48 protein-coding genes and 2 pseudogenes (1 of these 50 cut by a window edge) are annotated in these 57,134 nt (G+C 71.8%); 23 read left to right on the top strand and 27 right to left on the bottom strand.

Features of this window, described 5'->3' with window-relative positions; translation table 11 throughout:
• The first annotated feature begins 66 nt into the window (after positions 1-66).
• Positions 67-3,000 carry a polysaccharide lyase family 8 super-sandwich domain-containing protein gene (locus AC067J_RS26455; protein ID WP_478303182.1) on the top strand — a complete coding sequence of 978 codons (2,934 nt, stop codon included), beginning with the start codon at positions 67-69 and terminating at the stop codon, positions 2,998-3,000.
• 172 nt (positions 3,001-3,172) lie between these two features.
• Here AC067J_RS26455 and AC067J_RS26450 read toward each other — a convergent pair whose 3' ends face one another.
• Positions 3,173-3,436: a hypothetical protein gene (locus AC067J_RS26450; protein WP_478303180.1), complete on the bottom strand. Its 264-nt coding sequence runs from the start codon at positions 3,434-3,436 to the stop codon at positions 3,173-3,175.
• Positions 3,437-3,888: 452 nt separating this feature from the next.
• On the opposite strand from AC067J_RS26450, the gene AC067J_RS26445 reads away from it, so the two are divergent.
• Entirely contained in the window at positions 3,889-4,263 is a 375-nt protein-coding gene (locus tag AC067J_RS26445) for a hypothetical protein (protein ID WP_478303179.1), read from the top strand.
• A 315-nt stretch (positions 4,264-4,578) separates the two neighbouring features.
• Here AC067J_RS26445 and AC067J_RS26440 read toward each other — a convergent pair whose 3' ends face one another.
• A complete protein-coding gene (locus tag AC067J_RS26440) occupies positions 4,579-5,526 on the bottom strand; it encodes an isopenicillin N synthase family dioxygenase (protein ID WP_478303177.1) in 948 nt (315 codons plus the stop codon).
• Between the two features lie 239 nt (positions 5,527-5,765).
• On the opposite strand from AC067J_RS26440, the gene AC067J_RS26435 reads away from it, so the two are divergent.
• Entirely contained in the window at positions 5,766-6,725 is a 960-nt protein-coding gene (locus tag AC067J_RS26435) for an Lrp/AsnC family transcriptional regulator (protein WP_478303175.1), read from the top strand.
• A gap of 503 nt (positions 6,726-7,228) precedes the next feature.
• Here the strand turns inward: AC067J_RS26435 and AC067J_RS26430 are convergent.
• Positions 7,229-8,242, bottom strand: coding sequence for a saccharopine dehydrogenase (locus tag AC067J_RS26430; RefSeq protein WP_478303173.1), 1,014 nt, complete (start codon positions 8,240-8,242; stop codon positions 7,229-7,231).
• An 85-nt stretch (positions 8,243-8,327) separates the two neighbouring features.
• Here AC067J_RS26430 and AC067J_RS26425 point away from each other — a divergent pair, with 85 nt between their 5' ends.
• The 4 genes from AC067J_RS26425 (at position 8,328) to AC067J_RS26410 (ending at position 12,017) form a co-directional block, all read left to right on the top strand.
• Positions 8,328-8,921, top strand: a complete 594-nt coding sequence (locus tag AC067J_RS26425) for a TetR/AcrR family transcriptional regulator (protein WP_478303171.1) — start codon at positions 8,328-8,330, stop codon at positions 8,919-8,921.
• A gap of 333 nt (positions 8,922-9,254) precedes the next feature.
• On the top strand, positions 9,255-11,000 hold the full coding sequence (locus AC067J_RS26420; RefSeq protein ID WP_478303169.1) for a hypothetical protein: 1,746 nt from the start codon (positions 9,255-9,257) through the stop codon (positions 10,998-11,000).
• Between the two features lie 56 nt (positions 11,001-11,056).
• Positions 11,057-11,785 (top strand): tyrosine-type recombinase/integrase, encoded by a 729-nt coding sequence (locus AC067J_RS26415; RefSeq protein ID WP_478303205.1) that lies wholly within the window; start codon positions 11,057-11,059, stop codon positions 11,783-11,785.
• Entirely contained in the window at positions 11,718-12,017 is a 300-nt protein-coding gene (locus tag AC067J_RS26410; protein ID WP_478303168.1) for a RapZ C-terminal domain-containing protein, read from the top strand. Before AC067J_RS26415 ends, AC067J_RS26410 begins: the two co-directional genes overlap by 68 nt.
• A 110-nt stretch (positions 12,018-12,127) precedes the next feature.
• Here the strand turns inward: AC067J_RS26410 and AC067J_RS26405 are convergent, their stop codons facing one another.
• The 4 genes from AC067J_RS26405 to AC067J_RS26390 all read right to left on the bottom strand — a co-directional run bounded on the left by AC067J_RS26405 (position 12,128) and on the right by AC067J_RS26390 (position 17,170).
• Positions 12,128-13,261, bottom strand: coding sequence for a TniQ family protein (locus AC067J_RS26405; RefSeq protein WP_478303166.1), 1,134 nt, complete (start codon positions 13,259-13,261; stop codon positions 12,128-12,130).
• Positions 13,258-14,307 carry a TniB family NTP-binding protein gene (locus AC067J_RS26400; protein WP_478303164.1) on the bottom strand — a complete coding sequence of 350 codons (1,050 nt, stop codon included), beginning with the start codon at positions 14,305-14,307 and terminating at the stop codon, positions 13,258-13,260. Before AC067J_RS26400 ends, AC067J_RS26405 begins: the two co-directional genes overlap by 4 nt.
• A complete protein-coding gene (locus tag AC067J_RS26395) occupies positions 14,301-16,292 on the bottom strand; it encodes a transposase (protein ID WP_478303203.1) in 1,992 nt (663 codons plus the stop codon). The genes AC067J_RS26400 and AC067J_RS26395 overlap by 7 nt, the downstream gene beginning before the upstream one ends.
• Before the next feature lie 119 nt (positions 16,293-16,411).
• On the bottom strand, positions 16,412-17,170 hold the full coding sequence (locus tag AC067J_RS26390; RefSeq protein WP_478303162.1) for a TnsA-like heteromeric transposase endonuclease subunit: 759 nt from the start codon (positions 17,168-17,170) through the stop codon (positions 16,412-16,414).
• A 298-nt stretch (positions 17,171-17,468) separates the two neighbouring features.
• Between AC067J_RS26390 and AC067J_RS26385 the strand changes: the two are divergent.
• Positions 17,469-18,532 (top strand): annotated as a pseudogene (locus AC067J_RS26385) (IS630 family transposase).
• Positions 18,533-18,716: 184 nt separating this feature from the next.
• Here AC067J_RS26385 and AC067J_RS26380 read toward each other — a convergent pair.
• From AC067J_RS26380 to AC067J_RS26360, 5 genes are all read right to left on the bottom strand, one after another.
• Complete coding sequence (locus AC067J_RS26380; RefSeq protein ID WP_478303160.1) at positions 18,717-19,208, bottom strand: hypothetical protein; 492 nt, start codon at positions 19,206-19,208, stop codon at positions 18,717-18,719.
• Between the two features lie 930 nt (positions 19,209-20,138).
• Positions 20,139-20,501 carry a hypothetical protein gene (locus AC067J_RS26375; RefSeq protein WP_478303158.1) on the bottom strand — a complete coding sequence of 121 codons (363 nt, stop codon included), beginning with the start codon at positions 20,499-20,501 and terminating at the stop codon, positions 20,139-20,141.
• Between the two features lie 65 nt (positions 20,502-20,566).
• A protein-coding gene (locus AC067J_RS26370) for an IS630 family transposase (RefSeq protein ID WP_478303156.1) occupies positions 20,567-21,630 on the bottom strand; the annotation gives its coding sequence in 2 pieces (ribosomal slippage) (positions 20,567-21,174 and positions 21,174-21,630; 1,065 coding nt in all).
• Between the two features lie 855 nt (positions 21,631-22,485).
• Positions 22,486-23,475 carry a hypothetical protein gene (locus tag AC067J_RS26365; protein ID WP_478303155.1) on the bottom strand — a complete coding sequence of 330 codons (990 nt, stop codon included), beginning with the start codon at positions 23,473-23,475 and terminating at the stop codon, positions 22,486-22,488.
• 354 nt (positions 23,476-23,829) lie between these two features.
• On the bottom strand, positions 23,830-24,873 hold the full coding sequence (locus tag AC067J_RS26360) for a hypothetical protein (RefSeq protein ID WP_478303153.1): 1,044 nt from the start codon (positions 24,871-24,873) through the stop codon (positions 23,830-23,832).
• 1,335 nt (positions 24,874-26,208) lie between these two features.
• Here AC067J_RS26360 and AC067J_RS26355 point away from each other — a divergent pair.
• A complete protein-coding gene (locus AC067J_RS26355; protein WP_478303151.1) occupies positions 26,209-27,327 on the top strand; it encodes a hypothetical protein in 1,119 nt (372 codons plus the stop codon).
• 486 nt (positions 27,328-27,813) lie between these two features.
• The gene (locus AC067J_RS26350) at positions 27,814-28,155 is read left to right on the top strand and encodes a DUF5713 family protein (protein ID WP_478303149.1); all 342 of its coding nucleotides are present in this window, start codon (positions 27,814-27,816) and stop codon (positions 28,153-28,155) included.
• A gap of 31 nt (positions 28,156-28,186) precedes the next feature.
• Here the strand turns inward: AC067J_RS26350 and AC067J_RS26345 are convergent, their stop codons facing one another.
• Positions 28,187-28,411 carry a hypothetical protein gene (locus AC067J_RS26345; RefSeq protein WP_478303147.1) on the bottom strand — a complete coding sequence of 75 codons (225 nt, stop codon included), beginning with the start codon at positions 28,409-28,411 and terminating at the stop codon, positions 28,187-28,189.
• 411 nt (positions 28,412-28,822) lie between these two features.
• A complete protein-coding gene (locus AC067J_RS26340; protein WP_478303145.1) occupies positions 28,823-29,254 on the bottom strand; it encodes an arsenate reductase ArsC in 432 nt (143 codons plus the stop codon).
• Positions 29,255-29,453: 199 nt separating this feature from the next.
• On the opposite strand from AC067J_RS26340, the gene AC067J_RS26335 reads away from it, so the two are divergent.
• Genes AC067J_RS26335 through AC067J_RS26325 form a run of 3 tightly spaced genes read left to right on the top strand, consistent with a single transcriptional unit; the run spans position 29,454 to position 31,655 of the window.
• Positions 29,454-29,765, top strand: coding sequence for an ArsR/SmtB family transcription factor (locus tag AC067J_RS26335; protein WP_478303143.1), 312 nt, complete (start codon positions 29,454-29,456; stop codon positions 29,763-29,765).
• Between the two features lie 55 nt (positions 29,766-29,820).
• Positions 29,821-30,606 (top strand): aquaporin, encoded by a 786-nt coding sequence (locus AC067J_RS26330; protein WP_478303142.1) that lies wholly within the window; start codon positions 29,821-29,823, stop codon positions 30,604-30,606.
• Complete coding sequence (locus AC067J_RS26325) at positions 30,603-31,655, top strand: ArsO family NAD(P)H-dependent flavin-containing monooxygenase (RefSeq protein ID WP_478303140.1); 1,053 nt, start codon at positions 30,603-30,605, stop codon at positions 31,653-31,655. The genes AC067J_RS26330 and AC067J_RS26325 overlap by 4 nt, the downstream gene beginning before the upstream one ends.
• A gap of 241 nt (positions 31,656-31,896) precedes the next feature.
• Here AC067J_RS26325 and AC067J_RS26320 read toward each other — a convergent pair whose 3' ends face one another.
• The 3 genes from AC067J_RS26320 to AC067J_RS26310 form a co-directional block, all read right to left on the bottom strand.
• Positions 31,897-32,400, bottom strand: coding sequence for an N-acetyltransferase family protein (locus tag AC067J_RS26320; RefSeq protein ID WP_478303138.1), 504 nt, complete (start codon positions 32,398-32,400; stop codon positions 31,897-31,899).
• A 16-nt stretch (positions 32,401-32,416) separates the two neighbouring features.
• Positions 32,417-32,749 (bottom strand): ArsR/SmtB family transcription factor, encoded by a 333-nt coding sequence (locus AC067J_RS26315; protein ID WP_478303136.1) that lies wholly within the window; start codon positions 32,747-32,749, stop codon positions 32,417-32,419.
• 109 nt (positions 32,750-32,858) lie between these two features.
• Positions 32,859-33,239: a metalloregulator ArsR/SmtB family transcription factor gene (locus AC067J_RS26310; protein ID WP_478303134.1), complete on the bottom strand. Its 381-nt coding sequence runs from the start codon at positions 33,237-33,239 to the stop codon at positions 32,859-32,861.
• A 223-nt stretch (positions 33,240-33,462) separates the two neighbouring features.
• Here AC067J_RS26310 and AC067J_RS26305 point away from each other — a divergent pair, with 223 nt between their 5' ends.
• Positions 33,463-34,848 carry an NAD(P)-binding domain-containing protein gene (locus AC067J_RS26305; protein ID WP_478303201.1) on the top strand — a complete coding sequence of 462 codons (1,386 nt, stop codon included), beginning with the start codon at positions 33,463-33,465 and terminating at the stop codon, positions 34,846-34,848.
• Between the two features lie 160 nt (positions 34,849-35,008).
• A pseudogene (locus AC067J_RS26300) lies at positions 35,009-35,321 on the top strand (transposase family protein); the annotation flags it as partial.
• A gap of 132 nt (positions 35,322-35,453) precedes the next feature.
• Here AC067J_RS26300 and AC067J_RS26295 read toward each other — a convergent pair.
• Entirely contained in the window at positions 35,454-35,885 is a 432-nt protein-coding gene (locus AC067J_RS26295) for a VOC family protein (RefSeq protein WP_478303133.1), read from the bottom strand.
• A 590-nt stretch (positions 35,886-36,475) separates the two neighbouring features.
• Between AC067J_RS26295 and AC067J_RS26290 the strand changes: the two genes are divergently transcribed.
• Entirely contained in the window at positions 36,476-37,273 is a 798-nt protein-coding gene (locus AC067J_RS26290; protein WP_478303131.1) for a thymidylate synthase, read from the top strand.
• A complete protein-coding gene (locus tag AC067J_RS26285) occupies positions 37,270-37,788 on the top strand; it encodes a dihydrofolate reductase (RefSeq protein WP_478303129.1) in 519 nt (172 codons plus the stop codon). The genes AC067J_RS26290 and AC067J_RS26285 overlap by 4 nt, the downstream gene beginning before the upstream one ends.
• A 118-nt stretch (positions 37,789-37,906) precedes the next feature.
• On the opposite strand, the gene AC067J_RS26280 is transcribed toward AC067J_RS26285, so the two are convergent.
• Together AC067J_RS26280 and AC067J_RS26275 are read right to left on the bottom strand one after the other, a co-directional pair.
• Entirely contained in the window at positions 37,907-38,986 is a 1,080-nt protein-coding gene (locus tag AC067J_RS26280) for an inosamine-phosphate amidinotransferase 1 (protein ID WP_478303127.1), read from the bottom strand.
• Between the two features lie 473 nt (positions 38,987-39,459).
• Positions 39,460-41,148 carry an ATP-binding protein gene (locus tag AC067J_RS26275; RefSeq protein ID WP_478303199.1) on the bottom strand — a complete coding sequence of 563 codons (1,689 nt, stop codon included), beginning with the start codon at positions 41,146-41,148 and terminating at the stop codon, positions 39,460-39,462.
• Between the two features lie 402 nt (positions 41,149-41,550).
• Between AC067J_RS26275 and AC067J_RS26270 the strand changes: the two genes are divergently transcribed.
• The 3 genes from AC067J_RS26270 to AC067J_RS26260 are packed head-to-tail and all read left to right on the top strand — an operon-like array spanning position 41,551 to position 44,308.
• Positions 41,551-42,495 (top strand): HpcH/HpaI aldolase/citrate lyase family protein, encoded by a 945-nt coding sequence (locus tag AC067J_RS26270; RefSeq protein ID WP_478303125.1) that lies wholly within the window; start codon positions 41,551-41,553, stop codon positions 42,493-42,495.
• Between the two features lie 2 nt (positions 42,496-42,497).
• Complete coding sequence (locus tag AC067J_RS26265) at positions 42,498-43,733, top strand: 8-amino-7-oxononanoate synthase family protein (protein ID WP_478303124.1); 1,236 nt, start codon at positions 42,498-42,500, stop codon at positions 43,731-43,733.
• Between the two features lie 17 nt (positions 43,734-43,750).
• The gene (locus AC067J_RS26260) at positions 43,751-44,308 is read left to right on the top strand and encodes a MaoC family dehydratase (RefSeq protein WP_478303122.1); all 558 of its coding nucleotides are present in this window, start codon (positions 43,751-43,753) and stop codon (positions 44,306-44,308) included.
• Between the two features lie 168 nt (positions 44,309-44,476).
• Here AC067J_RS26260 and AC067J_RS26255 read toward each other — a convergent pair whose 3' ends face one another.
• The 4 genes from AC067J_RS26255 to AC067J_RS26240 form a co-directional block, all read right to left on the bottom strand.
• Entirely contained in the window at positions 44,477-45,457 is a 981-nt protein-coding gene (locus tag AC067J_RS26255; protein ID WP_478303120.1) for a quinone oxidoreductase family protein, read from the bottom strand.
• Positions 45,454-46,794, bottom strand: coding sequence for a preATP grasp domain-containing protein (locus AC067J_RS26250; protein ID WP_478303118.1), 1,341 nt, complete (start codon positions 46,792-46,794; stop codon positions 45,454-45,456). Before AC067J_RS26250 ends, AC067J_RS26255 begins: the two co-directional genes overlap by 4 nt.
• Positions 46,795-46,940: 146 nt before the next feature.
• Positions 46,941-48,218: a serine hydrolase domain-containing protein gene (locus tag AC067J_RS26245; protein ID WP_478303116.1), complete on the bottom strand. Its 1,278-nt coding sequence runs from the start codon at positions 48,216-48,218 to the stop codon at positions 46,941-46,943.
• Positions 48,219-48,851: 633 nt separating this feature from the next.
• Positions 48,852-51,752: a CHAT domain-containing protein gene (locus AC067J_RS26240; RefSeq protein ID WP_478303114.1), complete on the bottom strand. Its 2,901-nt coding sequence runs from the start codon at positions 51,750-51,752 to the stop codon at positions 48,852-48,854.
• A 45-nt stretch (positions 51,753-51,797) separates the two neighbouring features.
• Between AC067J_RS26240 and AC067J_RS26235 the strand changes: the two genes are divergently transcribed.
• Positions 51,798-52,535, top strand: a complete 738-nt coding sequence (locus AC067J_RS26235) for a hypothetical protein (protein WP_478303112.1) — start codon at positions 51,798-51,800, stop codon at positions 52,533-52,535.
• A gap of 302 nt (positions 52,536-52,837) precedes the next feature.
• Here the strand turns inward: AC067J_RS26235 and AC067J_RS26230 are convergent, their stop codons facing one another.
• A complete protein-coding gene (locus AC067J_RS26230) occupies positions 52,838-54,217 on the bottom strand; it encodes an aminotransferase-like domain-containing protein (protein WP_478303111.1) in 1,380 nt (459 codons plus the stop codon).
• Positions 54,218-54,312: 95 nt separating this feature from the next.
• Between AC067J_RS26230 and AC067J_RS26225 the strand changes: the two genes are divergently transcribed.
• Positions 54,313-55,578: an MFS transporter gene (locus AC067J_RS26225; RefSeq protein WP_478303109.1), complete on the top strand. Its 1,266-nt coding sequence runs from the start codon at positions 54,313-54,315 to the stop codon at positions 55,576-55,578.
• Between the two features lie 126 nt (positions 55,579-55,704).
• Here the strand turns inward: AC067J_RS26225 and AC067J_RS26220 are convergent, their stop codons facing one another.
• Positions 55,705-56,259, bottom strand: coding sequence for a hypothetical protein (locus tag AC067J_RS26220; RefSeq protein ID WP_478303107.1), 555 nt, complete (start codon positions 56,257-56,259; stop codon positions 55,705-55,707).
• Between AC067J_RS26220 and AC067J_RS26215 the strand changes: the two genes are divergently transcribed.
• Positions 56,258-56,545, top strand: coding sequence for a hypothetical protein (locus AC067J_RS26215; protein ID WP_478303106.1), 288 nt, complete (start codon positions 56,258-56,260; stop codon positions 56,543-56,545). The genes AC067J_RS26220 and AC067J_RS26215 overlap by 2 nt on opposite strands.
• Positions 56,546-56,946: 401 nt before the next feature.
• On the opposite strand, the gene AC067J_RS26210 is transcribed toward AC067J_RS26215, so the two are convergent.
• A protein-coding gene (locus tag AC067J_RS26210; protein ID WP_478303104.1) for a class I SAM-dependent methyltransferase crosses the window boundary here: on the bottom strand, positions 56,947-57,134 show its 3' portion. 442 nt of this gene lie beyond the right edge of the window; the window shows 188 of its 630 coding nt (coding positions 443-630); the start codon falls outside the window, past its right edge; it ends in the stop codon at positions 56,947-56,949.

Genomic DNA, 57,134 nt, shown 5'->3' with positions numbered 1-57,134 from the left:
CCCCCACGGCGCCCCCGCGGCCGTGCGCCGCATCGTCGCACCCGTCGCACCCGGCAAGGAGCCCCCTTGATCCCCGAGCCGCACTCCCCCACCAGCCACCCGCTCTCCCGTCGCCGACTGCTCCAGGCATCCGCCGTTGGCCTGGCCGCCGCGGGCACCTGGTCCGCCCTCGGCGTGCAGGTGGCCCACGCCGCCGACGCGTACGACACCCTGCGCCTGCGCTGGCAGGCGCTGCTGACCGGCACCGGTTTCGATCCGGCCGCGCAGCCGTTCGCCACCGCCCTCAGCGCCCTCGGCGACCGCGCCCGCACCCAGCAGGCGGCGATGGCACCGACCGCCACCTCCCTCTGGCCGGACCTGCCGCTCGGCACGGTCTCCGCCAACATCACCTCCAGCTACCTACGGCTGCGCACCATGGCGCTGGCCTGGGCCCAGCCGAGCACCGGTTCGACCGCGGACGCGGCGCTCGCCACCGCCGTCACCACCGGCCTCGACCACCTGCACGCGATCGCCTACACCCCGACCGCGAGCAACTACAACAACTGGTGGGACTGGCAGATCGGCTCCCCGCAGGCGCTGCTCGACACCTGCGTCCTCGTCCGACCGCTGCTCGGCGCCGCCCGGATCGCCAACTACTGCGCGGCCGTGGACCACTCGGTCCCCGACTCGAAGGTCGCCGCCTACACCGGCACCTCCACCGGTGCGAACCGGGTCGACCTCTGCCGCGTCCTGGCGCTGCGCGGGGTGATCGGCAAGAGCTCCGCCAAGCTGGCCGTGGCCTCCTCCGCGCTCTCCCCCGTCTTCCCGTACGTGATGACCGGCGACGGCCTCTACCCGGACGGCTCGTTCGTGCAGCACACCTGGGTGCCGTACACCGGCTCGTACGGCGAGGTGCTGCTCGGCGGGCTGAGCAAGCTGTTCGGGCTGCTCGCGGACTCGACCTGGGCGGTGACCGACCCGCAGCGGCAGACCGTGTTCGACGCGGTGGACTCCGCGTACGCGCCGTTCCTCTACAACGGCCTGGTGATGGACTCGGTGAGCGGCCGGGCGATGAGCCGGGGCCTGCAGAGCGGCTCCCCGTTGAACCTGCAGCAGGACGACCACGGTCGCGGGCACACGATCATCGGGCACATCCTGCGGCTCGCCGACTCGGGCGCGGCGCCGGCCGCCCAGTCGGCGGCCTGGCGGGCGGCGGTCAAGGGCTGGATCGCCCGCGACCACTACCGCCCGTACCTCACCGACGCCGCCGTGGACGTCCCCGAACTCGCCCGCGCCCAGGCGCTGGTGAACGACTCCACCACCGGCCCGGCCGCCGAGCCGGCCGGCGCCCGGGTCTTCGCGATGGACCGGGCGGTCGTCCGCCGCGCCGGCTGGGCGGCCTCGCTGGCCATGTGCTCGGCCCGCACCAGCTTCTACGAGACCGGCAACGGCGAGAACCTGCGCGGCTGGCACACCAACAACGGCCTGCTCTCCTGGTGGGGTTCGACCTTCGGCAACGGCCAGTACTCGGACGCCTTCTGGCCGACCGTGAACCCGTACCGGCTGCCCGGCACCACCGTCTCCACCAAGCCGCTGGCGGACGCGGCGGGCGGCGCCTGGGGTGCGGCCCGCCCGGACAACACCTGGGCGGGCGGCGCCTGCGACGGCACGTACGCCGCCGCCGGGCAGGCCGTGCGCGGCCTCTCCTCGACCCTGAGCGGCGTCAAGTCCTGGTTCGTGCTCGACGATTCCATCGTCTGTCTGGGTGCGGGGATCAGCTGCGCGGACGGTGTGCCGGTGGAGACCGTGGTCGACAACCGCAACCTCGGCCCGACCGGCCAGCACGCCCTCACCGTGGACGGCACGGCGCAGCCGACCACCCTCGGCTGGTCGCAGCGCTTCACCGGGGCCCGCTGGGCGGCGGTCTCCGGCTTCGGCGCGTACCTCTTCCCCGGGGGCGCGACGGTCGACGCGCTGCGCGAGGCCCGCACCGGCAGCTGGCACGACATCAACAGCGGCGGCACCACGGAGGCGCTGACTCGCCGCTACCTGACGCTCTGGTTGGACCACGGCACCGATCCGTCCGCCGCCGACTACTCCTACCTGCTGATGCCGGGCGCGGACGCCGCGGCGGCGGCCGCCCGCTCGGCCGCGCCGACCGTCACCGTGCTGGCCAACTCCGCCTCCGTGCAGGCGGTCTCCGACAGCGCCTCGGGCGTCACCGCCGCCAACTTCTTCGCCGCCGGCACCGCCGGTCCGATCACCGTGTCGGCGCCGGCCTCCGTGCTGGTCCGCGAGTCGGGCGGCACCATGACCGTCACGCTGGCGGACCCGGGGCGGACCGCCTCCACCGTCCAGGTCACCGTCGCCCGGCCCGGCTACCGGACAGCCGATCCGGCACCGGACGTCACCGTCCTCGCCACCGGCAGCTCGGTGACCCTGCTGGTCGAACTGGGCGGCACCCAGGGTGCCAGCCGTACCGTGACCCTGCGTGGCACCGGCACCGCGCCCGCACCGGCCACCGCGACCAGGCTGGCGCCCACCCAGGACGCCTTCGTCCGGGACGGCTCGTACGGCGACACCAACTACGGGACGGCGACCACGCTGACCGTGAAGAACACCGACTCGACCGGCAGCGGCTACAGCCGGCGGGCGCTGCTGGCCTTCGACACCTCGGGGGTGAGCGGGACGGTCCGTCGGGCGGTGCTCTGGGTACGCGGGACGGTGGCCGACTCCGGCGGCACCCAGACCTCGCTCCAGGCCTTCGCCACCACCGCCGACGGCTGGACGGAGACCGCGGTGACCTGGAACCGCTCCCCCGCCCCGACCACGGCACTCGGCACCGGCCGGATCTCCACCGCCGCGGACTGGGTCGGCCTGGACGTCACCGCCGCCGTCACCACCGGCGGCACGGTGACCTTCGCGGTCTGGCAGCCGCTCGGCGCGGTCGGGCTCGCGGTCAACCTGAACAGCCGGGAGAACACCGCCTTCCAGCCGCACCTGGAGCTGATCACCTCCTGAGCACCCGAGGGCCCGCGGCCACCGGCGGGCCCGCGCTGCTGTAGACACCCGGAACGCCTGGCCGCCCGGTTCTGAACCGGGCGGCCGGTTTCCGGGTCGTGGCGGTCAGCCGGACGGCGCAGCGGCCGGGAGCAGCTGTCCGTCCTCAGCAGCACAGGCCGGGACCGACCTCTCAGAACCCTGGGGCGGGGATGAAGCTCGGCCACCACTGGGGCACGCCGCTGGGGCACGGAGGAGTGGCGGCACCCTCCCAGAAAATCGAGATGACGCACCAGACGACACCGAAGAGCGTCACCACGAGGGCAAAGGCATGGAGAAGGGGACGGTTCCCAAGAAGCGCGCCCACCGCGACCCAGATCAGCAGCAGGACCGCCCAGAGGCCCGGAATGAACAGCCAGAGCAGAAAACCGCCGTTGGCCCGGTTGTTCACTCCCACGTCACAGGCATTCCACGACCTGCCCAGAAGCATCGCAACGGATAGCGCGAGGAGCAGAGCCGCCGCCGCCCCGAGACACCCATGCAGCCGTCGGCTCCCCACAGGCCTCCGTTCGCTGTCCGTCGTGGGAAGCACCGGATCCGCGCTGCTCCTCACTACCGCATCCGCCAAGTCCCTGGCGCTGACCAACGGGGAATGGGCACCTTTGATCCTAGTAGCCACATGCTCCGCCGGACCAGTGCCCGATGCTGCGTTCCTTGAAGCAGGTACACATAGCGGCGTCGCAGGGTGCGAGTGGGCGGGGCGGGCGGTGTCACCGTGCGGGCCGCACCGGCGACAGCGGGGCTACCCGCTCCCGCAACTCGTCCGGGACAAGGACCGCGGTCACGACGCCGAAACTTGGCCGGAGAACTCGCTTGAACACGCTGAGCCGGCTCGACGATACTTCCCGAATGGCCGACACCGAGGGCGAAGCCGCCGGGCAGGGTTGGGACGGACCCTGGTACCGCGTTCGCGCAGAGGGGTTCGAGGCGTCGTTCCTGCCCGGCACGGGCGAGGATCTGGGCACCCTCTGCAACGTCGACGTCGAGGTGCGGCTGACAGCGGACGGTTCGCGCTGGAGTGCGACGGTGTTCACTCTCGCCGAGGTCGAGCGCTTGATGCAGGGGTGGTCCCGAACAGGCGAGGAAGGGGGCGGCCGCCACTTCTGGTGCTCCGACGGCCTCATCGTCCGGGACCCCGGCATCGACAGCATGACCCAGGTTCTTGCCGGCCTGTTCGAATCCGGCGACTTGACGCACGTTCTCCGGCGACCCGACGACGAGTGACCGTCCCATCCTGAAATGATCAGTCAGCCCCCTACAGCGGCTGCCACGTCGCGCCACACGGGCGTAAGGATCGGAACACCGTGAACCGCGAACCGGGGCCAGCCGTCCTCCACCCGGACGTGGCCGCCACGGCAGTCTCGCCGCAGCGCTCCAAGCCGCAGCCGCCGGCCAAGGCACGTCGCTTCCCCTGGCCGTCACCCCGTCCGATGGGACCGGTGCGCCGGCGGGCGGGCGCCCGGGACGGTGACCCGTCCATGCGGCGGGGCGACGGATCGCAGCGACGGGCATGGAGATCCAGCCGAGGGAGGGACGCCGTCAGTCGAGAATGGCGCGCATCTTGGCGTGGAGGTAGTCCCCGGCGCGTACCGGGCTGTAGGGCCTGCGGCCGAGTGGTGCCGGCAGCGAGGTGATGTCGGTGTCGGGTGCGCAGGCGTGGAAGTACACCAGTGAGGTGAGTTCTTCCTGCGGCGCCTCGGGGGGCGGGGGCAGGACGCGGTGGCGGCCGGAGCGCCAGCGGTCCCCGCTCCAGCGGGCCATGAGGTCACCGATGTTGACGGTGTAGGCGCTCGGCTCGTAGGGGGCGTCCTGCCAGCCGGCCTCTTCGTCGTGGACCTGGAGGCCGCCCTTGCCGGGCTGGCGGTTCAGAAGGGTGATGAGGCCGAAGTCGGTGTGCGCCCCGACGCGGAACTGGCCGGGTGCGGCGGTGCCGGTTTCCTGGGCCGCCGGGTACCAGTTGACGGTGAAGTCCCAGTGCGGGCGGGTGGTGTGCCGGGTGAAGAAGTCGGCCGGCCGGCGCAGCGCGGTCGCCATGACCGCGAGGAGCGTGTCGGCCAGGGTGCGCATCCGGGTGGTGTATTCCGTGACGAGCGGGTGCAGGGCGGGGACTTCGTCGGGCCAGTGGCCGGGTGTCCGCTGCGGGTCGCCGGGGCGTGCGGAGGAGTCGACGGCGCACGACCAGACCTCCAGCAGGTCCGGCGGGGTGAGGGTGCCTTCGGACCTGGCGGTTGTCACCCGTTCCCGGCCGATCCAGCCGCGCCGGTTCTGGTCGTAGGGCCTTTTGACGGGCTGGGGCAGGTGGAAGAAGTCGTTCGCCGCTGCGCGTACGCGGCCCGGGAGTTCCGGCTCGATGCCGTGTCCGGTCACCAGGAGGAAGCCGCTGGACTGCAGGGCGCGGTCGACCCGGGCGGCGAGCCGCTCCCGGTCCGCACTGTGGCCGGACGTCCAGCGGCTGAGGTCGATGAGGGGAATCGGGGCAGTGGCCACGGGTGGATCCTCCGTGAGGTCGATGGACGGGGCAGGGGTGTCGGTGGAGCAGGTGGGACCGGGGGCGGTCGGTGGGAGTGGGGCGTTCCCGGTGCGGTCCGGGACCTCGGCGCACTCGCCGACCATCGTCGTCACCCACCGGACGGACGACGACCCGGTCACCATCCAGCCCCCTCCCGCTGCGGCTCAAGCCGTACGCTGGAAAACGGGACCATCCGGCGAGGAACCGAGGTGTACCGGTGGATCGCGACACCGTCGACGAGCTCGACCAGCACCTGCTCCGGGCGCTCCAACTCGACGGCCGCGCGCCTCTCAGCCGCATCGCACGCGACCGCGAGGTGTCCGAACGCACCGTTGCCCGCCGCTACCAACGGCTACGCGGCCTCGGCCTGCGCATCGTCGGCCGGCCCGTCCCCTCCCGTCTGGGCCTGAGCCGCTGGCTGTTGCGCCTGCACTGCGCCCCGGACGCCGCCGCAACCATCGCCGAAGCCCTCGCCCGCCGTTCCGACACCAGCTGGGTCACCCTCGCCTCGGACGGCACCGAGCTCTACTGCGCGCTCGACGCCCGTACGGCTGAGGAACTCAACGTCCTACTGCTGGAGAAGCTCCCCCGCACCCCGCGGGTGCTCTCCGTCAGCGCGCACTGCATGATGCGCGTCTTCGTCGGGGCGACGAGCACCTGGCACGCCACCCGCTTCGGGCCGCAGGGCGCCGCGGCCACGGTGCACTCCCCCGCGCCCTCCACCGCCCCGCTCGACTTGGACACAACCGATCGCATCCTGTTCGAGGAGCTGGCCCGCGACGGCCGCGCGACGCTGCCCGAACTCGCCGCGGCCGCCCGCCGCTCCCCCTCCAGCATCCAGCGCCACCTCGACCGCCTCCGCGGCGCGGGCGCCCTGAACCTCTCGGTCGACTTCGACCCGCGGCTCCTCGGCTACCGGACGGCCACCCGCATCTGGCTGAACGTCACGCCGGCGCACCTGCGCATCGTGGGGGAAACCCTCGCCACCCACGCACAGATCGCCTTCGCCGCGGCCACCACCGGCACGTCCAACCTGGTCGCCAGCGGCATCTTCCGCGACCCCGCCGACCTGTACGACTACATCGACCAGCGCATCAGCCCACTCCCCGGAATCCGGAACATCGAGACCGCCGTGACCCTGTCGGAGGTCAAGCGCCTCGCCCCCGTGCCGACTTGAGCGCACCGTCCGCCCCGCCCCGGTGGCAGACGGCGGGCCGAGCAAGTGGCCCTCTCCTCGCACACGGCGTCAGACCCGCACACGACAGCGGACGGGCGCCCCACTCCTGTGAGCCGTCGAGGAGCGGGATCAAGGACGGTAACGGCGGCCGCCTACGCGCGCTCGGCCTCGTGTCGGACCTGCCTGCCGGTGCCGGTGCCGGTCTGGCAGCAGCCGGCGCACCGCTCGTCGCCGTTGCGGGCCTTCTCCTTCTCGGCCCACCTGTTGTGCGGGTGGGCCGAGCCGGCGGGTCGCGGCCTGCCGGGACGCCTCCGTGTCAGCGCGGTCGTCCGACACCCGCACTGCGCCGGCCAGGGCCCGGCAGGATCCGGGGAGCGGTCCAGCTCATGGCGGCATGCCTGCGCACGTACTCGACCATGCGGCTCACGGGCGCCGCTCTCCGGGATCTCCCCGGCGCCGGTGTGCCGGGTCGTGCAGTGGCCCGCCCCTTCGGCTACAGGCGTTCATCTGCCGCCGGGCGCGTCGACGAACTCGGCGCCGATTTCCGCCAGACGCTCGGCCGCGTAGGACGCGTCGATCAGTGCCTCGGGGGTGTGGATGCCCGGCGGAACGGCTTCGCCGCGCAGCCCGATCAGTCGCTCGACACCGAGGGCGATGCCCAGCGCGGTCAGCGGCCGCTGCCCTTCCGGATGGACGAGGTAGCGGTGCAGGCTGCGCGGTTGCCCTCCCGAGCCGGTTCCCTCGACGTCGATGCGGACCTCGACGGAGGCGGGGCCGCCGCGTCGCCGACGCGCGGACTCACCGACGGCGAAGTCGAAGCGGACGTTCGGCGCTCCCGTCGCCAGGGCAAGACTCTGCACGTCGAGGATGGCGATGCTCTGGCCGGGCACCAGGATCCCGTCGGAACTCGGCACATCCGTCCGTGCATCGGGTTCGGCGACCCAGGTGAACACGCCGTCACGGCGCACCAGTCCGGCCGAGGTGGCGGTGGCCCATCGCTCCAGATCCGCCAGCCCCGCGGGGCCGCCGGCGTCCGACTCGTCCAGGACGGCGCCGATCCGGATTGTGTCGATCTGTTCGAACTCCCTGGTGGCGTGCAGCACCGCCAGAACACCGGTCCCCGCGCAGAAGTGACTTGCCACCAAGACCGGTGACCTGCCCGACTGTTGGGCGCTCGCGACGATCTCCGGCGCGATGTCCACCAGCCCGCTGGAGATGCTCAGGTAGGGCAACCCGCGCTCCTGCGCGTACCGCAGCCCCTGCAACCGGTCGTCCCACAGCGCGGCAACGACCGCCAGGTGTTCCGCGTCGGCCGGGAGGCCCAGATCCCCGCGCCGCAGGTCGACGGTCGCGGCGGTGGCCACGCCGAGTCCGTCGGCGACCCGCTGCGCGCGGCCGAGGTCGCGGCCCGCGATCGTCAGGGGCAGTTCCGGGTGCCATCGGCGCAGCACGGCGGCGGCTCCCGCGCCCGCCTGCCCCGAACCGCCCAGAATCAGAACCGAGTTGGGCTGTCCCATGGTGAGTCTCCTTCCCGATCATCAACCTACATTTTGTAACCTACGTTTTGTAACATAGCCTGGAAGGCAACAGCAAGGGAGGACCATGGCGACCGCACCGACCCGGCTGCCCAAGCCCGCCAGGCGGGAGCAGTTGCTCGACACCGCCGTGGCGATCGTGCGCACCCGGGGCGCCGACGGGCTCACGCTGGCCACCCTCGCCGAGGCCGCGGGCGTCAGCAGGCCGATCGTGTACGACCACTTCGGCACCCGCCCCGGCCTGCTGCTCGCGCTCTACCGGCGCCTCGACGAACGCCACCGGGCCTCGGTCGCCCAGGCACTGCAGGACGCCGCGCCCACTGTCGAGGAGGTCGCCCGCGTCATCAGTGCCGCGTACTTCGCCTGCGCCACCGACATGCCGGAGCTCAACGCCGTTTCCGCGGCGCTGAAGGGCAATCCGGACATGGAGGCGGGCAGACAGGAGATGACCGACAGCTATGCGGAACTGATGGCCGCCGCACTGCGGCCGTACACACACCTTGAGCCCGACACCCTTCGGCTGTACTGCGCCGGCGCGCTCGGTGCGGCCGAGGCGCTCGCCGCCGAACTGAACCGCGGACGAGCGTCCGAGGACGATGTGGCCGACACCCTGACCGGCCTGGTCGTAGGCGGACTCCAGGCCCGAACCGACAGCCGGTGACCACGGACACGCGGACACGTCGTCGGACCCGGACGTGACCCGCCTGCCGGCCGGGCCCGCTCACCAACCGGCCGGGCCGGTCGCCGCCGACGCCGACCTGCGGAAGCCCGTACGGACCGGCCGGGAGAACCACTGGGATGCGGTCGTCGTGCGTCGAAGGGCCCGGGCGCCGGTCACTCCGGGTGCGTGACGGCCGCGAGGGCGCGCTCGCGGACGTCCGCCGACGGGTGGCGGCGCAGCTCGTGCAGGGGAGCGGGCGGAGCGCCCGGTGCCAGCCGTCGCCGTCAGCTATGACGCAGGCGACCTGGCCGTGCTGTTCGGCGGAGGTGCGGCATGACGCGCCAGGGAAGCCGCCGCGCCAACTCCGTGCGCCGGGCCGGCACCGGCCCGGCCCCGGCGAGGCCGCTGTTCGTCGAACACGACCTGAAGGCCGACGAGCACCGCGTCGGCCCGCACGACCACCTCACCCGGAGCGAGGTCCTCGCGCTGCTGCCGACCTCGCCGGTCTGGCCGCAGCAGAAGTACCGAGGAGTCACACCCGGCACCACGAGGCTCGCCGGGGCAGGCCGGATCCTCGACTGGTTGCTGAGCCACCCCGGCGACGGGTGGCAGGCCCGATGGCGGGCAGCCGACGCCGACCGCGGTAAGGACTGGATCGACGAGCTGAATGCCGGAGACCACCGATCCCCGGCCTCCAGGCGGAACGAGATCATCATGGGCCTGAACAGCCTGATGATCAGCCGGGTGGTGCTGCCCCGCTACGGCTTCCTGCGCGGCTACAAGGCCATGCGGCTCTTCAAGAACCTCCAGCAGATGTTCCCCGTCGGCCGGATCGAGAGGATGCGTGAATTCGGCGCGGAGGTCGGCATGACCCCCCGCCACATCGACGAAGGCCTTCGAGTGATCTCCGCGATGATCCTCTACACCGGCCGCGACCTCCACCAGCTCACCGCCGAGGACGTCTTCCATCTGCGGGCTGTCGGCCGACGGGACATCGGCGAAGCATACGTCGGCACCCACAGCGCCTGCGATCTGCTGCGCGGGGCCGGTGTCATCGACTGCAAGGACAACTTGAAGGACGCGCTGCGGCACGGACAACGGCCCACCACCGAGCTGGTCGACGCCTACAACATCCAGTCCACCCCAGTTCGCAACGTCTTGGTCCGCTACCTCGAAGAACGCAGCCCGGGCGTCGACTACGGCACCTTCCGCGGCCTGGTCGGCTCGCTGGCCGGCGTGTTCTGGGCCGATATCGAGGCCCACCACCCCGGCATCGACACCCTGCGCCTGCCGCAGGACGTGACCGACGGCTGGAAGCAGAGGCTGGTCACCTACACCGACAAGAGCGGGCAGGTCCGTGAACGGCGCTCGCGAGTCGATGTGATGATGCGGGTCCGGGGCTTCACCTGGACATCCAGGAGTGGGCGCACGACGATCCGTTCTGGGCCCAGTGGGCCGTCCCCAGCCCGATCACCCGCGGCGACGGAGCGGGGCAACCACAAGAACATCGCCCAGACCCACTCCCGGATGCACCAACGGGTCCGCGAACGCCTGCCCCACCTGCCGGCCCTGGTGGAGACCGCCGAACGCCTTCACCGGGAGGCAGCCGCGCTGCTGGCCGCGGCCGTTGCCACCCCCTTCGAGGAGGTCTTCGAGCACGAGGGCAGGCACTACCTGCACGTTCTGCCTAAGGTGAGCCAGGTTCCCAGCCGCCTGGACCACGCCTCCCGGCACGTCTACGTCCAGGAGGTCGGCGCCGACGCGCGCCGGATCAACCAGAGCGACGTCGAGGACGACGCTTTCTGGGCCTGGGCGGTCATCGAGACCCTGCCGCACACCGGCGTCCGTGTCGAGGAGCTGACCGAGATCAGCCACTTGGCGCTCGTCTCCTACAGCTCCCCGACACCGGCGAGGTCGTTCCGCTACTGCAGATCGTGCCGTCCAAGAGCAACGAGGAGCGGCTCCTGCTCGTCAGCCCCGAGCTGGCGAGCGTCCTGGCCACCGTCGTCAAGCGTCTGCGCGACGCCAACGGCGGCAAGATCCCGCTGGTCGCCCGCTACGACCACCACGAGCGCGTGACCGGGCCGCCTCTGCCTCACCTGTTCCAGCGCCGCCACTACTGGCAGGCCGAGGTGATGGGCGAGTCCGCGATCAAGCGACTGCTGGACACGACCCTGGCAGCCACCGGGCTTCGGGACAAGGCCGGAGAGCCGCTGCGCTACACCCCGCACGACTTCCGAAGGATGTTCGCCACCGAGGCCGTCACCGGCGGCCTGCCCGTCCACATCGCGGCCCGAATCCTCGGTCATAAGACGCTGACCACCACTCAGGCCTATCTCGCGGTCTTCCAGGACGACCTGGTGCGGACCTACCGCGGCTTCCTAGACCGCCGACGGGCCGATCGACCGCAGGAGGAATACCGGGAGCCCACCGAGCAGGAATGGCACGACTTCCAGCAGCATTTCGAGCTCCGCACGGTCTCTCTCGGCACTTGCGGTCGGCCCTACGGCACCCCCTGCAAGCACGAACACGCCTGCATCCGCTGCCCCGTCCTCCAGCTCGACCCCCGCCAGAAACCGCGTCTCATCGAGATCATCCAGAACCTGCGCGAACGCATCCGCGAAGCCCGCGCCAACGGCTGGCTCGGCGAAGTCGAAGGTCTCCAAGTCAGTTTCGACGCCGCCACCGCCAAGCTCAACAGCCTCAACCGGACCCGCGCCGACGGCCGGCCCCAGCTGGTCAACCTGGGCATGCCCCTCTTCACCGACACCCCGCCCACGACAGGAGAACCCGGCCATGTACCCGATACGCCTGATCTCGTTCGGCTACCTGCACCTCAACGGCGGCCCGCCGCCGACGGCTGACCGCGTCGAGGATGTCCGGGACCGGCTCCGCGACCCGGCTGCCGCACGCAGCGTCCTCGACCTCGACGGCCTCGACCACCGCGTCCAGCAGATCGTCATCAACACTCCCGGCGCCCGCGAACTGATCGACAACCTCGCCGACTACGCCGATCTCCCGGCTGGCCCCCGGCGCATCGCCATCGGATGCGCCGGAGGTCGGCACAGGGCATCCGGACTGTCCTGTCGCAAGTGATCTGGTCTGCGGATAAGGCTGTGACCTGCAACGACCACATCAACTGAGATGGCGGGCGGTCGAGAATCTCAGCTGATCTGGTTCCTACTGGTTGGATGCCGGGTGTTGTCTCAGCTGATCTGGTTCGGTGACGCCGTTTCGGACTGGAACCCTGGCTGGGCGGTCAGCCACGACTGGTAGTCCCTGAAGATCTTGGCGATGCTGTTCGGCTGCTCTCGTGTGTCGAAGAACTCGACGAGGAGCCGATGGAGAGTGATCACGGCCTCGGTGTCGGCTTGGGGCGTGAGCGGGTGGATCCAGCCGCTGGGGGCGAGGTGGCGGATCAGAGCCGGCCAGGTCAGGTTGTCGTCACGGTCGATTCGGACGACGAGCCATTCCCGAAAGCCTGTGAGCATGCTCCCAGAGGTGCCGGCGTCCAGGCCGAGGATGAAGGCGGTAGTCGTGGCGAAGGTGCCGTCGAGGCCATGCCTGGCTGGTTCCCGGCGAACGGCGGTGACGAGCCCCTGGTAGTGCTTGAACACGCCAACGTGGAGGGTCCGTTGGGCTTCGCTCAAGGGGTCGCCGGACGTGTTTCCGGATTGGCTGGACATGGTGCCCCGGTTCTTGAGCGGGTGGCTGGACATGTAGCGGTGAACGGTGCCGTAGGAGACATCGGCGTCGTGTTCGTCCAGCAGCAATTCCCAGACCAGTCTCACTGTGGGGAGTTGACCGGCGTGTCTGGCGGCATGCTCGTCCAGGATGATGTCGATGGCGGGGCCGACTCGCCCCTTGGCGTGGCCTGCGATGGCGGGGCGCTGTTTGCGCGGCGGTGGCGTGGGCGAGGCCAGGGCCTGGCGGATCATGTATGGACTGACGCGGTGTCGATCGGCGAGGCTTCGAACCGTCGAGCCTTCTTGTTCAGCGTCTCGCCGGATGGCAGCGAAGAGTGCGGGCTTGTCAGCGTTGGTGGTGACGTGGCGCTTGGGCTTGGTCGGCTCGGGGCGTTTCTGTCGCGCCAGGTCGACCAATGCCCGTTCAAGGACGTCCTGCCGCCGCCCGGTGACGGCTGCGAGTCGGTCGACTCTGGGGCGCTTCCCCTGGCCGTAGTCCGGCGGTCCGACAAGGTATCCGCGCAGGTAGCTGGGTTTGAGGTGGTTGGCGCGAGCCAGGCGACGGACGTAGGAGTCCGTGGTCTCCCCGGTTCTGGGGCGGGGCCGGACCGGTAGTAGGCGGGGGCGGTCACCGTCGTCGATGCCAGCGGTCACGAGGCGGGTTTGGTCTTGCGCGTCTGGGCCGCGTGGTCGAGCTTCACCTTCTGCAGCGATGTGCGGGTGATCTTCTCGGTGCCGTCCAGGATGGCGTCGATGGCGGCGCCGCAGATGAGATGGGACAGCGATCCGATCATGCCGCCGGTGCGGTCGTGCAGGTAGTGGGAGAGCCCTTCCAGGGTGCCGGGCCGGTGATCGTGCAGTCGTAGAGCCTGTTCGAGGGTGCTGATCAGCCCGGTCCATTCGTCGGTGCGGGGGAAGGAGACGGTTTCGATGACGCTGAACCGTCCGGCGATCTGACGGCCCCGGGTGCCGGCGAACAGTCCGTTCTCCTCCAGGTCGATCCCCGCGTAGACGAATGTGGCGGGGATGCGTTCGGAGAAGTACTTCAGGGTGTCGGAGACCTCGGCGCCGTTGCGGGTCGCGAGGGAGAGGTTGTGCAACTCGTCGACGCAAACGACGGTGACTCGGGCGTCGATGAGGACGCCGCAGACGGCCTCGATGACGTCAGTGATGTTGGCGCGCGTGGTGACCGGAAGGCCCAGGAAGCGGGCGAACTCGACGGCCAGCATGCGTGAGGTCGCGGCGGGCGGAACGGTGACGTAGACCACCGGGATCCGGCCGTCGACTCCAGGGTGCCGGCGCCGGTCAATGGTCTCGATGGACTTGCCGAACTGGGTGAGCGCGGTGGTCTTGCCGGTGCCGGCCGGACCGGAGAGGATCAGGCCGCGGCGCGCGCTGATCGCATGCCGATTGAGCAGTGTCAGGCGCCTGCCCGTGTGGACGACCGTGCGCAAGGTGGAGGTCGCCGCCACCGTCAGCCGGGTGTGGTAGTCGAGCCGGCCGTCGTCGTAGTCGAGCCGCTCGTCTTGGTCCATGCCGGTCCGGACGTTGTCGGGCAGCAGGACGGGTGGGGCCGGATCCTGCAGCGTGAACTCCCGCCAGCCTTCCAGGGTGGTGAGGTAGCGCTGCAGTTCTTCCCGGTCCAGAGCCGTGCGCCATCCATGCTGCCGGTCCGGGCCCTGTGCGGTAGCGGTCACCATCGGTTGTCGGCCTCCTTGAAGGGATCGAACACGCCGAGCGGGATGACCTTCGCGATCGGCCCGTCCTGCGTGCCGTCCCTTTCCTCGTCGTCATGGGGCGGCGGGTCGTCTGTTCGGGCCGATGGCGATTCGGGCTTGGGCAGCCTCGGCCCGGGGACCTGGGAGGCGGCCCGGGTCCGGGCGGCGACGCGCTGGTCGCGTCGGGACGGACGAGGCATCCGGGGGCCTTTCGCTCCGCCGGGCCCCTGCCCAGCTTGGGTCAGGAGTTCGGTGACGGCCTGGGCGATCTGTTCTTCGGTGGGGTCGGTCTCGCCCTGCCGACGCAGGTCAGCCGCGGCGTGGTCCCAAGCCAGGTCCCCGAAAGGCTGTGGGACGCTGCCCAGATGCTTCCACGGGATCGGGATCCAACCGCCTTCCCAGTGGTTGCGGACCCAGACCCAGTTGGCGTCGTAGGGGTCGCGGTGGACCTCCCATAGGTCCCGCTTGCGGGTGACCCCGGACGGCTGGCGCCGGAAGGGTCCCAGTTCCGCGTTGTCGTAGACGCGGTGGTTGATCTTGATTCCGTAGGAGTTGACGGCCCGCCAGGTCGCGGGCAGGAGCTCGACATAGTCGTCCGCGCCCAGGGCAAGGGGGTCATAGCCGGCGCTCTCGATCAGGCTGGCGTACTTCTCGTTCGGGGTGAAGGTGCGGCCGGGGCTGCCGGGGTCTCTGAGCCCGTCGTGGCGCCGATTTTGCCACTCTGCGACGAGCCATTCGTCCAGGAATTCCTGGATCTCCAGCATCGACCACTGCGGCTCGTCCTCGACGTTGCGGCCGCGGTGCTCGGCCGTGCGCCCCAGGTAGCCGGGCAGGAATTGGCAGAACATCGTGGCGACAGATTCAAGTGTGCGTTCGATGTGTGGCTTCTCCGCAGGCGAGCGGGGGTGGCAGGGCTGGAAGGTGATCTCCAGGGCTCGGCAGGCGGAGCGGAAGTTCTCCGAGATGAACGCCTTGCCCCGGTCGCAGACGATGGTCTCGGGGATGATGACCGGCCGGGCCGCCGCATGCTCCAAGCGCTCATCCAGGGACAGCAGTCTGCGGTGCGGCAGTACCGACCGGGACATCTTGAGGGCGTCGATCCATCCGGGCCGCATCGGCTCCGGAGTCAGTGCGCGGGCCAGCAGCAGCGAAGCGTCCACTGACTTGGTGGTCGGCCGGATGACTGAGGCGGCGATGGTGCGGGTGGCGACGTCGACGAGGCCGCAGAGCTCGACCCGGCCAGGCATCCCCTCATCGAGCCGGACCAGCACGTCCAGCGGGGTGGAGTCGATCTGCATCACCTCGCCGGGCGCCGCGACCTGCTCGTAGCGAAACGGGCCCTCGGGCTGGTCGGCCAGGGACCGGCGGGTGCGGGCAGAGCCGGTCACATGGACGCCGCCGGAAAGCTTCGCGAAGAGCCGGTAGAACGTGGCCCGCGACGGCATCTCCACCGCGTCCTTGCCGTGCTCGGCCGCCAGGATCTGGTCGGTCCGCCAGCGCGCGTACTCGATCGTCCGGGTGGAAGCGTCCACGCTCTCGGCGATGGCCTGGCAGATGGCCGACACGACGCGAGGGTCGGCCCGGCCGAGCAGCGACGCGTGCGGGGCGAGCCTGTGGTCCACCACCGCTTCGACGCCGCCGGCCTCGTAACGCTGCCGCTTGCGTTTGACGGTCCGGGCGCTGATCACCTCACCCAGCGCGGTCAGTTCGCCCGCCTTGCTCCGCTCGCGCTCCGCCAAGGAGCGAACGGCCGGATCGTACTCGGGGCTGGGCCTCGTCCCGGCCGGGGCATTCGGTGGCAGGCCGGTCAGGACCTGGACGAGGTGCCGCTGCCACCACAATGCGCGATCCGCCACCTCCTTCGGCAGATGCCCCAGCAACGCGGCCGAACCCAGAACGGCCCGCTCACTGGCACCAAGGACGGCGAAGTCCTCGGCGGCCTGAAGATGGGCCTGGTCCACCAGCATGCCGACGCCGTGAACGTCAGCGAGCCGAACCCGCATCCCGGTCAGCCCGACCACCGTGTAGGTGTGCTCCTCGAACCTGACACGATCACCCAGCCGCAGCCGTCCAGGACGCGCGGACCTCACGACCGCCCCCGGGCCGGCAGACGGACGGCCGTGGCGGCACCAAGCGGAGCCGAGACCAGGTCCGCCACCAGCTCGTGCCTCCAGAGCAGGTGGTAGAGCACCGGCAGCACTGCCAGCCGATCCCCAACCCGCTCGGCACCCGCAAGCAGCACCTGCGGTCTAGCGAACACCTCCCGTAGCTGGCCTGCTATCGGCGCGCGGTGGCAGCGCGGATGCCTGTAGCGCGCCAGCCAGCGCAAATTCACCCGGAACGGCTGATCCAGATCGCCGACCACCCGAAACCTCCAGCCCGCCGTCTCGCAGACCCGCGCGGTGAACGCGAAGACCTCGGCGGACTCCTCATCGACCAGGTTCTCAGGCCGGACATCGACGACCACACCGGTGCCATCGACGAGCCGCGCGAAGTAGTCCGGGGTGTGCTCGCGGTTGCGCGCCCCGTCCTTCCAGACGAGACGGAAGGGCTGGGAGGCCAAGGCGGTAACGGCGGGGTCGAAGTCCAGAGCCATCGCGGCATCCCGCTCAACCCACGACTCGTAGCCCACCAGGGAACGCGACGTCGCCGCCCAGTACTCACCCGTGAAGTTCTTCTGCCCCTTGAACGCAGTGAACTTCCGAGCGGGCAAGGCACGTTCAAAGGGCTCGGCCCAGTGCCGGGCCAGTGGACCGAGCCGCTCGGAGCCGTCGGCCCCGACGAAACCGACCTGGATATCCGAGAGCCTCTCCCAGGCCGGAACGGCCTCCGCCGGCTCACCCACAAGCACCTCCTCGCCTCCATCGCCCTGGCAGTGCGAGAGTGGGGCATCCTGCGGATCACCGTGGCCCGGAACCGGATCGCGTCACGCGAACGGGTGACAGCCCGTCTCAGGCAATCTGGTCGATGCAGCCCAGCATGGGTGGGTCAGTGGCACAGCGCCTGCTGGGCCAGGGCCAGCGTGACCTTGATGTCGTCGCTCCACGAGCAGACCTCCAGCCACGACAGATACTGAACTTGATTGAGTGATGTCGGAGCCGTTCGCCTGACAGCGGTGGGCGGGCTCCGATAGCCCTGGGTTCGTGAGGTACGCGCAGGGCGGCGGGTTGACCGACGTCGAGAGGGCCGCGCGGGAGCGGATCCGGCTGCAGGCCGTGGAACGCTTCGAGGGCGGGGAGAAGAACCGGGAGATCGCTGCCGCGCTGCGGGTGAGCGAGCGGTCGGTGAAACGGTGGCGCCTGGCCTGGCACGAGCGTAGAGAGGCCGGCGTCCAGTCGAAGGGATCACCGGGCCGCCCGAGGCTCGGTCCGGCTCAGATCGCCAGGCTGGAGCGGGAGTTGGAGCGCGGGCCGCTGGCTCACGGCTGGCCGGACCAGCGGTGGACGCTGGCGCGGATCAAGACGCTGATCGGCCGGCTGTTCCACGTGAGCTACACGGTGGAGGGCACCTGGCGACTGCTGAGACGGCACGGCTGGTCCTGGCAGCAGCCGGCCCGGCGGGTGATCGAACGCGACGACCAGGCGGTCGAGGTCTGGAAGAAGGAGACCTGGCCGCTGGTAAGAGCACCGCGGCGGCGTGCGACGGCTGGATCGTCTTCGAGGACGAAGCAGGCCAGTCGATGACGCCGCCGCGCGCGAAAAGCTGGGGACGCAGGGGCTGCACGCCGGTGGTCCGGGTGCGCGGCCGGGGCTCGGGCCGGGTGTCCATGGCCGGGCTGACCTGCTATAAGCCGAGGAAGCGGTCCCGGATGTTCTACTCGATCCGCGAGTACCGGGGCCGCAAGGGCGAGCCGAAGGGCATCGGCTGGCGCGACCTGCGCGACCTCCTGGTCAGGGCGCACATCCAGCTCCGCGGCCCGATCGTGCTCGTGTGGGACAACCTGCGCATGCACCTGGTCGAACCGATGCGGCAGTTCATCGCCGACCACGCCGACTGGCTCACCGTCTTCCAACTTCCGAATTAATCACCTGACTTGAACCCGCAGGTGGGCATCTGGTCGCTGGTAGAACGCGACATCGGCAACCTCGCCGCAGCCGACCTCGGCCAGATCACCCGCGCCGTCAAGCGCAGACTCAAACAGATCCAGTACCGCCCAGACCTGGTCGACGGCTGCCTCGCCGGCACCGGCCTGATCACCGACAGCTGACCGACATCACGCATTCAAGTTCAGTAGCGCCGTACCAGGACGGCCCCGCCCGAGTACGAGGGGCCGGCGACCGATCGAGGTGGTCGCCGGCTGGGCAGGCCGAGATCGCAGGATCGCCGCCGGGGCACGAAATTCCCCGAGGGCTGTGGTCACGTGGTTTCCCGGAGTCCTTTCCGGCTACCCGCTATCCGGATGAAGAGACGACATTTATCGTGTAGGTCGCCGTGAATCTGCAGTCGTGACCGGCCAGCGCCGCTATGTTGTGCAGGCAATCGATCGTCTGGAATCCCGCCAGTTCATCGAAGCGTACCTTGCGCTTGAAGCAGCCGAAATAATGCACCGTGTCGACGCTGCCGAGCTCGACGATGTCCTGTGTCAGATCGGGGTCGAAGATCATCATCTGATTGAGGTGCCCCGTGCTCTCCTCTCCGAAGTGGGAAACGGTGAGTCGCCTCGTGACGCTGTACGTGAGGCTCTGGCCCGGTGCGAGGGACTGCGCCCCGCTCGGATGCATCGGTTGTCCGTCGCTTCTCTGGTAGAGATTCTCGGACTGGAATTCCTGCTCGTCGTCGACGGCGCGGACCGTGCGAATGTTGATGACGCCCTTCGGTGATACGTGGGAAGTTCCCGTATTGGTTATGGCCGCCAATGTGACGTCAATTCTCTTCTCGGCCATGGCATTTCCTCCTCCTGATCTCCACGTCGCGCGGCCGGTTTCCTTGCCCGGTGGCTCGCACGGCCTGTCGCCGACAGTGGCTGTTTTCCTGCCCTTGAGTCGATTTCGCAACCGATGAGGAGCTGCAGCTCGATGTCGACGAGCGGGTGACGTGTTCGGCGATCGCGCGGCACGACCGGACGAAAGGGCTGCGAAACGCGTCCGGAATCCTCGGACGCCCGGTTCCGCCACCGCTCCAGTATCCGTTTCAGTCTGCTCCTTCGAATCAGGTGCCGCATCTCGACCCCGTTCGTCGATTTCGGCTTGTTCGGGGTGGTGTTGAGGCGTCGAGGGTCGGACCGGTGCCGGTCGGGCATCCTTCGATGGGGATGCCCGGAGCCGGATGTGCCGCAGCCCTCGGCGGAGGGCGCGAGTCAGGCACGCCGGACGATGGCACCGACGGAGATCGCCGGTCGGTGCCGGTGAAGGCGGTGCCCGTCATCGCGCCGCGCCGCGGGAGCCGCCGGAGGCCCTCGACCGGGTACTCGCCGCGCCCCGTGCGAGAGCCCTGCGGGCCAGGTCCGGACTTGCCGCGGCGACCGTCGCCACACGTTGCGACCGACGGCCGTATCCGGAACCGCCGGGGCGGTCGTCCGCCGCCATCGGCAGGAGGACGAAGCATCGGCGGTGTGCCGTCACAGTTCGGTCGTCGGGTCGTTCCCGGCATGACCCGGCGGGTGCGGCCCCGGGGGCGCTGCGGCCCTGCCCCACCCGAGGCGGATGCTCCGGTCGGCGCGGTCGAGTCGGGGAGCGTCCGGTTGTCGTTCGGGGCTGTCCGGTTTTCCGGTGCCGGTCGATTTCCCCGCGGGTACTGAACTTGAACTCGTGATGTCGGTCGGCTCGTGGCGGAGGCGTCAGGATCCGAAACCGCCGGATGTTGCCGGCTCGGGTTCAGGACGGTGGATGCAGCCAGCGCCGCGCCGCAGCGAGATTCACCTCGATGTCATCGCTCCATGAGCAGACCTCCAGCCATGAGAGGTAGCCGCCTTGCGCGAAGACCAGGACCTCGCCGGGGCACTCGCCGGTGTCGGTGAACAGCTGTACGTCGGCAGCCACAACGGTGCCGGGCCCCGTTGGCGCGGGCTCCAGAGCGTCGGCGTCGAGTCCGAAGTAGGCAGTGCCGCAGCCGCACATACAACGGGACTGCACCCTGAGTTGGGGCACCTGCCGTCGGAGGGCGTCGTGGGCGGGCTCGTCCGGGTTCAGGACGAGGTCAAGCACGTCGGCTACGTCCTCGGGCAGGCTGTCGGTCATGCCCGCCACCGTAGCTGACCAGCGACTTTGGGCTTCGACCAAATTCGGGTCCGCCGACTCGACGCTCACAGGTCCAGGGCCAGGTCGGTGCCGGCGAGGCAGCCGTCGATGACCTCCGGCCGGTACTGCAGCATCTTCAGTTTGCGCTTCACGGCGCGGGTGACCTGGCCGAGGTCGGCCGCGGCGAGGTTGCCGATGTCACGCTTGACCAGCGACCAGACGCCCTCGGTCGGGTTGAGGTCCGGAGCATAGGTGGGCAGCTGGAACACGGTGAGCCACTCGGCGTTCGCGTCGATGAACTCCCGCATGCCGGCCGTCAGGTGCAGGCGGACGTTGTCCCAGACCAGCACGATCGAGCCGCCGAGCTGGATGCGGGCGCTGACGATCAGGTCGCGGAAGTCGCGCCAGCCGAAGCCCTTCGGCTCGTCCTTGCGGCCCCGGTACTCGCGGATCGCGTAGATCAACCTGGATCGCTCGCCCGGCTTGTAGCAGGCCATGCCCGCCGTCGACACGCGCCCCGAGCCCCGGCCCCTCACCCGAACGACCGGTGTCCGGCCGATCCGGCCCCAGGTCCTGGCACGCGGCGGAGTCATCGACTGCCCGGCCTCGTCCTCGAAGACGATCGAGGCCCCGCGCTCCGCCGCGGTGCTCTTACCCGCGGCCAGGTCTCCTCCTTCCACACCTCGACCGCGTCGTCATCGCGCTCGATTGCCCGTCGAGTGGGTTGCTGCCAGCTCCAGCCGTGCCGCTTCAACAGCCGCCAGGTGCCCTCCACCGTGTACGAGACATGGAACAGCCGGCCGATCAGCGTCTTGATCCGCGCCAGCGTCCACCGCTGGTCCGCCCAGCCGTGAGCCAACGGGCCACACTCCAACTCCCGCTCCAGCCTGGCAATCTGGGCTTCGCTGAGTCGAGGTCTTCCCGGCGACCCCTTCGATCGGACTCCAGCTTCTCCGCCCTCGCGCCAGGCCCGGCGCCACCGCTCGACCGACCGCACGCTGATCCGCAGGGCAGCGGCAATCTCCGCGGTCCTCTGCCCACCCTCGAAACGCTCCACGGCCTGAAGCCGTAACCGCTCTCGCGTGGTTCTCTCGGCGTCGGTCAGCCCGCCGCCCTGCGCGTATCTCACACCCCAGGGCTACCGGTGCCGACACCAACTGTCAGGCGAACGGCACCGACATCACCCAATCAAGTTCAGTAGCCCGCCTCGGCAAAGACCAGGACTTCGCCAGGGCAATCGCCGTTCCCGTGTAGATCTGTGCTGCTGCTACTACCACCGTGCTCGCCCCGGAGGGCGCCGGTCGGACCGATGCGGTGTCGAGCTCGAAGTAGGCGGTGCCACATCCACAGGTACAGCGCTCTCGAACCCGGAGGTGGGGTACTTGATCGCGGAGCGCCAGATGAACGGAATCGTCGCTGCTGAGAAGGACGTCGAGAATGTCAGCCACGTCAGGGGGAAGGGCCTCTGCCATATCAGCACCGTATCCGACCCAACCCACCCTGCCGGACCAGATCAATTGAGACGCCAAGCGAATCGAACCAAGTCATTTGAGACTGGGACCAGGTCGAGCGAGACGGGACACCGGAGGTCGGCACAGGGCATCCGGACTTACCGAAATCCTTGCCACCGAAATTCGACACAGCGGCCACCAGGTCGAGGTCGAGCACCTCCACGTCCACCTGCCCCGCGTCTTGAAGCCGGCCAGCCCGTGACGTGCCGAAGCGCGATACTGTCACCGCAGGTCACCCCCTTACTAGGCGTGGTCGAGCGGCGAGGATCGGTGGTTGTCCCCCAGGGCGGTTGCTCAGCTTTTCTGTCACCTTCTGTTCGCAGAAGACTTGCACCGGGTGGTGTGAAGGGCTGGTCCGATGGCGCGTGTGTGCCGCAGAGGCGTCGGTTGCGGCCCGGCCGGTGCAAGCAAGTGGATTGGATCGCCGAGCCTTGGACGCAGCGCCGCACCTGGTCGGCCACCATCGGCGCGTGCTACTGCATGATCTCCCGGTGCGGGTGGTCGAAGGACGAGGGGCAGTAGTAGAGCTGCATGTTGTAGCTTCGCCCGATCATGATGCCGATGTCCTCGTTGAGGTCCCGGTCCTCGACGGGGTCCCAGCTGTTGCCGTCCAGAGCGCCGGAGCTGATCGTCAGCAGTGGACGCATGACGCAGTCGCAGGTCGCACACCGCATGACCCAGGGATCGCAAAAACTCCACGGCCCCCAGCCGCCCACCTTCCACCCCGGGGCGACCGACAGCTCGTACTGGTAGTAGGCCCGGAACTCCTCGGGATAGAGGTATCGGGGATCGGCGCCGGTGAACTCCCTCTCGCACCAGTCCTCGATGCGCTCCCTGAGGTCGTCTTCCAGCTCGAACGGCGACTGGTACTCGGTCACTACCTCGGGGTGCAGCACGCACGGCTCGGGCACGTAGTCACCGTAGTGCGGCACGTCCGCAGGCTGCGGCACCTCGGCCAGCAGCTCGCCCACCTCCGTGGAGGAGCGCCACACCACCCTGGCGGCGGGCATCCACTGCGGTTCGTGGTTCAGCGGGCACCACAGCACCTGGAGCAGGTCCGCGCCCTGAGGGCAGGGCAGGCCGGGTATGTCGCGTGCATAGAGCTGGGCCACCGGCAGCAGGGCGTTCGGCTCCCCGCACCACGGGTGCCCCTGGTACGTCGCATTGAGCGCCGCCCGCCACTCCTCGGTCGTGCTCCAGCCCGCCTGGCCGGCCTTGTGGAGCTCACGGCGCAGCCTGACCTCGGCCGGCGACACCGGCGGCAGGTCGTCCTCCGGGTGCGGGCCCTGGCAGACCGGCCAGGGCTCCCCGGCCGGCCACAGCATCGGGCCGCCGACCGAGCTGTCGTGAACGGTCGGCGCGCCCAGACGCGGGTGCAGGCGGACTGTCTGCCGTGCGAGAGGTGCCAGTTCCGGGAAGACCACAGCGATGTCCGTGCGGCGGGGCGGGGTTGTGCGGGCCATGAAGACCGTCTTTCAACAGAGCGGGAGTACGGAACGGGCTCCGGCCAGCACTCGCTGACGGATGCGGCCCGGAACGCGCATGATGTCAGAACAGGGGGCGGGGCAGACTACGCCGGTCCAAGTGGGTGCGATCGACGCAGGTTCTCACTGCTGGAGGAGCGTCACACCCAGGGGAATACAACCGGACGAGTCCGGGCTCGGGAGTCAAGATCAGCAGTGCCTACGGCTGCGCGTCTTGACTGCGTTGCCCGACAGCAGACGGCCCAGCGCGTCGAGTTGCGCCGAAGCGGCTGGTGACAACTATCGCGCCCAAGTGACATCTATCGGTCCTCAGCACACGTGAGCGGTGCCGTGTCAGCAGTCGCCCTGGTAGTCGCCTTCGAACATGGACCCGATGTTGGTCCGCTGGAAGGCGTTCTTCCAGACCGGATCGTGCTTCATCCAACCGATCATTGCTTCCGCAACTTTTTCGCGGGAGATGGTCCGGGTCTGGTAGTGCTCGGACGGAACGCCGTCGCGGTATTCCAACTGGAACGTGTTGTCCTCGCGCAGCCAGACCTGGACATACCAGTCGCCCGGCTTCTCCTCCACCCGTTCGAGCACCAGCGACCCACCCCGCATGAGGTGGCCCACCCGCGCACCGACCATCGGCTTCGTCGGCCGCTTCGACAGCACAACCGTGCCGCTCTTCAACACCAGCATGCCGAGATCATGCCGGACGCTGCCGACAGACCCGTAGTCCGGAAAAGGTCCCGAGGCATGCTCCCGCGACAGTGCGAGTGCGGTGAGCGCGGCCGCCGCCGGGCGGCCCCGATGGGCGTCGGCGAGCGCGCCCAGCGCCGCCGTCAGCGCCTGCGGCCCGGCCGCGGGGTCGACCAGCCCGCGCAGCGCGGCCGCCCTGATGCCCGCCAGGTCCGGATCGGCGGCGAGCAGGTCGGCGATGCCGGCGAGCAGCGGCCGGTGGTCGTCGTCCGCGGGCAGGTCGGCGAGGTGGGCCAGCCTCCGGCGGGACGGCAGGTCCCGGTCCTCGCCGGCGTCGGGGGTGTCCGTCCGTGCGGCGGCGGCGAGTTCGACGACGGTGCCGTGCAGCAGGCTGCCGGGGGCGGCGCCGCCGAGGGGGTGCGGCAGTCCGGAGGCGGCGAGCGCGCGGACGGTGCCGGCCGCCTCCCGCCAGGCGCCTCGGTTCGCCGGATCGGTGACCGCCCGTCGGGCCACGTCCGCGGTCCCCGGGGCCCAGACGGCCCACCACGCCAGTGCGGCGAGGGCGGGCGAGGCGACCTCCGGCTCCGGCGCGGCGGCGACGGAGGCCACCAGGCGGGCGTAGCGGGCCCGGTGGGTCCCGGGGAGGCGTCCCGGGTCGGCCCGGAGTACGGCGCGGCGCACCGGTGGCTCGGCCACGTACGTCACGGTGCTGGCCCTCGACGCGGTACGCGGCGACCAGCAGGTCGGCGGCGGCCCGCGACGGCAGGTGCTCCGCCGCGAGGCGTACGGCTTCCTTGCGGCTGGTCACCCTGCTGTCCCGGGCCCCGGACAGCAGATCGCCGAGCCGCTCGGCGAGATCGCCGGGCGGGGCGAAGCGGGCGGCCCGGGTGGCCGCGTGGACGGCCTCGGCACGCCCGTACAGCGGCAGGGTGGCGTCGTTCGCCGCCGCGGCGGCGAGGCGGGCGGCGGCCCGCCACTGGCGCGGCGTCCAGCGGCTCGCCGACCGGGTCTCCGGCAGGGGCGCACGGTGCGGCCGTTCGAGGAACCGCCCGTACGGCGGGGTGGGGGCGAGCAGCGGGTCGAGCAGGTCGGTGCGCTGCTCGGCCAGGACGGCGCGCACCGGTTCCAGGACGGCGGCGGAGGGTTCGAGTTCGAGGATCTCGGCGACCCGGGCCCCGCGGGTGCGCGGGTCGTCCAGCCACAGGGCGGCGGCTGTGCCGAACGCCGCGTCCGACCCGAACTGGAGGGCGTGCAGCAGGAGTTCCTGCAGCTCCGGGATACCGCGGGCGCGTCGGCCGAGGGAGCGGGCCAGGGTGAGCAGCAGCCAGTAGTCCGCGGTGTCGGCCATGGCGTCCAGCCACGGCCGCAGGGTCGCGAACACGGCATGCTCCTGGCCCCGCCGCAGCCGGTGCTCCAGACGGCCGAGTTCCACCGTGCCGGTCTGCCCGGCGATCCGCCGCAGGCTCCGCAGTGCCCAGGCGACCAGCTCCGTTCCGTCGGCGACGGCGTGCTCGCGCAGCACCTCGGTGACCAGCCGCTGCAGGGCGGCGCGGGTCGCGTACGAGCAGTCACGGGCGTCGACCGCGTCGTGCACGGCGGCGTCGAGGAGGGGTACCGCCTCGTGGGTCAGCAGCCGTGCGGGCACCTGGACGAGCGCGGACAGCGCCGCGCAACGCACCGGGTCCTGCTCGTTGCGCAGCCGGGGCAGCAGGCCGCACGCGCGCCACGAGGGGAAGACGCCCCCGCCGGCGCCGGGGGCGGCCGTCCCGAACGGCCTGCGGACCCGTCCGGCGCGCCTTCTACCGGCCCTTCCCCCGGTCCCGGCCCTCGGCAACACCCGCCTGCCCGTCCGGTACACCACCAGCACCCCACCCCCGACGGCCCGGGCGGACCGGTCCCCGTACCGCGCCCGCCGCCCGGTTCGTCCGGATGGGGTTGCAGTTGCGTCTCCGTTCCGTTTCGGCGTGGGTACGAAGTGGGCAGTGGTCCGGGATGGTGGAGGCAACTACTCGTGCGGCAAGGGAAGTTGCCATGGGGGACGGTCTGGGGTCGGGAGCGGCCGTGGTGGCGGCGCTGCTCGGCGACGGAGCGCATCAGGCGGTGGCGGACGTGGTGCGGGCACGGCTGCGGATGATGCCGGAGGGGTCGCAGGCGCTCGCCGCCGCCGCGGCGAACCCGCAGGACCCGAAGGCGCGAACGCTGCTGACCGCGGCCGTCGCCCGACTGCTGGCCTCCGACGTGGCGTTCGCGCAGTACCTGGCCACCACGGAGCTCGGGAAGCCCTCCGAGTCACCCTCCGGCCCGCAGACCGTCCAGCTGCGGACGGGTCCGGTCGGCGCACCGCCGGCGAAGGACCCCGGCACCGTGCAGCTGCGGACGGGCCCACGGCCGGATGGCCCCGCCACCGTCCAGCTGCGGACGGGCCCGGAGGCCGCCCGCGCCCGGCTGCTCGCCGGGCGGCGGAGCAGCGCCGGCATCGTGGTGGCGCTCGCCCTGGTGCTGATCACCTCTCTGGTGGCGCTCGGCATCCACCTGAGTTCGCGCCCGCTGCTGAAGCCCGGCGGGCCCGACCTGGCGCACGCCGCGCAGCCGCTCCGGGACCCGGCGCTGCTCCGCGCGGTGCTGCCCGACGAGGGCGCGATGCCGATCGGCTGGCGGGTGCAGCGGGCGCCGGAGTCGGGGACGGGAACGGGGACGGGTACCGAGACCGGGGCCGGGACGGGTGCGGGCGTCCCCGGCCCGCTCCCCTGCCTGCCGCCGGACGCCTGTGACCGTCGACTCGCCTACGCCACCGTCACGTTCGTCGCGGCCTCGGCGCAGACCGTGGAGTTCACCGCGACCGCCTTCACCTCCCCCGAGACCGCCGCCCGTGCCTTCGACGCCATGCTCGAACGCACCGCCGGCGAACAGCCGACGCCGGCGGCCGTCCCCCGGATCGGCGACCAGAGCGCCATCCGCACCCAGGGCAGCGGCACGGCGGTCGCGCTGGTCCGGGTCGGCAGCACGCTGCTCCTCGTGCGCGGCCAGGGGCCGGGCGCCGGCCTCGCCGCGCCCGGACTCACCCTCCTCACCCAGCTGTTCGCCGAACGCGCCCGGCAGGCGCAGGACGGCCTCACCCCCGACACCTCCGCGCGGGGGACGGCGGACTGAGGCACGGCCCGGCGGTCAGGGCTTGTCGACGTGGGGGGAACGGCCGCCACCCGACCGCTGCCGTTCCCGTCGCCGATGAGCAACTCGCGGATGTACAGCCGCCCAGCGTCCGGAGAGAGGATCGGCACCGGCCCCCGGGGGAGAGCGCGGCCGGTACCCGGCCGGCCGGGCCGCAGGTCCCATCCGACCCCGACCCCGACCCCGGCCCCGGCCCCGGCCCCGGCTCCGGCCCCAGGGCGGCAACGATCAGCGGGAGGCCGCTCATGCATGATGACAGGATGAACCGCAGCGAGCAGCGCTTCCTCGTCATCGTGCTGTCGAACTTCGCGAAGGGCTTCGACAAGTACCGCTGCACCTCCTTCGACAGCCAGGGCCTGTTGTGAAAGTGCTGGTCACGGGTGGTCTGGCCGGCATGGGTGCCGTCGTGTCAGTGGCGTCATGCATGATCGGCGCGTCAGTTCATCTGAAGGGATGGGGGTAGGGGCCGTGCAGATCACGAACCAGCAGGTGGCAGAGCACGCGTTTCTGCGCGGGATGTACGAAGACTCGTACTTCCCCGATCACGTCGTAGACCAGGGCAGGACGATCCTGCTGCGACTGTGCGAGCGGATCGAGGCCGAGCAGCCGTCGGATCTGCAGGCCCTGTATGCGCTCACCCGGGCCGCAACGGAGGAGTTCAACCTGCTGGAAGCCGAGTTCGAGGCTGCTGGAAGTGAGATCGAGACGGTCGCGCGTGAGTGGATCGGCGATGAATTCTGGTTCGTCGCGTCGGCATACGGGTTCACGGACGCAGACGGGGAGGCGCTCATCGCCGGCCGGGACTGGTGAGCGGGACTGGCAGGCACTGCGTCGGTCAGAGTCACTCGTTGATGGCTGCGACCAGTACGGTGGCCTCGTAACGCACGGCCGGCTTGTCGTATCTCGTGGCCACCGCCCGGTGCCGTTTCAGGCGGTCGATCCCGCACTCGACCGCGTGCCGCTGCTTGTAGTCATCCTTGTCGGACTTGGGCGGGTGGCCGCCTCGGGAACCGAGCTTCCTGCGGTGGCGAATCCGGTCGCCCTTTTCTGGGATGGCGCCCTTCACGCCGTGCCTGCGCAGGTGGGCGTTGGGCGCGCTTCGCGCGGGAGCCGTAGGCCTTGGCTGCGCGGACCTTGTCCGGCTTCGTGCGGGGTCGGCCCGATTCGGTCCGGGGTACCCGGATGCCATCGAGGACCGCCTGGAACAAGGGGCTGTCGTGCCGCTGGCCGACTGTGACGAGCAGGGACAGCGACTTCTGTCCCTGCTCGACCGCCGAGTGCGGTTCGGTGGTCAGTCCGCCGGGCGAACGCCCGAGGCCGTGGTCGTCGGGCTCGGCACCGACGCCTCCGGGAGGCTCCTTTGGGAGGTCCCCCTGCCGACGGGACCAGGTGCGCGGACGGCCCGGCTTCTTGCCCGGAGGGCGGGCAGGGTCTCGGCGCCGGTGGCGGTGCGCACGGTGACGCCCCGTGAGGATGCTCAGCTCTCCTTGCCCTGGACGGCCTCGGCGTCGATCTCGGCGATCAGGTTCTCGATGAGGCCCTTGATCTCGTCGCGGATCGGGCGCACGGCCTCGACGCCCTGGCCGGCCGGGTCGTCCAGCTTCCAGTCGAGGTACTTCTTGCCGGGGAAGTACGGGCAGGCGTCGCCGCAGCCCATGGTGATGACGTAGTCGGACGCCTGGACGGCCTCGGTGGTGAGGATCTTCGGCTTCTGGTCGGAGATGTCGATGCCCAGCTCGGCCATCGCGGCGACGGCGGCCGGGTTGACCTGGTCGCCGGGCACGGAGCCTGCGGAGCGGACCTCGACGCGGCCTGCGGCGAGGTGGGCGAGGAAGCCTGCGGCCATCTGGGAGCGGCCGGCGTTGTGGATGCAGACGAACAGCACGGAGGCGATCGGCGCGGTGGTCATCACAGGGGTGTCCTTCGGTTGTGCGGTGCCCGCTGCGGGACGGGCAGGGGGCTGCTTCAGCTCGCCGGGAGCGAGTTCGGCGAGGAGCGCTTCCACGCGCGGGCCGATCCGGTCGCGGATGGCTCGGCAGGCATCCCCGGTGGCGGCCGGGAGGTAGGGGGCTCGCCTGGCGGGCCCGACACGGGTAACGTATCAGCCCATGGTGACATCAGTCGACAGTGACGTATTGAAGGCTCTGGCCGACCCGCTTCGGATGCAGATCGTCGCCCTCCTGGCCGAGGAGGCGCTGTGCACGACGCATCTGGTCGAGGAGACCGGCGCCCGGCAGACGAACCTGTCGAACCACCTGAAGATCCTGCGCGAGGCGGGGCTGGTCGACACCGAGCCCTGCGGGCGCTTCACGTACTACAAGCTCCGCGCCGACGCCTTGGAGGCCGTCGCCGGGGAGTTCGCAGGGCTGGCCGCCACCGCCCGCGAAGCCGCTGCGGAAGGCCGCAAGCGGTCCTGCTGAGCCACCCCGGCCCTACCCCTGGCGGCCCCACTCCGCCCTGCACGAGGAGTACCTGTTGAGCGCCACAGACGAGGCGAGACCCGAGATCACCGAGGCCGAGCCCCTCGCCGTCGAGCCTCCCCCAGCCTCCGGCCGGGGGTACCCCCATGCCACTGCGCTGCCGAACCGGGTGGCGGCCGAGCTGGTCGGCACCGCCGCCCTGGTCGCGGTCGTGGTCGGCTCCGGCATCCAGGCCACCGAGCTCACCAAGGACGTCGGCCTGCAACTGCTGGCCAACTCCCTGGCCACCGTCTTCGGCCTCGGCGTCCTCATCCTGCTACTCGGCCCGGTCTCCGGCGCGCACTTCAACCCGGTCGTCACACTGGCCGAGTGGTGGAGCGGCCGCAAGGCCCCGAAGGGCCTCGGCCTGCGGGAGGTCTCCGCCTACATCCCGGCGCAGATCGTCGGCGCCGTCGCCGGGGCGATGCTGGCGGACGCCATGTTCGGCGAGCAGTTGGTGAAGTGGTCGACCCACGACCGCTCGGCCGGGCACCTGCTGCTCGGCGAGGTCGTCGCCACCGCCGGACTGGTCCTGCTGATCTTCGGCCTGGCCAGGACGGACCACCTGCGCTTCGCCCCGGTCGCGGTCGCCTCCTACATCGGCGCCGCGTACTGGTTCACCTCCTCCACCTCGTTCGCCAATCCCGCGGTGACGATCGGGCGGGCCTTCACCGACACCTTCGCCGGCATCGCCCCGGGCTCGCTGCCCGGCTTCGTCGGCATGCAGCTGATCGGCGGCGCGCTCGGCCTGGCCCTGGTCGCGCTGATCTTCACCCACCGCACCGGGGCCACCGCCGAGTGAGCGGGGTCCGGCGCGTCCAGGTCCTCGTCGTCGGGGCCGGCCAGGCGGGCCTGGCCGCCGGGTACCACCTGCGGCGCGCCGGACTCGACTTCGCCGTCCTCGACGCCTCCGCAGCCCCTGGCGGCGCCTGGCAGCACTACTGGGAGAGCCTGCGGCTGTTCTCCCCCGCCGCGTACTCGTCCCTGCCCGGCCGTCCGATGCCGGGCCAGGCCGGACAGGACTGGCCGGACGCCACTCACGTCGTGAACTACCTGACCGAGTACGAGAAGCGGTACGAGCTTCCCGTCCACCGCCCCGTGAAGGTCCGGGCCGTGGAGAACGCGGACGGCGGCGGTCTACTGGCCCGTACCGACGAGGGCACCTGGCACACGCGGGTACTGGTCAGCGCCACCGGCACCTGGTCGAGGCCGTTCATCCCCACCGTGCCCGGCCGGGAGCTGTTCACCGGACGCCAGCTCCACACCACCCACTACCGCCGGGCCGAGGACTTCACCGGCCGGCGGGTCGTGGTGGTGGGCGGCGGCAACTCCGGTGCGCAGATCGCCGCCGACCTCACCGGCCTCGCCGAGGCGGTGCGCTGGGTGACCCGCCGCCCGGCCCGCCTCCTGCCGGAGGAGATCGACGGCCGGGCCTTGTTCGGTATCGCCACCCGCCGCGTCCAGGCCGGAGGTCCGCGCATCTCGGACCTCGGCGACATCGTCGCCGTCCCGCCCGTGCGCCAGGCCCGCGCCGCGGGCGTCCTGACCGACCACCGCATGTTCACCGCCCTCACCCCGGACGGCCCGCACTGGCCGGACGGAGAGACGTGGCCGGCCGACACGATCATCTGGTGCACCGGATTCCGCCCCGCCCTCTCGCATCTCGTCCCACTCGGCCTTCGTGCCGGCGACCGCGGCCGCATCGCCACCACCGGCACCCGCGCCGTGAGCGATCCGCGAGTGCACCTGCTCGGCTACGGAGACTGGACCGGATCCGCCTCCGCCACCCTCATCGGCGTCGGCCGCACCGCCCGGCAGACCGTCGCCGAGATCACCGATACCTTGCGATGACCGGCTCCGGTGCCGGGCGCAGGCGGAGCGGCCGGCTCAGGTCGTGAGGGCGGCGGCGGCAGCACGCCGGGCGGAGCGGCCGGCCTGTAGAGCTCGGCGAGTTCGAGGAACTGGGCGAACTCCTCGCGTGCCCAGGCGATGTCGATGGTCATCGCCGCATGTTCCTCCGCCACCGTCCGAACCCGCCACCCCTTCGCGCGGGGATGTGCCGAGGCGGCCCGGCCGAGGGCCTGCGGCAGCGTCAGCCGATCACCGGGCTGCGGCGCTCGATCAGCAGGACGTCCCGCCAGGTGCCGTGGTGGCGGCCGATGCGTTCGCGGATGCCGATCAAGCGGAACCCGGCCTTGGCGTGGACGGCCAGGCTGGCAGCGTTCTCCGGGAACACGCCGGACTGGATCGTCCAGATCCCGGCCGCCTCCGTGGAGTCGGTCAGCGCCCCGAGGAGCCGGCCGGCCACGCCCCGGCCGCGCGCCTCGGGGTGGACGTAGACGGAGTGCTCGACCACCCCGGTGTACACGCACCGGTCCGAGACCCTCGACACGGCCACCCAGCCCAGCACCCGACCGTCCTCGTCGAGGGCGACGTACCGGTGCTCGGGCAGCCTGGCGGCCTCGAACGCCTCCCAGGCCGGGGCTTCGGTCTCGAAGGTGGCGTTCCCCTCGTCGATCCCGGCGCGGTAGATCGCCAGGACCTGGCCGGCGTGGTGGGCGGTCATCGGCGCGACGGTGATCACGGCCTGGGACATGGGGCCTCCGCAGGGGTCAGCAGGCGGTCGGGGGTTCGCCGAGGATGGTGCGCACCGCGTCCGGGAAGACGGTCAGGCAGGTGCGGTTGACCCGGTAGCGGGTGGAGGCGCCCTGCTTCTCGGGCAGCACGAAGCGGACCTCGGCGAGGACCTTCAGGTGGTGGGAGACCGTGGACTGCCCCACCGGGGAGTGCTCCACGATCTCGCCGACGCTCATCGGCCGCGCCTCGACCGCGAGCAGGTGCAGCAACTGCACCCGGGTCGGGTCGGCGAGCGCCCGGAACCATGACGCGTAGAGCTGCGCGGCATCGGCGTCCAGGGCGGTGCTGGTGCTCCTCGGCTCATTCATCGACAATCGACGATAGTCGATGAAAGGCTCCGGTGCCAGCCACGAGGTGGCGGCCGGCCGGTCAACGGCCGGGCAGGTCAGCGGCCGGGCAGGTCAGCGGCCGGGCAGGTCAGCGGCCGGCGGCGGTGAGCAGGCCGGCCATGCCGGCGAGCACGGATGGGGCGACGCGGTAGTAGACCCAGGTGCCGCGCCGCTCGGACGTGAGCAGGCCGGCCTCGCGCAGCTTCTTGAGGTGATGGGAGACGGTGGGCTGGGAGACACCGACGTCCTGGATGTCGCACACGCACGCCTCACCGCCCTCGTGCGAGGCGACCCGGGAGAACAGCCGCAGCCGCACCGGGTCGGCGAGCGCCTTGAACATGGCCGCCATCCTCACCGCATCCTCCTCCGACAGCGGGGCGGAGGTCAGCGGCGGGCAGCACGGGGCCGCCTCGTCCGTCTCCAGCAACGGCAACGGCGACAGCGACAGCGACGGCACGGTGTTCGACATGCGTCAATATTTACATCCGCCGAATCAGCATGGAAGGGCGGCAGGCCCGCGGCCGCGCCGGCGCCCCACCCCAGGACGCCGACAGCCGACGGCGTGGAACACGGGCGCAGCGCCGAGCCCCGACGGAATCGACGACCTTCTATGTTGACGTTCATCTAATCAAGTGCCAGGCTGTCCGCACAGCAGGACATCGACAAACGTCGAATCAGAGGAAGTGACCACTGTGAACGCCTCCGCCGCGGAACAGCTGCCCGTCGTCGTCATCGGGGCCGGGCCCATCGGCCTGGCCGCCGCCGCCCACCTGGTCGGGCGCGGCATCGAACCCCTGGTGCTGGAAGCCGGCCCGAGTGCGGGCACGGCGGTGCGCGCCTGGTCGCACGTGCGCCTGTTCTCGCCGTGGGCCGAAGTGATGGACCCCGTCGCCGAGAAGCTGCTCGCCCCCACCGGCTGGACCCGCCCCGACGGCACCGCCTACCCGTCGGGCGGCGACTGGGCCGAGCGCTACCTGCAGCCGCTCGCCGACGCCCTGGGCGGGTGTGTGCGCTACGGCGCCCGGGTGAGCGGCGTCGCCCGGGCCGGACGCGACCGCATCGTCGACTCCGGCCGCACCGGGCAGCCCTTCACCGTCCACGTCGAGCGCGCCGACGGATCCGAGGAGCGCATCCTCGCCCGCGCGGTGATCGACGCCTCCGGCACCTGGTCCACCCCCAACCCGCTCGGCGCCGACGGCCTGCCCGCCCTCGGGGAGCGGGCCGCGAACGGCCGCATCACCTACCGCATCCCCGACCTGACCGACCCGGCCGTGCGCGAGCGCTTCGCGGGCAGGCGCACCGCCGTCGTCGGTACCGGCGCCTCCGCGTTCACCGCCCTCGCCCACCTCGCCGACCTCGCCGAGGACGAGCCCGGCACCCACACCGTGTGGGTCCTGCGCCGGGGCATCACCGGCTCCACCTACGGCGGCGGCGACGCCGACCAGCTCCCCGCCCGCGGGGCACTGGGCCTGCGCGCCAAGCAGGCCGTCGCCGACGGCCACGCCGGCGCCCTCACCGGCTTCCGCACCGCCGCCGTCGAGCCCGAGGGCGAACGACTGGTCCTCGTCTCCGAGGACGGGCACCGCAGCGAGCCGGTCGACCGGGTCGTCGTCCTCACCGGTCTGCGTCCGGACCTGTCGTTCCTGTCCGAGGTCCGCCTCGGCCTCGACGAGCGCCTCCAGGCCCCCGTCACTCTCGCCCCGCTGATCGACCCCAACCAGCACTCCTGCGGCACCGTCTACCCGCACGGCGCCGCCGAGCTCGCCCACCCCGAGGAGGACGTCTACCTGGTCGGCATGAAGTCCTACGGCCGTGCGCCGACGTTCCTCGCCATGACCGGCTACGAGCAGGTCCGCTCCGTCGCCGCCGCCCTGGCCGGCGACGCGGAAGCAGCCGCGCGCGTCGAGCTCACCCTCCCCGAGACCGGGGTCTGCGGCGGAGCCGGCCTCTTCGACGAGCCCGACGCGGCCCAGGACGGTGGTGGCTGCTGCTCGGCGCCCGCCGCACCGCAGCTGATCACCCTCGGCGCCGCCGAGTCCGGATCCTCGTGCTCCACCACCACCGGCGGCGGGTGCTGACCGCGCGCGTGAGCACCGGCGGGGCCGCGGCCGGATCGGGGGACGGCCGCGGCCGCGCACCGCGGGTGTCGTCCAGCACCACGGGTGCCGCCTCGCGGCGCGTCTCAGCAGGGGATGCGAATGCCGTCCATTGGTGGCGCGTACTGGCACACCAACTTGACCCTGCGCCAACTCGCGCCGCTCTTCGGAGTGTGCGAGTCCACCGCCGGTCGGCAACATTACGACGATCGCGGACGGCGGCTACCTGGGCACCGGGCTGATCATGCCGCACCGCCGGCGCAAGGGCGAGGAACCGCCCGACTGGCAGGAGGCCCACAATCAAGAGCCACAAACGGGTTCGCGCCCACGTCGAGCACGCCTTCGCCCGTATGAAGACCTGGAAGGTCCTGCACGACTGCCGCTTGAGAGGCGACGGTGTGCGCCACGCGATGCACGGCGTTGCCAGCCTGCACAACCTCGCCCTCACGGGATGACTCCCGCCGCATGCGGGACCTGAGAGGTCCACGGGAGGTCGGCCTTGGGGAACATCGGGGCATCCGATATCGGCTGCCCCGATGTTCCCCGAGCCCGGAGACGGCTCCCCACCTCGCAGTCCCGGAGGAGAATCAGGCGAGGCAGAACTCGTTGCCCTCGATGTCCTGCATCGTGATGCACGACTCGTTGACGCCATCGGCGCGCTGCGTCAGCACGTGCTTCGCGCCGAGCGCCATCAGCCGCGCGCATTCGGCCTCAAGTGTGGCCAGGCGCTCCTCACCCACGAGCCCGACGCCGGCCCGCACATCGAGATGCACCCGGTTCTTGACGACCTTGCCTTCGGGAACTCGCTGGAAGAGCAGGCGCGGAGCCACACCCGAGGGATCAGTGCACGCGAAGTAGACCGCATCCTCGGGCGGCAGCGAGCGGTAGCACTCCTCCCACGTGGCGAAGCCCTCCGGGACCGCCGGCATGACGTACCCCAGCACCTCGCACCAGAAGGCGGCGAGGCGCACTGGCTCCGCGCAGTCGAAGGTCACCTGGAACTGTTTGATCATTGACATCGGCGCACAATAACAGGGGCCCGGCTCATCTCCCCAGGTCGGGAGGTCCGCACGTTGTCGGGAGGATGGCGTCTGCTACCCGCTGCTGTGTCGTGCGGTCGCAGGGGTGAACCGAGGTCAGCGCCTCCCTGAAGGGAACCTGGGATGCGATCCCGGCCGGCCACTCCCGTCTCGTGCTGCCAGAGATCAGTTACGGGACAACCCTCAGGCGACCGCGCAGCCGGCCGCGACGGGCCGCCGAGCGGCCGCGGGCCGTCCGCCGCTCCGAGGCAGGTGAGCGCGACCCCGCTGCGCCTCCTCCGGCGGTGCGCCGCGCGGCTCGGGCCGGGTGCGGGGCGGCGGGCGGCGGGCGGCGGGCGGCGGGCGGCGACGGACTTGCCTGGACAGGAAATTTTTCGGCTCGCCTCAGCTAGTGAACGCCCATTCCGGGATGCATGGACCGCAAGATTTCCTGCCGCGGGAACGCCGGAGCAGCCGCCCGGTCCGCCCCGCCCGGCCGTAGGCGCTCGCGGGAGTCCCGGCTGCGCGGCCGCGCGGGGTACCGGATCGGGGCAATCGGGGCATCGGACGGGCGCGTACACTTGCCGCTCGTGGTGGACACCCAGTACGAAGACCTGTTGAAGCACGCGCTCACCGCCGGGACGGCCAAGACCGACCGGACGGGCACCGGCACCCGGAGCGTCTTCGGGCACCAGCTGCGCTACGACCTCGCGCAGGGGTTCCCGCTGGTCACCACCAAGAAGGTGCACCTGAAGTCCGTGGTGTACGAGCTCCTGTGGTTCCTGCGCGGCGACTCCAACGTCGGCTGGCTGCGCGAGCACGGCGTGACCATCTGGGACGAGTGGGCCGACCGCGACGGTGATCTCGGCCCCGTCTACGGCGTGCAGTGGCGCAGCTGGCCGACCCCCGACGGTCGGCACATCGACCAGATCGGCCGGGTCCTCGACACCCTGCGCAGCGACCCGGACTCCCGCCGGATGATCGTCTCGGCCTGGAACGTCGGCGAGCTGGACGCGATGGCGCTCGCCCCGTGCCACGCGCTGTTCCAGTTCTACGTGGCCGACGGCCGGCTCTCCTGCCAGCTCTACCAGCGCAGCGCCGACCTGTTCCTCGGGGTTCCGTTCAACATCGCGGGCTACGCCCTGCTGACCCACATGGTCGCCCAGCAGGCGGGCCTCGCGCCCGGGGAGTTCATCTGGACCGGCGGTGACTGCCACATCTACGACAACCACGTGGAGCAGGTGACCGAACAGCTCACCCGCACGCCGTTCGACTTCCCCGCGCTGCGCCTCAGGCAGGCCGAATCGCTGTTCGACTACGCCTACTCCGACGTGGACGTGGTCGACTACCGGCACCACCCGGCCATCAAGGCACCGGTCGCGGTATGAGGATCGGACTGATCTGGGCCCAGACCCCGGACGGCGTGATCGGCGCGGACAACACGATGCCGTGGCACCTGCCCGAGGACCTCGAACACTTCAAGGCGACCACCCTCGGGCACCCCGTGGTGATGGGCCGCCGCACCTGGGAGTCGCTCCCGCCGCGGTTCCGCCCGCTCCCCGGCCGGCGCAACATCGTGGTCACCCGCGACCCGCGGTGGACCTCGGACGGCGCCGACCGCGCCGGCTCCCTCGACGAGGCCCTGCGACTGGCCGCCGAGACGGCCGGGGCGGGCCCGGCCGCCGAGGCCTGGGTGATCGGCGGCGGGCAGCTCTACCGCTCGGCCATCGACCGGGCCGACACCCTCTCGGTGACCGAGATCGACCTATCGGTCGAGGGCGACACCCACGCCCCGGCCGTCGGTCCCGCCTGGGCCGTCACCGAGGACCTCGGCCCGCGGACCTCGGCGTCCGGCCTGCGCTACCGCATCCGCACCTACGCGCGCCGCGGCACCGCGGGCTGACCGCCCGGCAGCCGGTCGCGCGGCCGCGCCCCGGCGGTCCGCCGTCACGACCGGGCCCGCCCCCGGCACCCGGCCGTCACGACCGGGCCCCGGCGGCTTCCGGCCCCCACCGGGCGGGTCAGGACAGGTAGTCCTCCAGGCCGCCGTCGCGCCGGATGTCCAGGGTGACGCAGTGGAAGCCGCCGCCGAGCACCCGGGAGTGCCGCAGCCGGTGCGGCAGGACGGTGATCCCGACGTGTTCCAGCTGCTTGATCAGGGCGTCCTGGCCGGACTCGACGATCGCCGTGTCCGGGGAGACCATCAGCAGGTTCATGCTGATCCAGCTCTCGCTGAGCGCGTTCTCGACCGCGGCGCCGGTGGGCTCGGCCGGCGGGCACCACAGAATGTCCCAGCCCCGCAGCGGCTCCGGCACGGTCTCCGGGCCGATCCGCTCCGGGTTGAGCAGCACCAGCCCCGGCCGCAGCAGCGCGATGGTGCTGTCTATGTGGGTGTACCCGTAGATGTCGCGCAGCGGGTGCAGGCGCAGCCCGCCGTCGCCGAGCAGCCCGAGGGTGGACTCCAGCCAGCGCAGGCCGAGTTCGTTGCCACTGCGGGAGACCTGGTAGAACACGTCGCGGCCCAGCCGCAGCACGTTCGCGGCGTCGAAGACCGGCTCGCTCTCGCCCAGCAGCGGGAGCCCGTCGGCGTCGAACTCGAAGAGCTCGTCCCTCAGTTGCGGCCGGGGAGCGGAGATCCAGCGGGCGCCGCGGCGCAGGTAGTCGTGGAAGAGGGGGCGCAGCCCGAAGACCTCGAAGTAGCGCTGGCGCATCGGGCTGGCGACCTCGATGACCGTCTCACCGACCACCAGGGTGAGGTCACGCGGGCAGTAGGAGTGGAACCCGCCGTCGGCCTTCCACAGCGGGGAGGAGAACTCGGCCGCGTGGTCGATCACTTCGGGCTGGTGCACGGTGACGCCGAGGCCGCGCAGGGTGGCCGCCAGCGCGTCCAGGTCCTCCTCCGTCTCCTCCACCACCTGCGGCGAGTAGGGGCCGACCCGGATCGAACCGAGGTCGGCGGCGGCGGTCTTCGGGAAGCAGGACAGCCAGGAGGACGGCTCGGTCTGCTCGGGCAGCCGGGCGCCGACGGCACTGCCGACGACGACCTCCCGCAGCGTGCTGAACTCGTCCCAGCTGTGCACCGGACGGGCCGAACTGGACATGACTCCCCCTTGACACGGGTTTAGGGAAACGCGGATACGGCGGCGGACACGACGGCTTCCGAGGACACGACGGCTTCCGGGGACGCGACGGCGACGGCCGGGCCGGGCGGTGCCCGGCGCCGCGGCACCCCGGCGGGGCGAGGCCCCCGGGCGTGCGGAACCCGTCCCGGGGAACGCGGTGCGGATTCATCGCCGGACCGTCTCCTGCCGGCCACGGCGTACGGAAATCACCGGCCGGGCAGCCGAATTCGCCTTTCGACGGGCCGGGATCGCTCGTCAAGCTACCCGGCCGGAAGACGGCGGCGCAAGGACCGTGATCGGCACCGGGAGGGGTGCCGCGACCGGGCTCCGGTTGATCGATCGGTTGTTCGGCTGCCCTGGTCCGGCGCTGAACAACACCCCCGCCCGACGCCGCGGCGACCGGCGGTGCTCCGCGCCCGCGGACCGCCGTACCCCGCCCGCGACCCGGCGGGTCACCACCGCCAGGCCCGGCGGATCCGGCTCCCGCCCGCCAGCGCCAGCAGGGCCCCGCTCGCCGCGGCGACCCCGGCCACCGTCAGGTGCTGGCGCTGCGCCCGGCGCCGGTCGGCGGCGGCGGTTCGGGCCGAGGCCGCCAGGAAGGCCCGTTCGACCCCGGTGGCGGCCAGCTCCCCGGCCGCGACCTGCCGCATCAGCTGTTCCAACCGGACACCCCGGTAGAGCAGTTCCGGGTCCCGGTCGGCGGCCGCCCACCCCCGGGCCGCCGCGGTGAGCGCGCGCTGCTCGCCCAGTGCCTCGCGCCCCTCGGCCAACCACCCGCGCAGCCTCGGCCAGGCCTGCGGAAGGGCGTGGTGGGCGAGTTCGACGGTGTCCCGGTCGACCACCACCAGCCGGGCCCGGACCAGCCGTTCCATCACCTCCGGAACGCCGGGATCGTCGAACTCGGCCCGCCGGACCGGCTTCCGGGTGCCCTCGTCGCCGCCCACCAGCTCGCCGCGCGCCGTCAGCCCCTCTCCCAGGGCGGCCGCACCGGCGCCGTCCCCGCCGGGCCCGAGCAGCTCCCCGTCGATCAACTCCGCACCGAGCCGCAGGAACACGGCCCGCACCAGCCTCCGGTCCGCGGCCTCCAGCCCGTTGTACAGCGTCTCCGCCGTCCGGGCCAGCGCGCCCTCGAACCCGCCCGTGGCCTGGAAACCGGCCAGCGTCAGCGCGTTGCCGCTGCGCCGCCGCCAGGTCGCCAGCAATGCCGCGGACAACAGCGGGAGCGCGCCCGGCTGCTGCGCGGCGGTCGAGATGAGGACGGCCAGCAGGGCGCCCTCGACGGTACAGCCCGCCCGCAGCGCCGGTTCGGTGATCGCCCGCCGCAGCTCCTCCGGCGCCGGACGCCCCACCGCCAGCACCCCGTGGCGGCCGGCGTCGGCCAGTCCGGGGTGCTCGGCGAACAGCGGCGCGCACTGGTCCGAGCGGACCACCAGCACCACCCGGCACCGGGGCGGCGCCGCCACCGGCAGCCCGGCCACGGCCTGCCCCGGAGCGCCCGCGGCCGTCGCCACCAGCGCGTCCAGGAAGCGCGCCCGCTCGGCGGCGTCCCGGCAGCGGGTGCGCAGCTGCTCGCCCTGGTCCACCACCAGCACCGGATCGCCGGCCGTCGGCCCGGACGTGTCGCGCGCCGTCTCCCCGGCCGGCTGCCCCAGCCGGGCGAGCGCGAGCGCGTACGCCTCCATCGGTCGTTCGCCGGGAGTCAGCAGCGCCACCGGCACACCGCCCCCGGCCGGGGAGCGCCCCGCTCCGTCCCCGGCCGCGGTTCTCCCGGCAGGCACCCCGACGACCGCCGGGGCCCAGCCGAGCCGGGCCAGCAGACCGGCTCTGACCAGTGAGGACTTGCCCGACCCGGAGGGCCCGGTGACGATCACCAGCCGCCGCTCGGCCAGCACCGAGACCAGCCGGTCCAGCAGTGCCTCCCGGCCGAAGAACCGCTCCGCGTCGACCGCCTCGAAGGCCGCCGCGCCGGGGTACGGAGCCCGCCCGCCGTCCAGGGCGCGCCGCCGGGTGGCGGCGTCGGCGGCCAGTTCGGCGGCCAGCAGTTGCCAGCGGTGCCGCCACTCCCGGACGTCCCCGCCGCAGGCCTGCACGTAGGCGAGGGTGACGGCCAGGCTCGGCAGCCGCCGCCCGCCCGCGGCCACCGACAAGCTGGCCGCCGAACAGTGCGCCCGTACGGCGAGCTGGCGGTACGGCGGACTGCCGGCGCGCTCCCGAAGCGCCCTCAGATCGCCTGCGAAGCGCAGCAGCGACCCGTCCCCAGGATCCAGTGGACTCTCCCGACGCGGCACTTACGGCCCCCCTCTTCGTTGAAGCGGTGTCCTGACGCCCTTGCGTTCCCACGCGTCCACGCGTGCCACGCGTGCCACGCGTGTCTCCTGTCCGTCCCCCCGGTGATTCATCATGCACAGCGCGGTTGGCGCCGAACAATGGTGCGTGCGGGTCGGTTGTTCCGAGTTGATGTTCAATGTCCAGCCCTACGGCGCCGAACACGGCCGGTGGGATAGAACCGGGATCCGCAGCCCTCGCTGACTTCGGAGACATCCATGAAGTTCACGCGGTACTGCCGTTCCCTGCTGTCCACACCCGCGATGGCGGTGGAGCGGTACACCAAGAGCCACCGGTCCGGGGCCGACATCGCCATGGTCGATCTGGAGGATTCGGTCCCGCCCGCCCGGAAGGAGGAGGCCCGCCGGCTCGCCGAGGAGTTCTTCACCCTCCCGTCCGCCGGGCTCGCGCGCAGTGCGGTGCGGATCAACGCCCTGTCCGGGCCGGACGGCCTGTGCGACCTGATCGCCATCACCCGCTACCGCGTCAAACCGGACCTGGTGCTGATCCCGATGGCGGAGTCCCCCCGGGACGTCGAGATCGCCGCCGGCGCGCTCGGCCGGGACTGCCCGGAGACGGAGTTCCTGGCCGTCGTGGAGACCCCGCTGGGCATCGAGCACGCGCCCGCCATCGCGGCCGCCGGGCACCGCCTGCGCGGGCTGGTCTTCGGTTCGGCCGACTACGCCTTCGCGGTCGGTGCCCGGCTCTCCTGGGAGGCCCTGGCCCACGCCCGCGGCCGGGTCGTCAACAGCGCCCGCGCCGCCGGGGTGGAGGCGATGGACGCGCCGTTCTTCGAGGTCGCCGACATGTCCGGGCTGCGCCGGGAGGCGGGCCTCGCCCGGGACTTCGGGTTCAGCGGCAAGATCGCCGTCCATCCGCGCCAACTCGCGCTGATCAACGAGACGTTCAGCCCGGACGAGGAGCTGCTGGCGCGTGCCCGCCGGGTGGTGGCGGCGGGCCTGGAGAACGGCCGCTCGGTCACCGTGGTGGACGGGGTGATGGTCGGCATGCCGTTCTTCGAAGCCGCGCAGCGCCTGGTCGAGCAGTTCGACCCGCCGCCGCCCGAGGGGCCCGAACGATCCGGCGGCCCGCCGCCGGTCACCCCGTCCGGGCAGCACGCCCGACCCCGACCCGACACCCCGAACCACGCGACGGAGAAGTGACGATGACCGAAGAATCGATCCTGGGCCCGCGCCGGTACCGCAACGCCGAGGCCATGCTGGCCAGTGCCGACCCGGTCTGGCAGGCCGCCGCCGCCAACGGCCTGATCGGCATCACGGTGGACTCGGAGTCCAACAACCGCCTGATCGTCCGCGAGAGCGGCCACGAGTTCGCGAACATGGTGTCCTGCGCGTACCTGGGTCTGAACAACCACCCCTCGGTCGCGGCCGGCGCCGTGGACGCGCTGACCGAGTCCCGCAGCACCTGGCTGGTCACCTCCACCACCCGGATCCGGCACAACCTGCTGGTGCGCCTGGAGGAGGAGCTGGGCGAGCTGTTCGGCGCGCACGTCCTGCCGGGCGCGTCCTGCACCTCGCTCACCGCCGGCATCCTGCCGCTGATCGCCTCCGGCCACCTGGACGGCACCTGCCAGGGCGGCGGCGGGCCCCGGGTGATGGTCTTCGACCGCTTCTGCCACTTCTGCATGGCGTACGTCAAGCCGATCTGCGCGGACGAGTCGCTGGTGCTGACCTGTCCGCACAACGACCTGAACTACCTGGAGGACGTCTGCCGGAAGTACCCGCGGGTCGCCTACGTGGCCGACGGCGCGTACTCGATGGGCGGCGCGGCGGCCCTCGACGGCCTCCTCGAACTCCAGGACCGCTACGGCCTGTTCCTCTACATCGACGACTCCCACTCGCTGTCCATCATGGGTGAGCGCGGTGAGGGCTTCGTCCGTTCCCGGCTGGAGATGAACCCGCTGACGGTGATCGTCTCCAGCCTCGGCAAGGGATTCGGCACCGGCGGCGGCATCGCGATGCTCGGCAACCGCGAGCAGTTCGAGTTCCTGCACCGGCACGCCGGCCCGGTCGGCTGGTCGCAGAACGTCGCGCTGCCGCTGGTCGGCGCCTCGCTGGGCAGCGCCGCCATCCACCGCTCTCCGGAACTCGCCGACCTCCAGGGCCGGTTGAACCGCAACATCGACCTCTTCGACGAGCTGTTGCCGACCACCTTCGCGGGCAACGGCCTGCCGGTGCGCCGGGTCGACGTCGGGGACGCCGAGCAGGCGGTCAAGCTGTCCGCCCAGCTCTTCGAACGGGGCTTCTACAGCTCGGCGGTGTTCTTCCCGATCGTGCCCAAGGGCGAGGCCGGGCTCCGGCTGATGATGCGCGCCGACATGGACGAGCGGCTGATCCGCGAGTTCGCCGGGCACGTCAAGGAACTCACCGCCGATCTCTAGGACTTGGAGGGAACCCCATGGACGGAACGGACGGAACGGACGGAACGGACGGAACCGAACCCGCCGGCTACCGGCGGATCGGCGAGCACCGCTACCGCGAGGTGGTCGGGCGCTACTACGAGGAGTTCAGGGTCGGCGAGGTGGTCGAGCACCGCCCCGGACGGACCGTCACCGAGCTCGACAACGTGCTGATGAGCATGCTGAGCATGAACGACGCCCCGGTGCACATCGACGCCGCCTACAGCGCGCACACCCCCTGGGGGCGGCCGATCGTCTCCAGCCTCGTCACCCTCAGCATCGTCGGCGGGATGACCGCCCGCTCGACGAGCGGGCGCACCATCGCCAACCTGGGCTGGGAGAACATCCGGATGACCCACCCGGTGTTCACCGGCGACACCCTCTACGCGGAGACCGAGACCCTCGCCAAGCGGCTCTCCAAGAGCCGGGAGGGGCAGGGCATCGTGAGCTGTCGCACCACCGGCACCAAGTCCACCGGCGAGACGGTGGTGGTGTTCGAACGCAGCTTCCTCGTCCCCCTGCGCGGCCACGGCCTGGACGAGGTCGCGGGGTACTGAGCAGAGGCCCGCGGGGGTACCGAGCGGAGGCCGCGGGGTACCGAGCGGAGGCCCGCGGGGGTGCTGAGCACGGGCAGCGCGGTAGCGCGGTACTGGGCCCGCCTCGTGGGCTGCTGAGCGCCCGCACGGACCGGGCCCGACGGCGGATCGCCGGGCCCGGTCCACGGCTCAGTCCTCGCGGCGGACGTCCACCAGCACCTTTCCCATCGTCTCCCGAGCGGCCAGCGCCCGGTGCGCGCCGGCCACCCCGGACAGCGGCACGGTCCGGTCGATCCGCGCCACCAGCCGCCGCTCGGCGGCGAGCCGGAACAGCCGATCGGCGATGCCCGCGAACAGCACCCGGTCCGCCAGGACGTGCTGGAGCCAGAATCCCAGCAGCCCCGCCGACCGGTCGGCCAGCTCGTCCACCGAGAAACTCTCCTCCGCCCCGCCCCGGGCACCGACCGACAGCAGCCGTCCGAACGGCGCCAGGGCCTCCAGTCCGGCGCGCAGCACCCGGCCGCCGACCAGGTCCACGAACAGGTCCACCCCGCCCGACTCCGCGATCAGGCGTTCGGCCAGCTCGGGGTCGCCCGGGTCCAGCGTCCGGTCGGCTCCCAGCGCCCGGACGAACTCCCGCTTCGCCGGGGTGGAGGCCAGGGCCAGCACCCGGCCCGCGCCCAACTCCCGGGCCAGCTGCACCGCGAGGTGCCCGACCCCGCCGGCGGCGGAGGTCACCGCGACGGTCTCGCCCGGCCGCAGCCGACCCGCCAGGGTCAGCGCGCCGTACGCCGTCGCCCCCTGCTCCAGCAGCGCGAGCGCCTGTTCGTCGTCCACGCCGTCCGGCAGCTCCACCGTGTGGGCCGCCTCGGCGCGGGCCACCCGGGCGTACCCGCCGCCGGAACGCAGCAGCGCGGCGACCCTCCGGCCGTCCCCGCGCCGCCGGCCGACCACGTCGGCGCCGAGCACGGCCGGCAGCGGGTAGCGCGCGTACTCGCCGGTGCGGCAGCACAGGTCCGCGTAGTTGAGCCCGGCCAGGGTGACGTCGATCAGCACCTGGCCCGGGCCGGCCACCGGCTCCGGCACCGTCTCGGTGCGGAACTCCTCCGGCCCGCCGTAGCGGTGGATCACCGCCGCCCGCATCCCGGCGCCGGCCGCGTCCGGTCTCATCCGGCGAAGAGGGCGAGCAGCGCGGTCTCCAGGGCGCGGGCGGCCTCCGGGCTCTCGGCCACCACGCAGTACATCACCGAACCGTCGGCGGGTGCGAAGTCGCAGCTGAAGAGCACACCGGTGCCGGTCTCCGGGGCGAAGCCCAGCCCGGCCTCCCCGACCGCCGCCACCGCCTCGGCGAAGGACGGCACCTTGAGGCCCGCCAGCTCCAGGATGTAGCGCGAGCCGCGGTGCTCCTCGCGCAGCAGGCGGCCGAAGTAGACGTCGTGCAGGTGACTGGAGCCGGTGAGCCGGCCGTTGGTCTCGTGGAAGTAGATCTCGCCCTTGGGGGTCAGCACGGCGTCCGCGCTGACCGTGCCGCGGTAGCCGATCACCCGCAGCGCCTCGCACAACCGGGCGCCCTGGGAGACGAGTTCGGCCCGGACCTCGGCGTCCGGGGTGACCGGCGGGGTGATCTCCCCGATCACCACCGGCCGCATCACCATCTCGCCGCAGCCGGAGAGCACCACGGCCGCCTCGTCGATCAGGAACTGCGCGTACAGCGGCGCGGAGTCGGCGAAGTACCGCTCCACCACCACTCGTTGGCCGCGCCCGCCGGTCAGCCAGGCCCACCGCTCGGCGACGTACCCGGCCACCGCGGCCCGGTCCGCCAGCGCCACCACGCGCTCGGCACCGGCCGGGTCCACCCGCTCGTCCCGGGCGAGGACCTCGTTGCCGAAGCCGCCCGCCTGGAACTCGACCTTCACCATCACGCTGTGCCCCTGCGCCAGCAGCTGCTCGATCGCGTCCTCGACCTCCGCGGGCGAGCCGGCCACCCGGCCGGGCGGGATCGGCACCCCGACACCGGCGGCCACGGCCCGGAACCCGGCCTTGCTGTTCACCAGGGCGTTGCCGCCCTGCGCGGCGAACGCCTGCCCGGCCATGGCGTGCGCCAGCCCGAGCGCGGCCGCGAGTTCGGCCACCGCGCCGTTCGGCGAGATCGCCAGCACCTCCTCCACCGCGCGGCCCTGTGCGGTGCGGCCCTCCAGGACCCGCCTCAGCTCGGCCCGGAAGGCCGGGTCCGCCAGCCGGTCGGTGGTGAGCACCTGGTCGCCCTGGGCGCCGGGCGGCGGCACCACGAACGTCAGGCTCCCGGCCCGCACCCCGGTCAGCCCGGTGACGTACGCCAGGTACTCCGGATCGGGGCCCCAGGGCATCACCAGGACGTCCCCGTCCTGCGCCCACCAGAGCATCCGCTGCGCCCCGCATCCGGCGAACAGCTGCTCCAGCGGCGCCATCCCGGTGAGGTCCCCGACCATCTCCTCGGTGCGGTTGTTCGCGATGCAGAGCGTCGTCATCTGGTGAACTCTCCCGGGGTTCGGCGCTGTCGCGGCCCTGGTCCCTCGCACGGCACGAGTGTGGCGTGCGCTACCGGTGTAGCGCACCGGGGTTGTTCCGGTTCGGCCCTCGGTCATTGAACAAAACGGCGAACAACGGGCACCGGTCAGCCGGTCGGGGCGACGGCGTTCGCGGTGGCCGGCTGAGGACCGCAGAAGGCGGTCGCCAGCAGCTTCTGCGAGGTCTTCCAGCCCTGGCCGGTGTTGCGGTAGCCGTTGGTCGAGACCGCCACCAGCCGGCGGCCGTCCAGCGTGCCGTAGAGGGCGCTGTTGTGCCCGCGGCCGGTGCTGCCGTTGTTGCCCCAGACCTCGCCGCAGGGCGTGGTCAGCCGTCCGATCCCCAGGCCGTACTGGGCGCCGCCGCTCGCCGGGGCGACCGTCAGCATCTCGGCGAGCAGCGGCGCGGGGAGCAGTCGCCCGCCGAGCAGGGCCCGGAGGAAGGTGCCGAGGTCCGCGGTGGTCGAGACGCCGACGCCCGCCGCGTCCATCTCGCTCGGCTCCATCTCGGTGACGTCCACCGGGCCGCCGGGCAGATCGAGGTAGGTGTGCGCGTGCGGGCCGCGGATCCCCGTCGCGTGGGCCGGCATCGAGGTCCCGGTCAGCCCCAGGCGGTCGATGATCCGGCGCTCGACCTCCCGGCGCCAGTCGTGGCCGGTGACCCGCTCGACGATCATGCCGGCCAGCAGGTAGTTGGTGTTCGCGTAGTGCCAGGCCGTGCCGGGCGCGGAGTAGGGCGGGTGACTGTTGGCCACCGCGAGGAGTTGCTGCGGCGTCCAGCTCCGCCAGCGCCCCTCGCGGAGCCAGGTGTCGTGGTCGACGCCGATGACCGGGTCCTCGGTGTAGTCGAACAGCCCGCTGGTGTGGTCGAGCAGCTGGCGCACGGTGACGGAGCCGCCGCCCGGGACGGCACCCGGCAGCAGGCTCTCCACGCTGTCGTCCAGCCCGAACCGCCCCTCGCCGACCAGCTGGAGGACGACCGTCGCCACGAAGGTCTTGGTCACGCTGGCGATCCGGAACCGGCCGCTCGCGGAGGGCTCGGCGCCGGTCGAGAAGTCGCCCACGCCCTCCGCGCCCTTCCACACCGTGCGCCCGTACTCGGTCACCCGGGCGAGCGCGCTGGACGCCCCGCCGATCCCGACCACGCCCGCCAGCGCCTCGTTCAGCGCCCGCGCGTCCACGCCGCCCCGCTGCGGGCCGCGGCCGGCCACCTCCGGGCCGCTCCCCGGCCGCTCCTCGCCGACGGCCGTCGCCGCGGCCGACCCGGCGCCGAGGGCGCCGGCCGTCGGGGCGGTCACGCCCACCAGGCCCGCGCCCGCCAGCGCGAGCGCGACGACCCGCACGCCCGGCGCCGTCCGCGACCCGCCCCGGCGCTCCGTCACCCTCATGAGTCCTCCTGTGTCCGTGCCGACGGCTTTCACAAAACCCGAAAAGCGTGAGGGGTTGACACTGTGTCAGGCGTACACGAACCGGTCGTCCACCCTCTGGGGCACAGCGACTCCACCCACGGGTGGACGCCCTGCGGCGTGTCGGTCCTCCTCAGGTCGGAGACCGACTCAGCGAACTCCTGCACAGGGATCCGACTTGACGAACAGTCAGGTGATTCGGCGAACCATCCCAGCGGGGCCTTGACACGCGGCACCTCGACGAAGGCGCGCAGCCACGCCGGGTGGTCGGGCCAGGCCCGCGCCGAGCCACCACACCGTCCACCACGGCCGCGCCGTCCACGCGGGTCGTCCCGGCTGCCCGCACGTGCGGCTCCAGCGCCGGGCACGGGGCGCCGGTCCGCCCGCAGAGCAGCCCCGCGACGGCGGTCACCGGCGGGCCGTGGCAGATCTGCGCGCGACGGGCATCGTACTGGTGAGACGGCGGGCGGCGGCCCATCGGATGAAGGTTCCGATCGGCCTGCGGCGGGCCGGGTGGCTCGCGAGCCAGCGGTCCAGGTCCTCCTGGTCGCCCGAGGCCAGGTCGGGCCGGTCGGCGTCAGACTGCCGAACCGGTGATCCGTCGTCACCGTCGGCTCAGCGGCCGCGGTGGGCGAAGCCCGCCCAGTAACGCGGCTCGGCCAACTCCTCGCTCCCGGCGGCGTCGTCGAACTCCAGGTGTCCGGCCAGATCATCCGGCACGGCCCGGTCGGGGTCGACCATCCACAACTGCGCGGCGCGCAGCGCCTGCCGCACCGCTGTGCCCTCCGAAACGAAGTGGTGGACCATGTAGCTGAGCACCGCCGACGCCTCGTCGTCGATCGGCCAGAGGGAGCCGATCACCGAGGCCGCACCGGCGGCGAGGAACGCGGTCGCCAGCGTGAGCACCTCGTCGTGGTCGGCGTCGGTGGCGTCGGTCGTGCAGGCGGAGAGGAACACGAAGGGGCCCGTTCCTCCCGCCGCCGCGGGGCGGGCGGCCGCGCGCCGCAGCAGGTCGTAGACGGACAGCCGTGCGCGGCCCGCCAGCCACAGGCCGCTCTCGGTGGGGTCGGAACCGGTACTGCCGTGGCAGGCGAAGACCACGCGCCCCGGCGGTGTCGACGCGTCGAACAACTCGGCGAGGACCGTCTGCGGCGTGGCCTCCAGACCCGGGCTCGCCAGCGACTCCGGATGGCCGAGATAGGTGCCGGTCCGGTAGAAGTCCGCCCGCAGCGCCATCGCCTCCTGCTCGGCGAACAGGAGGTCGTCGGTCGGATTCGCGATGATCAGCGAGTGGTCGCCGGAGTCGACGGTGCGCGCCGCAGCCGTGCAGACCATGCCCGCCGATGCGGCATAGGTGAATTCGGCGGCCTGTACGGCGTAGCGCAGGCCGCGCTCGGCGGCCCACCGTCCCGCGTGCCACGGGACGGCGCCGGCGACTCCGACGGGGACGAGCGCGCAGACCACGGGCGGATCGTGGACCTCGGCCGGGTCGATGGCCGGGTCGATGCCGAGGTGGCGGAGGAACGGCTGGAGACATTCCCCGGCCCAGTCGCAGACGGCGTCCAGGGCGGCGGCCTCGCCCGAGAGGTGGGACCGCAGCGCCGGCTGGTCCGGTCGCATCTCCGGCACCTCGACGAACACCGGCTCGCCGGTCCGGCGCAGGGTGAGGAAGCCCCCTTCCGCGAAGGGTGTCGCAAGCAGGACGTACGCCACGGCATCGATGCCGAGCTCCGTCATCGCCGCCTGGACGTCGGCCGTCCGGGGCGGATCCACCAGGTCGGAGTCGGCGAGTACGGCGGCGATCCGCTGTCGCAGGTCGTCCGGCACCACCTCGTCGGACACCGGGGCGGAACCCGCGTCGGAACCCGGGTCGGACAGCCCCCGAATGCGGTGCTCCTCCCATCGAGCGGCGAGTGCGGGAGCTCCCTCGGCGTGCAGCAGCTCGCCCAACGCTCGGGACGCTGTCGCGGCCTGCAGGACCAGCGTCCGTCCGGCCTCCAGGGCGTAGAGTCCACAGTCGCCGCCGATGCTCAGGCAGTACGCGATGGCCCGCTCGGACTCGTAGGAGGCCGCCCGGGCGGAGCGGACCGCCAGCCCGGGTGTGGGCTGGGTGAAGACCCGCCAAGCCGGACCTCGCATGCCGCGGCGGAGGTGGTGAAGCGCCGCCTCGGGTTCGTCGTCCGCGAACGCGATGGCCATGGCCGCGACGTGGAGCGTCAGCCAGTTCCCGGTCGACGAGTACTCGCCCATGGCGCCGATGGCCGCCGCCACGGCCGACCTGAGCTCCTGGCGATACGCGAGGTCGTCGGGATCGTCGGAGAAGGCCGCCATCGTGTTCAGCGCATGCATGGCGGTCTGCTGGAGGTGCCCGCGGGCGTCGCCGGCAGGGGCCGGAGTCCGGGGACGCCCGGGCACCGGCGCCAGGCAGGGGCACTCGATGCCGTCGATCCGCGCTCCGCCATGCACATGGTGGTAGGAGCGGACGACTTCCACCAGCAGCTCGAACCTCGCGTCCGCCGTCGAGGTCGCGGCGAGGAGCCGGCATGCCGACTCGAAGGTCGCGCGGTGCTCGGCGCCGTTTCCAGTGGCGAGGTCACGAGCCGATGCCGCGTTCAGATGGTTGTATCCGGCGGTCAGCGTCTCGTCGCCGATTTCGGCTGCGAGGTCGGCTGCGGCCTCAAGGACGGGAACGGATTCGCACATTCCTGAAGCGTCTCCCTCGACTGCGGCCCGCCGGAACAGCGCATTTCCGAGCAGGCTGAGGGCGTCCACAGCAACGGTGAGGGGGAGCTCCTCCTCGCCGTCCACCAGGGAACGGCCGATCTCGACCGCCGTGTCGGCATCGGCGATGTCGCCGCGGAGCTCGAACCGCTGCAGGAGCGCATTCCCCAGGGTGAGGAGTCCCACCGCGCGAATGTGGGGTTCCAGGGGAAAGGCGAGCGCGTCCTCGACCTTGCCGATCAGCGCGGCCAGCCGTCCCTCGATCGACTCTCCCGCAGGCCCGAAGGCCAGCGCGACGAACAGCATGCCGACTGCCAGGACGACCGTTGAAGCCTCGTCCGCCGTCGTCGGCGGAGCCGCGAGCGCCTCCTGCAACTCCTCGATGGCAAGGGCCTCGTCGGCCAGGTCGACCAGGTGCGGGCCGAAGGGGGCCGCCGCCGGTGCGGGTGGCACGCCGCACGCGGTGAGCAGCTCGGCCACCCGCTCGGCGATGCTCGCCCTCTGCTCGCCCGGCAGTGCGGGGAGATCGATCGCTTCGAGTCTCGATCGTGCGGCGGACGTCGCGGCTTCGGCGCCGAGTTCGCCGAGCGCGTCGGCGACGGCCAGCGCGAGTTCCGCTTCGAGCAGTCCGGCCACCGCGCGCTGCAGGTCGTCCTCCGCGGCCCGGGTCGCCCGCAGGGCCAGGTCCGCCGCCGCCAGGTGGTCCGCGACATCGCCGGACGCCCGCGCGCGATCGAAGAACAGCCGTGCCTGTGACAGCAATTGATGATAGGTCACATCATCGGGAGCGGCCATGACGCTACATTAGGTACTCCCGCTGACCCCGAGCAAGGTGGACGAATGGCCCAAGTGCCCAAGGCCTGCTGGAACGCGGTGCGCCAGAAGTTCAGCCTGAGTCCGGTGTGGCCCCTGGGCGGTACGGTGGCTCTGGGTGACATCGGTCGGCTCTCCCCCGCTGGCTGGATCCGCGAGACCAGCGCGAGCAAGCTCGGGATGACGTGGGACGTGGTCCGTGGCGCACCGGGAGACTACGAGCTCTCCCACGGGGCCGACACGTACATCGACGCCGGCACCGCCGCCGACCTGGGCGCGGCCGGCGGCAGCCTCAGGTTCAACAGCAAGCGCGGCGACGGCCTGATGCTGAAGGCAAGCCAGGGCGTCCAGGCCGATGTCGCCGATCTCCGCCGGCTCAAGGCCGACGTTCTGGCGTGTCCGGACTGGGACCCCGCGTGGGTGGTGGTGACCTCCGTCGTGAGCGTCGAGACCGCCTGCCTGCTCATCGCCACGGGGCGGGACGCCTCCGCCACCCTGCGGGTCGATCCCGGACCGCTGCTCGGCGGCCTGGGTGTCACCGCCCGGATCTCGGCGGTCAGGAAGTCCGGAACGGTGTTCAGCTACATCACCGGCTCGCCCACGGCCCTGTTGATGCGGTGCCACTACGTCCGCGGAAGCCGGAAGCGGAGCGTGAAGTCACGTGATCCGCGCGAGGAGTCACCCGCCGCCGTCTCGACGGGGCGGCCGCAGTTCCTCCAACTCATCGACCTCGACGACACCGCGCCCCTCCCGGGGTCCGACTGACCGCCGGCGGAAACGGAGGCCGGCGAGGACCGGTGGGGTCGGAACCGGAACCTCCCACGACCCGCGCCAGGATCCGGCCCGGCCACGTTCGATGATGCTCCCGGGCCGTCTGCCGGCCCCGCCCACGCCGTAGCGGGTGGCGGATCGCTTGCTCCCCGGGCCTCGAACCCGGTGACCGGCCTGGCCCCGGCCCCCGGCCGCGACGGCTTCGGCGCACACGCCGGGCAGGGCATGGCAGGGCCGGGCCGAGCAGGGCGGAGGGTCTCGGTGGAGCCGTTCGCTGCTCTGCGCGTGCGAGCCGACTACCGCCGCGTCGTCCCCTGTTCGGTCAGTACGGCCACCGCACGGGTCAGGGTCTCGGGGGTGGCCGTGTAGGGGAGCCGAAGGTAGTGGGTGAGGGTGCGGTCGGCGGAGAAGGTCGGCCCGGGCGACAGTTTCAGGCCCTGGCCGGCTGCGCGGGTGGCCAGGGCGGCAGCCGTCGTGCCGTGCAGCCGAAGCCACAGGGAGAGACCACCCGGCGGGACTGTGAAGCTCCACTCGCCCGCGCCCTCCAGCAAGGCCGCGAGGTGGTCGCGCTGGGCGCGGAGCCGGTCTCGCCGGTCGCGCAGCAGGTCCTGCGGGTCGGCCAGGAGTTCGCAGGCGATGAGCTGTTCGAGCGGCGGTGGTGACAGTCGCGCTTGGAGTGGGTTGTGCCGGAGTTCGCGGATCCGGGCGGCGTCGGTACGCAGCCAGCCGACGCGCAGGCCGCCCCAGACGAGCTTGCCCATCGAGCCGATGGCGACCACGGCCCGGCCGGCCATGTGCGGGACGGGCTCCGGTGGAGTGCGCAGGTCCAGGTCCCGCAGGGTTTCGTCGGCGATGACCGTCATGTCGTTGCGGGATGCCAGTTCGGCCACGTCGTCGCGCTGGGCGGCGGGCATGAGGGCGCCGGTGGGGTTGTGGAAGTCCGGTGTCAGGTAGGCCAGTCCCGGCCGTACTGCCTTCACGGTGTGGGCGAGGCGGGCCGGATCCCATCCGTCGGAGGTGACGGGCGAGGCCGCCAGCCGGGCGCGCCGGCGCCGCAGGACGGCCAGGGCGCCGTGGTAGGTGGGGCTCTCCACCAGGACGGGGCGGGCGCGGTCGTGCAGGTGGTCGGCCAGGAGGGTGAAGGCGGCCCGGGCGCCCGAGGTGACCAGGATCTGATCCGGGCGGGTCGGCAGGCCCTCGCGGGTGTAGCGGTCGGCCAGCAGTTCCCGCAGTTGTGGCAGCCCCGCGTCGGGCTCGGCCGAGTCCATGAGCAGGGATGCCGATCGCTCCACCGCTCGCCGGGATGCCTCCAGGTAGGCGGCGTGGGGGGCGGCGGGCACCGCGCGGGTGAAGTCGAGGCCGTCTCCGTGGTCCACCGACCAGGGCGCGGTGCGCTCGGTGATCTCCGGTGGGAGCCGGACGTTGCTGCCGCTGCCGTGGTGGGTGCGCAGCCAGCCGGTGTCGCGGAGCGCGGCCAGGGTGGCGACCACGGTGCCGCGGCTGACCCGGAGGGCCGCGGCGAGGGCTCGTTCGGAGGGCAGCCGGGTGCCGACCGGGATCCGTCCGTCGATGACGGCGTCGCGGATCGCCGCGGCGAGTGTCTGCGCGAGCGGTCCTGCCTCCTGCCGCCAGCCGCCCAGAACCGAGGCGATCCCGGGACCGCGGGTCTCGATCATTGGTCCAGTTTGCCAAATGTGGACCAGGACTCGCGCACCGGCGGCCCGTAGCGTCTCGGGCACCGACCCGTGAACGTGCACCGAGGAGCCGACCCTTGCGTCCCCGACGAACGAGTGGCTGGCTGCGGCAGACGGCGGGCGGACTTCCGGCCGCGTTCTGGTACCTGTGGACAGCGTCGCTGATCAACCGGACCGGCGCGGTGGCCCAGATCTACCTCGGCGTGTACCTGCTCTCGGTCCTGCACTTCAATGCCTCCTACACCGGGCTGGTCATCGGACTGGGCGGCATCGGTACGGCCCTGGGCTCGCTGCCGGGCGGGATCGTCGCCGACCGGTGGGGACGGCGCCCGGTGGTGCTCGGCGCGACCGTGCCGGCGGCCCTGACCATGCTGGCGCTGGGCTGGACCGACGATCAGGCGGCCGTCCTGGTCCTGGCGCTACTGCTCGGGGTGTTCCTCGGCATCGTCCGGCCGGCGTTCACCGCCTCGATCATCGACGTGGTCGCCGATGCCGACCGGGTCCGCGCCCTGAACCTGAACTACTGGGCGTTCAACCTGGGTTCGGCAGCCGCGGCGCTCCTCGCCGGCCTGTTGGTCAGGATCGAGCCCGTGCTGCTGTTCGCGGCGAACGCCGGCGTACTGCTGTGTTCGGCGCTGCTGCTGGCGCTGAAGGTCCCGGAGACCCGTCCCGCCGTCACGGCGGCCAGGACCGGCCCGGTCGGGCTCGGCCCCGTCTTCAGGGACCGGACCTTCATGGTCTTCGTCGGGCTGACCCTGCTCGGCTGGACGATGATCGAGACCAACAAGATGCTGCCGGTCTCCATCGTCTCCGACGGGCTGGAAGCGACGTCGTACGGGCAGGTCATCGTGGTCAACATGGTGCTGATCGTCGCCGGGCAGCTCATCCTGCCCGCGCTCGTGGCGCGGTTCCGGCACGAGCACGTCCTGGCCGCCGCGGCCGTGTTCACCGGGGTCGGCTTCGGGCTGGCCGCTCTCGCCGACACGCTGTGGGCGTACGCGCTGACGGTCGCCGTCTGGACTCTCGGCGAGATGCTGATGACGCTGGCGAGCTCCGCGGTGATCGTCCAGCTGTCGCCACCCGACGCCCGCGGCCGGTACCAGGGCGTCTTCGGATTCGGCCCCCCGGGCGCGCTGTTCCTCGGCCCGGTAGCCGGCGGGCTCGTCGCCGAACACCTCGGCACGGACACGCTGTGGGCCGGTGTGTTCTGCCTCGGCCTCGTCCTGGCGGCGGCGAACCTGGCGGCCGGTCCCGCCCGGGCCCGTCGAGTGGCGCTCCTGCAGACCGCTGCCGAAAGGCGGGTACGGGAGCCGTCCGGCAAGGAGCTCCCCGGGGTTCGGTGAACACGGAGGTGACTCATCGGGCCGGCGAGCGAACCCCACCGGCCGGACGCGGCCGCAACCACGCCAGACTACGAACGCCTCGTCCAGCACGCCGAATTCTCTGAACCCGGCATGGCTGCCGGCCGCTCAGGGAGTGCCCGTCGATGTGTCGATGGATGCTGCGAAGGCTGCGAGGGCAGTGAAGTCGTCGTTGCGCAGACCGATCCGCGGGTTGACGTGGTGGAGCAGGGCCGGTGCGCGGTGGTTGGCAGCCACGTGTGCATGATCCGCGTCGCTCTGTTCGTCGTCCACCCAGGCGAATGGTCGGCCGTTGGCGTACTCCACCAACGGCTCGGACTTCCAATGGACGCCATCAGGTCGCTCGTTGAGCAGGGCGTTACCGAAGTCGACGAACGGCAGTTCAGGTAGACCGAGCACAGGTCCGATCCACTTGTTCGCGTCACTCATCCAGGTTGTGGCCCAGCAGATCTCGTAGCCGAGAGCCAGCAGCGCACGCCCGTGATCGGGGTTGAGCCACACCCGGAGCGGCCGAGTGTGGGTCCGGAGTCCCCCAGGCTCCCCAACTGCCCCGCGCTGCTGTGGGACGCGGAGGGTGGTGTAGCCCTCGGGGCGCTTCTCGGGCTTTGCCGCATACGGATTCAGGGGTCCGTCGACATCGAGGAACAGCAACGGCCGACTCATGGCGCCCTCCGAACTTGCGTTCCCGATCTACCGAGTCGCCGAAGCATATCCGTCTTCGTGTATCGCTGGCGCGTCCGACGATCCGGGTGAATCCGGGCATCCCGAGATCGACCGCCGTGGCCGTGCGGGCTGTGGCGGCGTCCATCTGGGCGAGCTTGTCCTCGGCGCCGGTGAAGCTGGTTTCGAGGCCTTCGACCTCGCCAAGCCGGCCTTCCCTCTTGGCTTCAGCGATGCCCGAGAGCGGCCGGTCCGCTCGTGCTTGAACCGCTCCATCGGATTGTGGTGAGCGTTCGCCCGGTCGGATTGGCGGGAACGGTCCAGCGGGAACGGGTTGACGGTCGGGCCGGTACCCTCGCGGAGGTGGAAGTCGCAGAAGGTCCGCATGACGGTTTCGCAGTGAGCCCTCGTGGCCGCCGTGTACTTGACGCCCGGCGACGACTTGCCCGCCACAGGGTTCGGTGTGCCCGGTGCCGGCCTCACGACGCCAGCCCCTTTGGTGTTGCCGTCTGCGATCGGAGCCGGAGACGCCCTTGCACGCGTGCGGGCTTGTCAGCCAGCAGCATCCAGCGCGTGAAGTCCCTCGCCTCGATGGTCTCACCCGCCGGCAGTCCCGCTCGGACCTGCCGAAACCGCAGGAGACGGAGAAGGCGACCCGACCGGCATCGCCGGATTGATCATTGGTTTCCGTCAACTTCTGCGGGCCAGGAGATACGCACGCTCGGTGTCCGCTTCGCCCGGGTAAGGTCCTCGCACCAGCGTTGCCTCGACGGTCAACCCCGCGGCGGTGAGACCTGCGGCAACGTCATCCGGTCGCAGGGCGAAGAAGTCGAGGGAGACCGGACGGTCGAACCACGAGTCCCGGCGTCGGATCTCCT

The sequence above is a fragment of the Kitasatospora sp. NPDC042419 genome (assembly GCF_056437345.1).
Note: the sequence above shows the minus strand (reverse complement) of the source record. Positions and strands in the feature narration are given on the sequence as shown.

What these genes read in the sequence shown, in the direction of transcription:
- AC067J_RS26445 (WP_478303179.1), top strand. Translation starts at nt 3,889, where the DNA reads ATGGCCGACACCGAGGGCGAAGCCGCCGGGCAGGGTTGGGACGGACCC.
- AC067J_RS26430 (WP_478303173.1), bottom strand. Translation starts at nt 8,242, where the DNA reads ATGGGACAGCCCAACTCGGTTCTGATTCTGGGCGGTTCGGGGCAGGCG.
- AC067J_RS26425 (WP_478303171.1), top strand. Translation starts at nt 8,328, where the DNA reads ATGGCGACCGCACCGACCCGGCTGCCCAAGCCCGCCAGGCGGGAGCAG.
- AC067J_RS26420 (WP_478303169.1), top strand. Translation starts at nt 9,255, where the DNA reads ATGACGCGCCAGGGAAGCCGCCGCGCCAACTCCGTGCGCCGGGCCGGC.
- AC067J_RS26415 (WP_478303205.1), top strand. Translation starts at nt 11,057, where the DNA reads ATGGGCGAGTCCGCGATCAAGCGACTGCTGGACACGACCCTGGCAGCC.
- AC067J_RS26410 (WP_478303168.1), top strand. Translation starts at nt 11,718, where the DNA reads ATGTACCCGATACGCCTGATCTCGTTCGGCTACCTGCACCTCAACGGC.
- AC067J_RS26400 (WP_478303164.1), bottom strand. Translation starts at nt 14,307, where the DNA reads ATGGTGACCGCTACCGCACAGGGCCCGGACCGGCAGCATGGATGGCGC.
- AC067J_RS26395 (WP_478303203.1), bottom strand. Translation starts at nt 16,292, where the DNA reads ATGCTGGTGGACCAGGCCCATCTTCAGGCCGCCGAGGACTTCGCCGTC.
- AC067J_RS26380 (WP_478303160.1), bottom strand. Translation starts at nt 19,208, where the DNA reads ATGGCCGAGAAGAGAATTGACGTCACATTGGCGGCCATAACCAATACG.
- AC067J_RS26375 (WP_478303158.1), bottom strand. Translation starts at nt 20,501, where the DNA reads ATGACCGACAGCCTGCCCGAGGACGTAGCCGACGTGCTTGACCTCGTC.
- AC067J_RS26365 (WP_478303155.1), bottom strand. Translation starts at nt 23,475, where the DNA reads ATGGCCCGCACAACCCCGCCCCGCCGCACGGACATCGCTGTGGTCTTC.
- AC067J_RS26355 (WP_478303151.1), top strand. Translation starts at nt 26,209, where the DNA reads ATGGGGGACGGTCTGGGGTCGGGAGCGGCCGTGGTGGCGGCGCTGCTC.
- AC067J_RS26340 (WP_478303145.1), bottom strand. Translation starts at nt 29,254, where the DNA reads ATGACCACCGCGCCGATCGCCTCCGTGCTGTTCGTCTGCATCCACAAC.
- AC067J_RS26335 (WP_478303143.1), top strand. Translation starts at nt 29,454, where the DNA reads ATGGTGACATCAGTCGACAGTGACGTATTGAAGGCTCTGGCCGACCCG.
- AC067J_RS26320 (WP_478303138.1), bottom strand. Translation starts at nt 32,400, where the DNA reads ATGTCCCAGGCCGTGATCACCGTCGCGCCGATGACCGCCCACCACGCC.
- AC067J_RS26315 (WP_478303136.1), bottom strand. Translation starts at nt 32,749, where the DNA reads ATGAATGAGCCGAGGAGCACCAGCACCGCCCTGGACGCCGATGCCGCG.
- AC067J_RS26310 (WP_478303134.1), bottom strand. Translation starts at nt 33,239, where the DNA reads ATGTCGAACACCGTGCCGTCGCTGTCGCTGTCGCCGTTGCCGTTGCTG.
- AC067J_RS26295 (WP_478303133.1), bottom strand. Translation starts at nt 35,885, where the DNA reads ATGTCAATGATCAAACAGTTCCAGGTGACCTTCGACTGCGCGGAGCCA.
- AC067J_RS26285 (WP_478303129.1), top strand. Translation starts at nt 37,270, where the DNA reads ATGAGGATCGGACTGATCTGGGCCCAGACCCCGGACGGCGTGATCGGC.
- AC067J_RS26280 (WP_478303127.1), bottom strand. Translation starts at nt 38,986, where the DNA reads ATGTCCAGTTCGGCCCGTCCGGTGCACAGCTGGGACGAGTTCAGCACG.
- AC067J_RS26270 (WP_478303125.1), top strand. Translation starts at nt 41,551, where the DNA reads ATGAAGTTCACGCGGTACTGCCGTTCCCTGCTGTCCACACCCGCGATG.
- AC067J_RS26265 (WP_478303124.1), top strand. Translation starts at nt 42,498, where the DNA reads ATGACCGAAGAATCGATCCTGGGCCCGCGCCGGTACCGCAACGCCGAG.
- AC067J_RS26260 (WP_478303122.1), top strand. Translation starts at nt 43,751, where the DNA reads ATGGACGGAACGGACGGAACGGACGGAACGGACGGAACCGAACCCGCC.
- AC067J_RS26255 (WP_478303120.1), bottom strand. Translation starts at nt 45,457, where the DNA reads ATGAGACCGGACGCGGCCGGCGCCGGGATGCGGGCGGCGGTGATCCAC.
- AC067J_RS26250 (WP_478303118.1), bottom strand. Translation starts at nt 46,794, where the DNA reads ATGACGACGCTCTGCATCGCGAACAACCGCACCGAGGAGATGGTCGGG.
- AC067J_RS26245 (WP_478303116.1), bottom strand. Translation starts at nt 48,218, where the DNA reads ATGAGGGTGACGGAGCGCCGGGGCGGGTCGCGGACGGCGCCGGGCGTG.
- AC067J_RS26240 (WP_478303114.1), bottom strand. Translation starts at nt 51,752, where the DNA reads ATGGCCGCTCCCGATGATGTGACCTATCATCAATTGCTGTCACAGGCA.
- AC067J_RS26235 (WP_478303112.1), top strand. Translation starts at nt 51,798, where the DNA reads ATGGCCCAAGTGCCCAAGGCCTGCTGGAACGCGGTGCGCCAGAAGTTC.
- AC067J_RS26230 (WP_478303111.1), bottom strand. Translation starts at nt 54,217, where the DNA reads ATGATCGAGACCCGCGGTCCCGGGATCGCCTCGGTTCTGGGCGGCTGG.
- AC067J_RS26215 (WP_478303106.1), top strand. Translation starts at nt 56,258, where the DNA reads ATGGCGCCCTCCGAACTTGCGTTCCCGATCTACCGAGTCGCCGAAGCA.
- AC067J_RS26220 (WP_478303107.1), bottom strand. Translation starts at nt 56,259, where the DNA reads ATGAGTCGGCCGTTGCTGTTCCTCGATGTCGACGGACCCCTGAATCCG.